The following is a 43,654-nucleotide window of genomic DNA, read 5'->3' on the forward strand; positions in this document are numbered from 1 at the left end:
ATCCCAAGACTGGCAACCATCAACAGTTTAAGATTATAAGGGAACTAGAGGCCGAGACCGTTGAACCTTTTAAATTTTTGCAAAACGAAGTGCCCAAGAACGCTCCCATCCAAGCCTGTCTCTCAAACATCGGTACATACAATGAGAGCAATGGCGAACTAGGTCTCTTCACCGGAAAAGTGGGACTTGCCGTATACAACAAGAAAGGAAAATTAATGAAAGTGATTGAATTTAAAGACCCTGCTTTGCAGTGGACCAGTATGTTTGTCACCAAAGACCTAAGATTTAACAACATCATCCTCTCAGAACTTCCGAACGGAACATACACCATAATGCCTGTTTCTAATGAATTGGTGGCCAAACCCGACAAATTTTCTGGCTGGCAACCCATCGCCTATAGCAATACACAAACATTGGTTATATCCAAAAACAAAGTAAGCGTTGAACGTACCGACTGGAACGATAACAACACGGTTTATTATTTGAACGCTAGCAACAACGTAAACACAAAAAGAAAATAGCTAACACTTACAAAGCATTACGTCTTCAAGCTGATAAGAGGGTTATGCAAACACACCTACAACAAACTGTTTGCATACCCTCATCAGCAAGTTTCAATGTTTCTATGCTTAATCTTTTTACACTAAAGCAGTGAAACTCCATGCTTTGGTAGAATTGTTAATGCTTGTACCTAACTAAAATGCTAGATAACATTGACAATAACCCCTCCCCTTATCGCATCCTTTATCTCTCAACAATTTGCGCTTGACCGCTTGTGTACCACAACTCCATTCCTCCTCATGTTGTCAATCCCCAAGTGTTTAGCTAGTCTACACACTTGTTATTTTACCTTTTCGTTATCTTCATTCTGTCAATTTAGTAAATATTATTTACAAAACACACTCTTCTCAACACCTTCTTCTAGACAAAAACACGCCCAAAAACCGAGAAAAAAGTGTCAAAGAGCATGTTTCTAAAGGCGTTTCTAAAAATAAACTGCACCATTGTTTGCAATCTCATATAACATTGCAATTCTATTTCTAGAAAAACAACTCTCCATTTGCACCCTCAACAGCATAAAAAAGACGAAAAAATCACCCCCGCATACGCAACATATGCAGAAAATTTCTGCCTAATTTGTATCAAAACACCTTGCGTTTTGCACCTAAACACACTGCGTTTTGCAGCAAAACGCACTGCTATTTGCAGCAAAACGCACTTCAATATGCTGCAAATTACACAATTTTACCTATAATTTATGTTCCAAATCCTATATATAATGGCTCAAATAAGCAATTTAACGGCAAATAGCATAAAAGAAATATAAAACAGCCAGATGAGTATTTGACTAACGTATAAACCGTATAAATATCCTAGTAACAACCCTTTAAAGTATGTATTTTAGTCCAAAACACCATAATCACCAAGAAATCAGCCTGTTACAAACTTAAAAAATACGGGCATAAATTCACCCTATGGCCAGATTTTTTACGGAGACGGCACTCACAATGTTAAAATTCAGTAGAAATCTTTTACATTTAAAGAAGAAACGTTCTGGTAGAGAAGAAGCAAATTATAATGTACAAATCACTTTGTACCCAAATCGGTCATTAGAACCTAAACAGATTTTGTATTATTATCGAGTAGATAGCCTGTCTTGAAACGCAGGCGTAGCGGGCTACGTCAAGGTTCAAAGACAGACAAGATGCCGGCAAGAATATAAAAGATGTTAGGAAACAACACAAAAACAAGTATTCTGGAAACTTTGTGAACTAATGACCGATTGCGGGTTAATCAGTTCATCTTATATAAGGGCAACAATACACATACAACAAAAGCATGCAATTATTGCGCCTTAGCCATACATATTGTTCATAAACAATCACATTTCAGCAGCATTTTTTCATGACGTTTGTAAAAAATCATAGCCAATGAGCACAAGCATTAACCCCAACTAACACAAGAATTTAATGCACACACATTAAAAAACACTAAAAACATGATGCCTTTCAATGTAAAATCAATAACTTTGCATGAAAACGTGCCTAAGCATTGCTAACACTGAGCAACACTGCCACTGTGGAACGCCAGTGTAATCACAACTTAGCCTTGCCCTAAGGCATTTTAAACATAACCTATTATATCATTGCTATATGAAAGATTTTTTTAAAAACGTATTGGCAACCGTTCTCGGAATGTTTTTATTCAGTGCCATTTGTTTCGGCTTTATGATGATGAGCATCATTGGAATGATTGCAGCGTCTGATACGGAGACCAAATTGAAAGACAATTCCGTATTAACCATCAACCTATCTGGCGTCATTAATGAGAAAGCGAGCACCGATTACCTAGGTTTCTTGTCTGGCGATGCCGTTGAGAACAGTGGACTTAACGACATATTGATGGCCATAAAGAAAGCTAAAAACAATGATGAGATAAAAGGTATTTACATCGAAGCCGGTCCGTTGGGTGCTGGTTTCTCTACACTCCAAGAAATTCGCAACGCCTTAGCAGACTTTAAAAAGAGCGGAAAATGGATTGTAGCCTATGGTGACACTTACTCGCAAGGTAGTTATTACGTGGCATCAGTAGCCAACCACATCTATCTTAACCCTGAAGGACAAGTAGATTGGCATGGACTTGCATCACAACCCTACTATATTAAAGACCTTGCAGCCAAATTTGGTGTAAAATATCAGGTGGCAAAAGTGGGCACTTTCAAAAGTGCAACAGAAACATATACCGAAACAAAAATGAGCGATGCCAACCGCTTGCAAGTGTCGTTGTATCTCAACGGACTATGGGCAAACGTTTGTAAAGCCGTTTCGGAAAGCAGAAAGATTAGCATCCCCACACTTAACACCTATGCCGATGAATACCAATTGTTTGCCACACCACAGAGTCTTATCAAGAAACGCTTGATAGACAAGCTGCTCTATGCCGACCAAGTGAAAGGCGAGGTTAAAAAACTTCTGGGCATCGATGCCGATGAGAGCATCAACCAAGTGGGTATTTCGGCCATGTGTAATGTTGTGGAAGATGTTAATATTGATGATGGAATTATTGCTATTTACTACGCTGAAGGCGAAATCGTACAGATGGCACCAGGCGGTATGCTTAACAATAGCACTAACATCGTATCCAAAAACATTTGCAGAAATCTGGAAGACCTTAAGAACGACGATGACATTAAGGCCGTGGTTCTGCGTATAAACTCGCCAGGAGGCGATGCCTATGCATCCGACCAAATTTGGCATCAAGTGACAGAACTACGTAAAAAGAAACCTGTTGTTGTGTCGATGGGTGATTATGCAGCTTCGGGTGGCTATTATATGAGCTGTGGTGCTAACTGGATTGTGGCCCAACCCAACACCCTTACTGGCAGCATTGGCATCTTTGGTGTATTCCCCGACCTTAGCGGACTGGTAACCGAGAAGCTTGGCGTGAAGTTCGACGAAGTAAAAACCAATGCTAACAGTGCCTTTGGCAACATCGCAGCGCGTCCCTTTAACGCCACAGAAATGGCCATGCTACAGGGTTATGTTAATCGTGGCTATGCCACTTTCCTTAATCGCGTATCGCAAGGCCGAAAAATGTCGGTTGAAAACATCGACAAAATAGCTCAAGGACGTGTATGGCTAGGCACAGATGCGCTAAAGATAAAATTGATAGACCAACTTGGTGGTATTAAAGAAGCTGTAGAAAAAGCTGCACAACTAGCTAAAGTAAAAAACTATGCAGTAGAAGAATATCCAACTACAGAAAAATGGCAAGACCAAATATTCAATAATATCGTACCCCGTGGCACGCTCGACGACCAACTCCGTCTTGCCCTTGGTGCTGCCTACGAACCATTTATGCTCATTCGAAACATCAATCAGCGCGAAGCAATACAAGCTCGCCTGCCAATGGATCTAAACATCAGATAATAAAAAACATGAGGACAGAAGGCGATTTTATTAAAATCCACGAATGGCTCACACCGCTTAGCTGGCTCTATGGGCTCGGCGTAGGATTTCGTAACCTGCTGTTCAAGCTTGGCATACTTAAATCTAGGGCATTCGACATACCCGTTATTTCGGTGGGAAACATCACTGTTGGGGGCTCAGGAAAGACACCGCATGTGGAATATCTCGTGTCGTTGCTCAAAGACAAAATGAAGGTTGCCGTGCTGTCAAGAGGTTATAAGCGCAAAAGCAAAGGCTATGTGCTGGCCAACGACGACACGACCATGCGGGAAATAGGCGATGAACCATATCAAATGAAACAAAAGTTCCCCGAACTTTACGTGGCTGTAGACAAAAAAAGAACAGAGGGGATAGACAGGTTAACGCACGACGAGCAAACAAAAGACGTAGATGTAATTCTATTAGACGATGCTTACCAACACAGATATGTAAAACCTGGGGTGAACATTCTTCTTGTAGACTATCACCGACTTATCATCTACGACAAACTTTTGCCTGCTGGATGCCTGCGCGAACCCAAAGAAGGCAAGTCGAGAGCAGATATAGTGATTATTACTAAGTGTCCAAAAGACTTGCGCCCAATGGAATACAGGGTATTGATGAAGGCACTCGACCTCTATCCTTACCAGTCGCTTTACTTCACAACACTTATCTACGACAACCTGAAGCAGGTGTACGGCACCGAGTCGATGCCGATAAATAGCTTACCCAACAGATGCAACGTCTTATTGCTCACAGGCATTGCATCGCCTAAACAAATGCAAAACGATTTGTCGGTGTACAATTATAACTTGTCGTATCTTAGCTTTTCCGACCATCATAACTTTTCAAAAAAAGACATTCGCACCATCAACAGAAAGTTTGCCGAACTGCCTTCGCCTAAGGTAATCATCACAACAGAGAAGGACGTGGCCCGAATAAAATTCGTTGAAGGCCTTAACGACGAGGTGAAAGAAAGTATGTACGCCCTTCCCGTTCGCATCCAATTTATGCTGGGACAGGAAGAAGATTTTAATAATAAAATAATAAACTATGTACGAAAAAATTCAAGAAACAGCATCCTGGTTAAAACAAAGGATGACAACAAGTCCCAAAACAGCAATAATACTAGGAACGGGGCTGGGTCAATTAGCTTCAGAAATAACTGACAAGTACGAATTCCCGTACAACGAGATACCCAACTTCCCTGTGTCTACCGTTGAAGGCCATGCAGGTAAACTAATTTTTGGCAAGCTTGGCGGTAAAGATATCATGGCCATGGAAGGTCGTTTTCATTACTATGAAGGCTATGACATGAAGGAAGTAACGTTCCCCGAGCGAGTGATGTACGAGCTTGGCATTGAAACACTCTTCGTATCTAACGCCTCGGGAGGCATGAATCCCAACTTTGTTATTGGCGATTTAATGATTATCGACGACCACATTAACTTCTTCCCCGAACATCCTTTGCGTGGAAAGAACTTCCCCACAGGTCCGCGTTTCCCCGACATGCACGAGGCATACGACAAACAATTGCGCGACCTAGCCGACCAAATTGCTAAGGAAAAAGGCATTAGAGTGGTTCATGGTGTTTATGTAGGCGTATCTGGCCCTACCTTCGAAACACCTGCCGAATATAAAATGTATCATCGCCTCGGTGGCGACGCCGTTGGTATGAGCACCGTGCCAGAGGTTATAGTGGCACGCCACTGTGGCATTAAGGTATTTGGTATGAGTATCATTACCGACCTAGGACTGGAAGACCAACCAGTAGAAGTGAGTCATGAAGAGGTGCAAGTGGCTGCCAACAAAGCACAACCACTGATGACAGAGATAATGAGAGAAATTATCAAGCGTAGCTAATACACACTCTTTTGACATCATATCATTGATTAACAAGGCGACAAAGTCTATTTAATACAAGTTTCTGTAAAAAAACTTGTCGCCCCACCACTCGTTCAGGAAACATATTTACAACGTGTTTGCCATACAAATAAGCTACATTGCAACGCAGACACTTTGTATAAACAGATAAAGGCCAGGCCTTGACCACACGAAATAAGTAACAGACAATGACAGAAATATCCTCGCTTGGCGAATTTGGACTGATAAAGCGCCTAACTCAAAACATCAAAACCACCAACAGCGCAACCCTTTATGGCGTGGGCGATGATTGCGCCGTGCTGCATTACCCCGACACCGAGGTGCTTGTAACCACCGATATGCTGATGGAAGGCGTGCATTTCGACCTCACATACATCGACCTCTACCACCTTGGTTTTAAGTCGGCACAGGTAAATATAAGCGACATTTTTGCCATGAACGGAACTCCACGGCAGCTCGTTGTAAGCTTGGCGCTAAGCAAACGCTTTAAGGTGGAAGACCTCGAAGAATTTTATGCCGGTCTGCAAGCTGCTTGCAAGCAATGGAATGTTGATATTGTGGGTGGTGACACCACCTCCTCTTACACTGGATTAGCTGTAAGCATAACATGCATTGGCGAAGCGCCAAGAAACGAAATCGTATATCGCAACGGAGCAAAAGACACCGATTTGATTTGTGTCTCGGGTGATTTGGGTGCTGCTTACATGGGATTGCAACTACTCGAAAGGGAGAAAACCGTGTATTATCAACAAGTGGATGAAGCTAGAAAGAAAAACGACCAACTAGCATTGCAACACCTTAAAGCTTTTCAACCCGACTTCGCAGGCAAAGAATATCTCTTGCAAAGACAATTAAGGCCCGAGGCCCGAGGAGACATCATTAAGCGTTTACGCGATGCAAACATCAAACCTACGGCTATGATGGACATCTCTGACGGACTAAGTAGTGAGTTGTTGCACATCTGCGAACAAAGCAACTGCGGCTGTAGAGTGTTCGAAAAGAATATTCCCATTGATTATCAAACAGCTGTGATGGCAGAAGAGATGAACATGAACGTAACAACATGTGCTATGAATGGTGGTGAAGACTATGAGTTGCTGTTCACTGTCCCCATTGGCGACCACTCTAAAATTGAAAAAATGGAAGGCGTGAAGCTCATTGGGCACGTAACGAAACCCGAGTTTGGTAAACAACTCGTTGCTCGTGATGGGACAGAATTTGAGATTACTGCCCAAGGTTGGAATCCTCTACAAAGCAAATAACCGTCTGGCCTCTACACGCCAGCTACAAAAGCCTCAAATTGTAGTTAACAACTAACTCTTAAAGAATGGAATAAACAAGTCGTCGTACAGTTACAGAAACCAAGAAAATGTTGACCGCGACACCATCCTCATCATATTTCTATCCCTTCTTTTGGCGTTAATTTCCTAATTAAAGACTCCCGAACCATTCATTTTTTCGGGAGTCTTTTCCTTTATTTCAATCTATCGTAAGCCAGAAAAGAAAGTAAAACCTAACAGAAAATAACAAAAAGACACATCCAATCCGATAATTACCCACAATTGAAAGAAGCACAAAGGGCCTCGCACCCACATATATAATAAGAATGGCATATAGCTCAATGTGCTTTATTAAAAACTACTTGGGTAATTTATTAAATTTCTTTTGCCATTTCTTTGTTTTATACTATCTTTGTACATCAAAATAACATCACAATGGAATACATAGCAACAGAACTACAAGGCGCGTTCATTATCGAGCCGAAAGTTATTAACGACGATCGTGGATATTTCTTCGAAGCATGGAAGAAAGAAGAGTTTGAGAAACATGTGGGCAAAGTAGACTTTATTCAAGACAACGAATCAAAGTCTTCTTATGGTGTGCTCCGTGGCCTACACTATCAAAAAGGCGACTCTTCGCAAGCCAAGTTGGTGCGCGTTGTTAAAGGAAAAGTATTAGATGTAGCAGTAGATATGCGCAGAAGCTCGCCAACATTCGGCAAATATGTGGCAGTTGAACTGAGCGAAGAAAACAAAAGGCAACTCTTTGTTCCACGCGGTTTTGCCCACGGCTTTTTAGTGTTAAGTCCTGAAGCTATATTCAACTATAAGGTGGACAACGGATATAGCCCCCAAGACGAAGTTTGTATTAGATGGAACGACGAAACATTAGGCATTAAATGGCCCATTGAATACGACAAGATAATTACCAGCCCGAAGGACCTAAAAGGTAAAAGCCTGAATGAAGTAGAAGGCTTCTGATAGGCCAATGCCCCAAAATATAACAAGAGGAGGAAAGTTAACCGATGAACATCGCTATTGTAGGAACAGGATACGTAGGACTTGTTTCGGGAGCATGCTTTGCTGATACCGGAGCTAGCGTAACCTGCGTGGACGTAGACACCGAAAAGATAGAACGAATAAAGCGCGGAGAAATACCCATTTACGAACCCGGACTAGACGAACTGGTGCTTAAAAACGTCAAAGCAGGTCGCCTACGCTTCACCACCTCTTTGGAAAGCGTGCTCAACGACCAACAAATCGTGTTCTCGGCAGTGGGAACTCCACCCGACGAAGATGGTAGTGCCGACCTTAAATACGTGTTGCAGGTGGCCAAAACCATTGGTCAACACCTCAATAAGTATATGGTGGTGGTTACCAAGAGTACCGTACCTGTGGGCACAGCAAAGCTTGTTAGACAAACCATTCAGACCGAACTCGACAAAAGACAGGCCGACATTAAGTTTGATGTGGCAAGCAATCCCGAATTCCTTAAAGAAGGTAACGCCATTAAAGACTTCATGAGTCCCGACCGCGTGGTAGTTGGCGTAGAGAGCGAAATGGCTAAAGAAATGCTAACGCGCTTGTACAAGCCTTTCCTCATCAACAATTTTAGGGTGATATTCATGGACATACCAAGTGCCGAAATGACCAAATACGCTGCCAACTCCATGCTCGCCACCCGAATATCGTTCATGAACGACATTGCCAACCTATGCGAACGCGTTGGTGCAGACGTCAATATGGTGCGCGCTGGCATAGGTAGCGACACACGAATAGGACGAAAATTTCTCTATGCTGGCTGCGGATATGGCGGAAGTTGCTTTCCAAAAGACGTAAAAGCACTTATCAAAACAGCCGACGACATGGGCTATTCGATGGAAGTGCTCAAAGCTGTTGAACGCGTTAACGATGCCCAAAAGCACGTTGTATTCAACAAACTAGCTATCGCCTTTGCTAAAGAAGGACTTGAGAACAAAACCGTGGCCCTATGGGGACTATCGTTTAAGCCCGAAACAGACGACATGCGAGAGTCTACAGCCTTAGTAACCATCGATCTGCTTAAGCAAGCCGGCTGTAAGATTAAGGTATACGACCCCGTTGCTATGACCGAATGTAAACGACGAATTGGCGACACTGTTATCTATGCACGCGACTTATACGATGCTGTGAATGATGCTGATGCATTGCTATTGCTTACAGAATGGAACGAGTTTAGACTCCCCAACTGGGAGATTGTAAGCAAAGTGATGAACAAAAAACTGCTTATTGACGGCAGAAACATATTTGAGAAGAAAGAGTTAGAGAGCTACGGCTTTGAATATCACAGCATAGGCCGATAGCATCACACAATGTAAACAAAGATGACTTTACGCGTAAACTACATCCTTGCCTTGATTTGTGCCACTATAACCATCGTGGCATGCGGACCTAAAACGTCTAAAAGCGACACAAAGCTCGAAGAAGACAAAGTGGCTAAACAAATGTTGCAAGGCATATGGATTAATTCTGATGACGAAAGTGTTGCCTTTAAAGTCAAAGGCGACACCATCTTCTACCCCGACTCCACCAGCTATCCTGCTTATTTCCAGATATTCAGAGACACGCTAGTGATTTATGGGGCTGATGAACCTGTGAAATATCCCATCGAAAAGCAAGCACCGCATCTCTTCATGTTTAAGAATTCTAATGGCGAAACGGTGCGACTCACGCTTAGCGAAGATGCGCTTGACAAATTCCAATTCGACAACAACAAAGCGCAAGTACTTAACCAAAACCAACTGGTAAAGAAAGATACGGTTGTTGCTTTTGAGGATATGCGATATCATTGCTATGTGCAGGTAAACCCAACAACGTATAAAGTTATCAAATCCACCTACAACGACGAAGGGGTTGAAGTAGACAACGTGTATCACGACAATATTGTAAACCTCACAGTGTACTCGGGAGCAACCCGTTTGTTCTCTCGCGACTTCAAAAAAAGCGACTTCAAGAAGTTTGTTCCCGAAGATTTCCTCATGCAAGCCATTCTTAGCGACCTTACACTTAATCGTGCCGACAAGGATGGTGTGCACTTCAACGCCTTGCTAGCCATGCCCGATTCGCCTAGCTACTACGTGGTTGAAGTGAACATTTCGCCTACGGGAAAACTCAAGATGCAACTTGGCAACTAAGTATTGACACTTGTTTTAAAGTATAACCTTTACCCAACCAGACACAAATGGAAGATATTAAACGAATTGAGGAACTAAAAAATCTGCTTCATCATCATAATTATCTGTACTATGTACTGAACTCACCCACGCTCTCCGACCAAGAGTTCGACAGCTTGATGCGCGAACTTCAAGACCTCGAAGCTAAACATCCTGAAGTGTACGACCCCAATTCGCCCACTCAACGTGTGGGTAGCGACCTCAGCACAGGCTTCACTCAGGTGCGCCACAGATATCCCATGCTATCGTTGGCCAATACTTATAACGAGCAAGAAGTGGCCAGCTGGTATGCAGCCGTTAGCAAAGACTTAGGCGGACAACCTTTCGAGGTTTGCTGCGAATTAAAATATGACGGACTTAGCATCTCGCTAACCTACGAGCAAGGACGCCTCGTTAGAGCCGTAACTCGTGGTGATGGCGAACAAGGCGACGACGTAACGGCTAACGTTCGCACAATTCGTGCCATTCCACTTGTGCTTCCAGGCACTGATTACCCCGAAGAATTTGAGATTCGAGGCGAAATATTGATGCCTTGGAAAGTATTCGAACAGCTAAATGCTGAAAGGGAAAAAGCCGAAGAACCTTTGTTTGCTAACCCAAGAAATGCAGCAAGTGGTACGCTGAAAAGCCTTGATCCCAAACTTGTTGCTAAACGAAAACTAGATGCATACCTATATTATCTCCTTGGCGACAATGTGCCAAACGATGGCCACTACGAAAACCTTGTAGCAGCAGAATCATGGGGATTTAAGGTGAGTGAAGGCATGCACAAAGCCAATTCGCTCGAAGAAATTTACAATTTTATCAACCATTGGGACTCAGCACGCCACGATTTACCTGTTGCAACAGATGGAATTGTGCTAAAAGTTAATAGCATACGCCAACAACAACAACTAGGCTTCACTGCAAAGAGTCCGCGTTGGGCCATTGCCTATAAGTTTAAGGCCGAGCGTGTTTGCACAAGGCTTAATGACGTTACGTTCCAAGTGGGACGTACAGGCGCCGTTACGCCTGTTGCTAACATGGAACCAGTGTTGCTTGCAGGCACAACCGTAAAGCGTGCAACGCTTAACAACGAAGATTTTATAAAGAGCCTCGATCTACATATTGGCGATAATGTATTCGTTGAGAAGGGTGGCGAAATCATTCCAAAGATTGTTGGTGTTGACGTCAGTCAGCGTTCTCCAGACCTACAACCTGTACAATTCATCACCACTTGTCCCGAATGTGGGTCAACACTGGTGAGATACGCTGGCGAAGCGGCCTATTATTGTCCTAACGACACTGGGTGCCCACCACAAATAAAGGGGCGTATCGAACACTTCATTGCTCGAAAAGCCATGAATATCGACTCCATTGGCCCCGAAACTGTTGACGATTACTTCCGCCGAGGTATTGTTCGCAACGTGGCCGACCTTTATGAGATACGCACCGAGCAAATTAATGGCGACGGAACAAGACAGAAGTCGGCCCTAAAAATAATAAAAGGCATACAAGACTCGGTGGAAACGCCGTTTGAACGAGTGCTTTTCGCCCTTGGAATAAGGTTTGTTGGCGAAACAACAGCCAAACTCTTAGCCAAGCATTTTAAATCGATAGACGCACTCATCGTTGCCACACCCGAACAGCTTGTTGAGGTTGAAGGCGTTGGAACGGTGATTGCCGAAAGTGTGGTGCGCTTTTTCCAAGACAAAGTAAACCTCAATATCATTGCCCGACTACGTCAATACGGACTGCAAATGGAGCTAAGCGCCGACCAACAACAGCCTGCAAGCAACAAACTGGCTGGTAAGAATATCGTTATTAGTGGTGTTTTCGAACACCATAGTCGCGACGAATATAAGACAATGATAGAGCGCAACGGGGGAAAAAACGTAAGTTCGATAAGCAGTAAAACGTCTTTCATCCTAGCTGGAGCCAACATGGGTCCATCAAAGATGGAGAAAGCCCAACAGCTTGGCATAGAAATGATAGACGAAAACACCTTCCTTAACATGCTTGAGCAATGATAAACGTAGAGGTTACACCCCACATTGCTACAGTCTGTCCACATTTTGTAGGCGCATGCCTTGTGGCCAATGTGGTTAACACGCCCTTCGATGCCTTGTTGTGGGAGAAAATCGAAACAGCTCAAGCCCAACTCCGCCAAACACTCACCACCGAAACGCTGAAACAACAACCCAGCATTGCTGCCACAAGACAGGTGTATAAGGCATTGGGTAAAGACCCTTCGCGATACCGACCAGCGTCTGAAGCACTCATCAGACGTTTGTTGCAGGGCAAAAGCCTTTATCAAGCTAATACGCTGGTAGACCTTATCAACTTGGCCAGTATTGTGCATGGCTATAGCATCGGCGGTTTCGATGCTACTAAAATAGCAGGCAACACTTTAAGACTTGGCGTGGGTGAAGCTGGCGAACCTTATGAAGGCATTGGCCGAGGCATGCTCAATATTGAGGGCTTGCCTGTATATCGCGACCAACTGGGAGGTATTGGCACCCCCACCAGCGACAACGAACGCACAAAACTAACCTTAGACACCACCCAACTACTGGTGCTCATCAATGGTTATGACGGCAATGAGGCTCGCGTTTGCGATAACGCCAACCTTATTTCTAACCTTCTTCGCGACCATTGTCAAAGCGATGGCGCACAAATCTTTATTTTCAAACCAGACACTGCAAATAAAACATGGGAATAGTTATCGGCATTGACGTGGGCATTAGCACCACAAAGATTGTGGGGATAAACAAAGATGGTATCGTTATTTCGCCATTGCGCATTAAAGCCACCGACCCTGTAACATCGCTTTATGGTGCCTTTGGCAAATATCTGCACGACAATAAAATTTCTTTGGAAGATGTAGAACACGTGATGCTCACTGGCGTTGGCGCTGCCTACATCAACGACCCTATCTACGGATTGCCCACCAACAAGGCCGAAGAGTTTTTGGCCGATGGCCTTGGAGCACGCTACGAAATGGAGATAGACCGCATGATTGTGGTAAGCATGGGCACTGGAACATCGCTTGTGCAATGTGATGGCGACAGTATCGAGCATATCGGTGGTATCGGTATAGGTGGTGGAACACTGCAAGGACTATCGCGCATCTTGCTTAAGACGGATGATATCAAGCAAGTTTCGGCGCTTGCCGAACAGGGCGACATCACCAACATCAACCTCCTTATCGGCGATATTAGCGCCCTACCCCTTCCTGGTCTTCCCATGGATGCCACTGCAAGCCTTTTTGGCAATGCCAAAAGTAATGCTTCGCGCGAAGACATTGCCCTTGGACTTATCTGCATGGTACTGCAATCCATTGGTAGTGGCACCATCCTTTCATCGCTTAACACAGGCATAAAAGAGTTTGTACTTATTGGCAACCTCACCCTTCTGCCCCAATGTAAAGATGTATTCCCAGCAATGGAGAGACTTTATCACGTGCATTTCCGCATCCCTAAGCATAGCGAATTTTGCACGGCCATTGGCGCAGCGCTTTATTATTATCAAGGTATACTCCACAAAAAAACAAAGGCACAACATCCCTAAAGCACCCAATGACCACAAACAACACCGTAAAAACCAATTCGGCCAAGGCTTGGCTATTGGCTGCACGCCCAAAAACACTCACAGGAGCAGCCGTTCCTGTGCTACTTGGAGCTATGGCCGCCTATCTTGATGCCAACAACGAGATACGCCCTTTGCCCATCGTGTTTTGCTTTCTGTTTGCTTTTGTGATGCAGATTGATGCCAATTTTGTTAACGACTACTTCGACTTTATTAAAGGCAACGATAACGAAAAACGACTCGGTCCAGAACGTGCTTGTGCTCAAGGATGGATTACACCTGCCAAGATGAAGCGCGCTTTATACCTAACCACGCTTATTGCCTGCATCATTGGCTTGCCACTTATCTATTTTGGCGGTTGGCCCACCATCTTTGTGGGCTTAATTTGCGTGCTCTTTTGCTTCTTATATACCACACATCTCTCATATAAAGGCATGGGCGATGTGCTTGTCCTTGTCTTCTTCGGACTTGTACCTGTATATGGCACATACCTCCTTGCCCTCCCCTCGCCATCGTTTTGTATTTCTATTGAAGCGCTAGTCTTATCCCTATCGTGCGGACTGGTGATAGACACCTTATTAATTGTAAACAATTTTCGCGACATCGACAACGATATCGAAGCAGGCAAACGCACACTTGCCGTCAGGTTAGGTTTAGACTGTACCCTGCAACTCTACCTCCTCTCTGGCTTACTTGCCATCAGCTTATCGGGCTTTGTTTTCATTCTTAAAGGTCATTACTTTTCTTTCGTATTATCATTGCTTTATCTGCCTCTGCACTTCAAAACCTTTGGCTTGATGAAAAGCATACGTAGGGGTAAGGCCCTCAACGCAGTTCTAGGCAAAACGGCCGCCAACATCACCGTTTATGGCGTGGCCACTGCCATAGGGATGTGTATTGATACCTTAATAGGTTAGTCGAACAACGCACATTTCAAATAAAAACAACGGAATTATTTCAAACATTGAAAGCCCAAACAACATCTGCCAACAATGCCTGCCTTAACTCCCCACTCCAAGCTGAACTCTAAAATTCACCACATCCCCACCCGCTAACCCCATCAACCCTGCATTAGGCTGTAGCCCAGAATATTTCTCTAACCCGCAGTTTATACGATGGATAAAGCTATCTTTAGGTCGTTGAGTTTCCATCTACAAGCGTCAGTTCTATTTTAAGTAGTTAATCCTTTGCCTATTATAACCTAAATGCAACGGATAAATGCTAATGTTAATTCGGGAATATTCGTAACAACTAAAAAATTCATTGCACCAATGCAATTGCTTTTGCCCCCCAATCAAACCCTTTGCTATGCAGCGAGCTTCAATCTATGCAACAAGAATGAGCTTATATTTAGGCTAAGTGGGGGCTGTGATACTTGTTTTGAATTACTACTTACCCGTTTTACACTGTTAAAGGCAGTATTATTATTTTACAAAAGGCACTCACAAAACCAAACCATTCTAGCGAAAATTTATACCCAAAAACATGTTTTTTGCCCCAAAATCCAGTGCTATGCTTTATATTTAAAACCATTTATCAAGCTTAAAACGGCAATTAGTACCATTTCGCCCTTCTATTTCGCAATTTTCATGAAGTTTTTAGCACCACAAAAACAGCTTTAAATTGGTAAGAAACTTACTTTTACGCATCTTTTTCACACAAAAAAGATGCAACCCCTTTATCATTTGTAAAAATTTAAGCATTTATAGAAAAACTATTTAGCACCACTTTACCTTGCATTTAGCACCATTTCACCTTGCGTTTAGCACCAAAATGCACTGCATTTAGCACGAGTTTACACTGCGTTTAGCTGCATATTGCAAGGCGTTTTGATACATTTAGCATGAAATTTTGCTGCAAACATCCTATTTATTGTTGTAAATCACGGTTTTTATAACAAATACATTAATCCAACAATTATTGCTTGTCAAGTCTTTTTACCTCAAAATAAACTCACGCGAGAATCGAATATTGGCGAACGAATGGCGGATGATGAACAAAAACGCCACTCACAATGTTAATTTTTACACTTAATATTTTACATTCCTCTCTCACTTAAAATACTTATACTCCAAATAAAGCAAAACAAACAAGAAAGTAACGATACAAAAGAGATGTGGATGTAATGCACGGAAAGCCTTGTCGTTGGGTGCAAGCTAGAAATCTAAAAGATACAGCAGTAAAAATAGCGCACACGAACTAAAATACCCAGACAGAAAAATAATATAAAACAGAATAACCAGTAAAACACAAGAAACCCACACCCAATAATGCCAACATCGAACCATGTTTACACACCCCCTACGCCAACAGAAACACACATCAAACACAACTTACATAAAAACACACATTCAACAATGAAGATTTTTTAAGAAAGCCAATCGTTGTTCCCCATTTTTGATTAACTTTGCACCATAATAATAATAACAACCAACACATGGACGATTATCATTCGGATAGATTTATCATCGTGGTAGGAGGTTAAGCTGCAATAAGCTAATCTTCTACACCATTTTATTTGAAGATTGGCATTATGAGGACATATTGGAATTTCAACTCTGCACTAAAGGTTATTGACGAGTGGCAACCCAACTGCTGGATACAAGTAACGTGTCCAACGGAAGAAGACCAAACCCTTCTTGAAGAAAGGTTTAATATTCCCGACTATTTTCTTTCAGACATTAGCGATACCGATGAGCGTGCCCGTTACGAATACGACGACGGCTGGATGCTCATCATTCTCCGTATACCCTATGTAAAGGAAATACGCTCGCGAACACCTTACACCACAGTTCCCTTGGGTATTATTCACAAACGCGATGTAACAATCACCGTATGTTATTACGAAACAAACATGATGATAGACTTTGTTAGCTATCAACAAAAGCGTGGTGAAGGCTTTACCGACCATGTAGACATGATTTTTCGCCTCTTTCTCTCATCGGCCGTGTGGTATCTTAAACGTCTAAAACAAATAAGCACACTCATAGAGAAAGCCAAGCACAACCTAGACCAAGGAGTAAACAACGAGTCGCTTATTGGATTAAGTCGTTTGCAAGACTCGCTCACTTATTTCATCACCTCCATACGTGGCAACGAAAACCTGCTCTCGAAGCTAAAATTCAAGCTGCAAGTAGACGAATTGGACGCCGACCTCATCGAAGACGTAAATATCGAGATGACGCAGGCACGAGAAACAACGAGTATTTACTCAGACATTCTCGAGTCTACCATGGATACTTATTCGAGCATCATCAACAACAATATGAACACTGTGATGCGTACGCTAACATCGGTGAGCATCATCATGATGTTTCCCACACTCATATCTTCGCTGTTCGGAATGAACCTAGTTAATGGAATGGAAGAAAGTAAATGGGGCTTTGCTGTAGCCATCATCATTTCATTCCTCGTTTCAGGTATATCATGGTGGATTTTAAAGGTAAAACGCCTACTTTAGGCACACAATAGTAAAAAAAGATGTACTAAAATTAGGCTCTTTCGACTTTTTTATCTAAGTTTGCACCACAATCACCAACGTGTAATCGTTATAATCAACTAAATCATAATAAATGATGGACTCTCAAGAGAAAGCCCTGCTAGAAAGCGCAACAGACGACACTAGCAAAAAGACCTATAAGTCTAAAGAAGAAATTCTCAAACGTGCAACAGACATTGTAGCAGAGAACGAAACACCCGACAAAGAGGAAATAGATAACCTGAAAACCACATTCTACAAGCTGCACATCGCTGAGCGCGATGCCGAACAAAAAGCATATTTGGAGAATGGCGGTGATCCTAACACGTACCAAGTGCTACCCGACCCTGTTGAAGAAGCTTTTAAAGCACAAATGGGCGTAATTAAGGAAAGAAGGGCTAAACTCTTTCTTGAACAAGAACAAGAAAAACAAGAGAACCTCCAAAAGAAAATAGACATCATAGAGAAAATTAAAGCCATGGCTACATCTCCCGATGAAGCCAACAAATCGTATCAAACCTTTAAGGAACTGCAACAACAATGGAAAGAAATTAAGTCGGTTCCTGCAGAAAAGGCTAACGAATTGTGGCGTAACTACCAACTCTATGTTGAACAATTCTACGACTTACTAAAACTCAATAGCGAAGCTAGGGAATACGATTTCAAGAAAAATCTGGAACTCAAAGAGAAACTTTGCGAGAACGCTGAACGTTTGGCCGAAGAAAAAGACACGATTAGCGCTTTCCATCAATTGCAAGAACTACATCAGGAATACAGAGAAATCGGTCCGGTTTCGAAAGAGTTGCGCGAACAAATTTGGGCACGCTTCAAAGCAGCTTCTTCGGTAATTAACAAGCGCCATCAACAACATTTCGAGGAAATGCGTGCTAACGAAGAAGAGAATCTGGCCAAAAAAACTGCGCTCTGCGAAAAAGTAGAGTCGCTAGTAGCAGCAGAAAACAAAGGTGCTGCCGACTGGGAAAAGTGCACAAAAGAAATCATCGATATACAAGCAGAGTGGAAAACCATTGGGTTTGCTCCACAAAAGATGAACGTTAAGATTTTTGAACGATTTAGAACTGCTTGCGACATATTCTTCTCGCGTAAAGCCGAATTCTTTAAAGGCATGAAAGAGAAGTATGCCCAAAACACAGAAAAAAAGAAAGCATTGGTAGAAAAAGCTCAACAACTCTCTGAAAGCACCGACTGGAAGTCGACTGCCGACAAGCTTATCGCCTTGCAAAAAGAATGGAAGACCATTGGAATGGTGCCTAGAAAATTGGGCGATAAACTATGGAATGATTTTATTGCTGCCTGCAACCACTTCTTTGAAGCTCGTAGCGCTGCACATGCCGACACAAGAGGCGAGGAGCGCGAGAACCTAAGCAAGAAAAAAGCAGTAATTGCAAAACTTAAAGAGATGTTAGGTAAGGCACAAGACAATGCTGCTGAAACCATCAAACAGCTAATTGAAGAGTATAATGCCATTGGACATGTACCCTTTAACGAGAAAGATAAGCTTTACACACAATTCCGTGAAACAGTAGATAAGCTCTATAAAGAACTGAACATATCTGCAGCCAGTCAAAAGCTAGACGACTTTAAGAGCAACCTGAGGAACCTTGCAAAGAAAGGTGTAGACGTGGTTGACAACGAGCGAGGAAAACTGATGCGCCGTTACGAGGCATTGAAATCGGAAATTCAAACCTACGAGAACAACCTTGGCTTCCTCACAGCTAAGAGTAAGAAAGGTAATAGCCTTGTTGACGAGATGAATAGAAAAGTGGAAAAGCTGAAAGACGATATGCAGCTTGTACGCCAAAAGATAAAAGCTATCGACCAACAAGAGCAAGACTGAAAAGGATAACAAACAACATGTATAACAAATAAAAACAACCCTATCCTCGTAACACAATGGAATGGTTAACAAACCTCTTTAACAACAACGACTCAGTAGCGCACATTGTACTGCTTTACTCCATCGTCATTGCTGGCGGTGTGCTGCTCGGTAAAGTAAAAATAGCGGGTATCTCGCTAGGAGTAACTTTCGTTCTGTTCGTTGGTATCTTAGCAGGGCACATCAAATTCACTGCGCCCACCAACATTCTTACATTCATGCAAGACTTTGGACTGATACTCTTTGTCTTCTGCATTGGTTTGCAAGTTGGTCCTGGTTTTTTTGAAAGCTTCAAGAAAGGTGGCATCAAGCTCAACTTACTATCAGTGAGCCTCATCTTATTGAACGTGCTTGTGATGTTTGCCTGCTACTTTATCTTCTTCGACACAAAGGATCCAAACACACTCCCCATGATGGTTGGAACACTGTCGGGTGCAGTAACCAACACTCCTGGTCTTGGTGCTGCCAACGAAGCACTAACTAGTTTGGATGCTTCGTTCCCAAATGGCTTGCCACAGATTGCTTCAGGTTATGCTTGCGCCTATCCTTTAGGTGTACTAGGCATCATTGGTGCGACCATCGCCGTTAGGTATATTTGCCGTGTAGACTTGCAAGAAGAAGAAGAAAAACTTGCAGCACAAGAGGGTGAAGACCCACACGCAAAGCCTTATATCATGCACTTGAAAGTGAACAACTCGTATCTAGACGGCAGAACTCTTGGAGAAATTTCTGACTTCTTGAACCGTGACATGGTGTGTACTAGGCTCTTACACGAGGGAAAAATTGTTATTCCCAAGTCGGATACCATTTTCTCGCTAGGCGACGAAACACTTGTAGTGTGCGCCGAAAGCGATGCGGAAGCAATACAAGCCTTTATCGGCGAAAAACTCGATGAAGAATGGGAATACGAAGATAAAGAGCAACCCATGGTGTCTAAACGCATTGTGGTAACTCGCCCCGCTATTAATGGTAAGTTGCTGCGCGAAATGCACTTCTCAAGTGTATATGGTGTAAACATCACACGCATCACTCGTCAGGGAATGAACCTCTTTGCTAGTCGCAATCACCGCTTTCAAATTGGTGACCGCGTAGTGGCAGTTGGTCCAGAAGACCACGTTAACCGCGTTGCAGAAGTTCTTGGTAACTCAATGCGCCGTCTTGATGCACCTAATATTGCTACCATCTTCATTGGTATTATCGTGGGTATCCTCTTCGGAAGCATCCCCGTAAACATCCATGGCATCCCTGCTGCCCTCAAATTGGGTATCGCTGGTGGTCCATTGGTTATAGCCATTCTCATTGGTCGATTTGGTTATAAGTTCAAATTGGTTACTTACACCACCACTTCGGCCAACCTAATGCTGCGCGAAATAGGTTTGGCATTGTTCTTGGCGAGTGTAGGAATTAAGGCTGGCGCACACTTCTGGGACACCGTTATACAAGGCGATGGTATCAAATATGTGTACACAGGCTTCCTTATCACCGTGATACCAATCCTAATTGTAGGCACAATCACCCGAATAGTGTATAAATTCAACTACTTTACCATTATGGGTATGCTTGCTGGTACATGCACCGATCCACCCGCTTTGGCTTATGCCAACCAGATTTGTTCGAGCGAAGCGCCTGGTATCGGCTACTCCACCGTTTATCCACTAAGTATGTTCTTGCGTATTTTCACGGCGCAGCTCATTGTACTCTTCTTCTGCGGATAAAGTTAAAGTAGTATATCATCAGTTGGGCGAAAGAGTCCCACATTTATAGTTAATTAAAGCCTGCAACCAACTTCTCTGGTTGCAGGCTTTTTATTACTGGACCGTATCAGCCTTACACTGTTTTCACCAATTCGGTAAAAGTTCATTAACCTTCGTTTCTACTATGGTCTTGGTAATCTTTTGATATATTCAGAAATTCAATGCTGATGACGGCATGTGTCCATTAGCAACTAATTTGTAGAGTTTACCCTGTTACGCAAATTGGAAAGAGCCGACATGAACGACAAAATATAAGGTGAAAACCTATCTAGTTTTCACCTTATTACAATATATCGTCGAGCTAAAACATCAGGCCAAACGACAAAGTTCTGAACTTAGGTCCGTAGCCATCGCGCAACAAGTTGCAAGGACTATACTTGAAATAAAAGTCAGGAACACCACGAATAGAGAATGTACCCATGAAATCAACTGTAACTGGATTGATACGTACATCTTTGTCTACATCTTTCAACTGGTGACCATCCTTTTCGTAGCATGTTTTCAAGCTACCATAAGTGTTGAAATTGATAACAGGACCAAGGCTGAAACCAAACCATTTGCCTTCATATCCATAGCGAATAGGAAGGTTGACGCTGAAAACTTTGATACGAGAGAACTGGGGATTACTGCCCGCGGGATAATTGTCGAGGGCAACCGAGCGGTTGTCTTTCACGAAACGCAGGTCATCAGTCATGCGATAATTTCGCCAATCGAGCCCCAATCCCATTGAAAGAAAGTGATTGTTTCGCCACGGGCGATAGGTCCAATCGGTTACAATCCACCACAATTCCCATGATTTGAAAGGCTGAATGTCGGCACTTGTTGGCATTCCCACGGCGTTGTTGAAGCCCACAACGAAGTGAGTCGATAACTCTGACCTTGATTTTTTCCTCCGTGGCTTACTGAAACCTGCAATAGAGAAGCTCCAAGTGTCGTCATTGATGGTTGAAGTGCTCACGTAATTACTGTCAACAAGCTGAATGTTACTCACGTAATGAAAGGTTTGATTACCCTCTTTACCCCACACTTCCACACTTTGTACAGAGTCACCAGTGATGATTTTCACTTTCCGAGGCCGTTCAACAACCACCGTATCATTGTCTGATGGTGTGGCTTTGGCAGCCAAGCTGAAGGCCAATGCCACGTAAACGAAGATCTTTTTCATAACTATATCTTTAATGTATTAGTTTTCTGAGTTCGGCAATACTTTCCACTTTGCCTTCCATATATACCACGGTAATCATGGTCGTTCGCCCTTTTCGGCAGGTGACATAGCACAGGTAGCGGTTCATATTGCCCAGTTTGGGTAGGGTCATGATAAGGGTTGTCGTGCCGTTTCGGGTGGTTTGTTCCGTTCCCAGGGCCGTTTTGCAGTCGCTGTCAACCAAATCGTCTACAACATTTCGTTGTTGTTCGGTGGCATTGAAACGAATACTGCGATAGAAATCAAGTTTGTATTTGCTGATGGCACGGCCTTTCACCCTGACGTCTACCATCTCTTCGTGCGGCACAACCTTACCTTGAAAGAGGGCGTTCACGTTCAAACCTTGCTGAGCATGTGCCCCAAAGGCTAGAAGTGCCACAATTGCTGTTAAGAATAAACGAAGTTTCATAACGATGTATTTTATCTTATTCCATTTATTGGTTTCCGAAGATGTCGTGCAACTGACCGTCTACGTTTGGTTCACCATCCTGACGAATGGTTTGCAATGTTTCGTCTACCTCTTTCATTACGGTGGCGGGGGCAGTCACATGCTTATTGTAGATGTAGGCCTCGCAATAGTCCTGTGGTTCCGTTCGCCACAACATACCGCCCACCCCAGCCACTACAAGCAAAGCAATCGAGGCAGCAATGCCGATGAACAATGGGCGTGAAAGCAAACCATGCAGCAAAGGTTGTACTTTATGCTGATGCTGCTTGGGTGTACACATGACTGCAATCGAGCGGAAATATTCGCGCATAGGTAGCAAGTCTTCTGATACCTCATCGCCTGAAAAATAGCAATAAAGCTTACATTCTTCATCAAGTGTGGTGTCACCATCCATGAAACGAGCCACTAAAATCCTGATTTCTTCGTCCTTATTCATTGCATTGTTGTTTTAATTGCTGTCTGATGGCTTGTCGTGCACGGCTCAACGCCTTTCTGACAGCCGTTTCATTACTCCCCGTGAGTGTTGCTATCTCACACATTTCCATGCCTTCCATGTGACGCAGCCGCATGATTGTCTGCTGCATCGTGGGCAGTTTGTCAACAAGCTGCATCGCCTTTTCGTAGCGTTCGTCGCATGTTGGTTCGCTTTCCGCCACGTTTTCGGGAATATCAATGGTGGTTTGGAGTCGCCGTAAACAATCAATACAGCGGTTTCTCACCAGCACCAAAGCCAAAGGCCCCATGGGAATACGCAGCTTGTCGAGCAATTGCCAGAGCTTCAACAACACATCCTGCACAACATCCTCAGCCTCCTCGCTAGCTTTTAGATAGCTGCGAGCAACTGAAAGCATGCGCGGACGGTTGCGTTCCACCTCTTCTTTATATTCGTCGACGGTCATTTGTTGTTCTCTTATTTACTTATAGTACGCAGGAGCTTTCCTTTTGTGACACAAAAATACGTTTTTCTTGCATTAAATCAAAAAAAGAGAATTGAAACTATTCATTGCTCATACATCGTAGGGCGTTACGGATTAAACAGACCACATCAGCTTGTAAGGATAAAATGCTTAACACCCTAATATATAAGGGTTAACCTGATTACAAACTAAGCATTCATTGCGTAACGTTGAGGTTTGTAAACAAAGCAACAACACTACACTCGAAATGTGATACAAGTATGGCGATGAAACCGTCTTGCTTTTTAATATTTCTATAAATTGAGCATTGTTTGTTACCTTTCAGATGCCAACACAAGATAAGCAATCCTCTCATTTACGAAGTGCTGTACAAATCAACTCGCAGGTTTATAAACTCACGAAAATCCAACAACTTCCGAATGAACCAATTCATCAGCCCAGAAACTCGTCAACTCAAAAAATTATAAACTCATCAACTAACCAACTCAAAAGCTTAAATTATTATCTTTTATTTTACAATATCACTCTAATTTTCGCTTCGTTCTAGCGAAAATATAGGCTCAAAAGTAGGTAAATGGCCACTATTTCTAACCTTTCACGCCATTCGTTTTGTCTATTTTTAAGCAAAGAACCTGCATTTTGCACCATTTTGCCTTTCTAGTTTGTCTGCCAGCTCGAAATTTTTCATGTCCAATAACGCACTTTTTCCCCTAAAACCCCACTTTTTAATGGCTATTTTGCCCCTCTGAGCTATGTATTTAATGATTCTAAGAGGTTTTGTTTATACCATTACAGCGTATTTTTATGCTTTTCGGCTTCCATTTAGCACCATTTTGACTTGCATTTAGCAGCATTTTACCTTGCGTTTTGCACCAAAATGCCTTGCGTTTTGCACCAAAACGCACTACATTTAGCACCAAAACGCACTACATTTAGCGGCAAATAGCCCCGAAAGAGGTGCAAATGGCGACCTATTGAAATAAATATTCATTTTGCCGAATGTACATGCTAAACTTTTTTTGCATCAAAACAAACCTTCGCGAGAATCGATTTTTTGCGGCAAGGTGTGCGCTTGATGAGCGGAAAGGGCACTCATAATGTTAAATTTCTTACTGAAAACCAGACAAAATAGGTGCGCCACATACAGGCGTATGACAACGGGACGGAACGCATGTACGATTACGACCGCCAGCGCGAGCAGTATAAAAAATGGGGTAGTTTAGCGAAACATTTCAAAAAGAAATATGGTGTTTATCTTTTTTTTACTACTTTTGTAGTGACTAAAACCTACATATCATGACTAACAAGAAACGATTGGCATACGTGTTTACTTCTATTTTGGCTTTGTTACTTGTAGCTTGCGAGAAGCCATTAGTTGAAAACGAGCAGGAAAAAGTGAAAGATACCGATGGTGTAACGCTCATTTTTGAAGCTCCAACAGCAGAACCATACGCCGAAATTGGTGGAGATGGTAATACATGCGCTATTAAAAATGCACCTTTAACCCAATTAAGCGTGTGCGTATTTAAAGACGGTAAACGCGTAAAAAGCGTGCATCTGTCTGCAGACAATGAATTGTTTATGAAACCATCTCTGCAACTAGACGATGGCACCTATACTGTTGTGGCTGTGGCACACGCGGGAATTGACCATGCAACGATTAGCAAAACGCAACGTATAGCGTTTCACAAAAATAAAGTTACGGACACCTATATGTATAATGGGGAAATAACGGTGAGTGGAAATAACACCTTAACCCTACCTATGACTCGTGTAACAGCCAAGTTTCAATTGTGTGTAACAACTCCTCTCCCCAAAGACGTCACACAAATAGAGTTTAGATATACAGGTGGTAGTAGCACATTAGATGCTAAGAGCCATGAAGGATGTGTAAATTCGCGACAGACTGAGACACGCGAGGTTGATGAAGAGATGAGAAAATCGCCACCTACCTTTGCCATATACACCTTTCCACGTGCTGACAGTGATGGCCTTAAAATAAAAGTTTACTTCAACGACAAGAGTGGAAGAACGTTATTCGCTGCTGACTATGAAGAAGTACCTGTAATGGTAGGAAAAAAGACCAGCTATAAATGCGAACTTCCGAAAGACTTTGTTGATGCGTTGTAACTGAAATAAAGCGATTGTGGCTAATGAAAGCACCAAACGTATAATGTACATATCTTTAAAACCTATACGAAAATCTTTGGTTTTAAAGGCAAGTACAAAACAACATGGTGCTTAAAGCAACAAGTTATTTATGATAAAATCTATTTCTCAGCCCACTTAACTGCTACACGGCATGCTTCAGCTGTATTTCCATCGGGTGTACACTTCACAATACGATAAAGTTCATCCCCAGGCGAAACTTCTTCCTTAAAATAATGTAGCACGTCTCCAAAATGACTTTCAGCCACATAAGCCACATCAAGGCGTTTAACACGGTAAGTGCTATGCCAAGATTCAGGCATTAAGTCGAATAGATGTTCTAGATATTTTACGCTATTAATGTGCCCGTTAATATCTACATCGCTGTAATGTGTCTCAAACGAGCCCACCAAATCGGCCTCTCCACCCATCTTTACCCTAGAAGAAGCATCAATGGGGCAAGGTTTTTCTGTATCAACATAGTTCACAATACTACCCTCTTTTATGGCAAGTATATCAGCTGGCTGACGTGTTTGGGTGTCAATCATGGCCCATACGCTGCGACCATAACCATAAACTTCACCTGTTTGCGCATCTGCCATTTTAAAATTACGATGGGTAAAGAAGCGCATCACACCATCAACCCATGTTTCCACGTTCATCCGAGAGTAGGCTTTAGGCAAACATTCAAGTTCTATAGCCAATCTAGAAAGCACCCAAGTTTTATGAATTTCATTCAAATAGGTCATGCCAAAGCCTCTATCATTAGAATGAAAGTCGGCTGCATTGAGCAGATGATTACCCAAATGTCCTACAAAAAGCCGTTGCGAGAAGTCGCAATGAAAGGGTTCTACTAGGAATTCGTACTTTCCTATTTTATCTAGTGTCATAATATTCAATGGTTTTAATATAAAAAATAACAACAAAGCCTTGTTTCCCGCATTAGTCAATAGACAAAATAATAGCCATCTAAGACCCAAACTACAGGTACGAGCAGCCTCTTTGCCCCATTAAGCTACTGCAAAGATAGTCAGAAAAAACGTTATGTCACTTGTTTGTCTGAAATAAATAAGAACTTTGCACATATTACGCGGAGTGAACCTTCAGGTTTGTGCAAGTGCTCGACTATTTAAAGAACACAAACAAGCTGCAACACAACACTCCAACAATCGCTTTAAGCACATTCACTACTACAAAAAAAATCCCGACACGCTTTAGCATGTCGGGATTTATCTTTATCTACTATTTACGAATATTATTCGCCTTTAGCGTTGTCGTTGAAAGTAGCAACACGGTTGAACGAAACTTCTTCGAACAGCGTGTCGGTTACACCCATACCCTTAGTGGTAAGGCGGCTAGCTGCAATCTTATATTTCTTAACAAGTGCATCCTTAACGGCTTGAGCACGAGCGTCAGAAAGTTTTTGGTTCAATTCGGGGCTTCCTTCAGGTGAAGCATAGCCACGGATTTCAACTTTAGCTTCGGGGTGATTTCTCATATACGAAGCAATCAGTTCCAGCGGAGCGTATTGTGCAGGGTCGATAACCGACTTACCTTGACGGAAAAGAACAGTGGGTTGCAGGTTGGTAACTGTTTCCGATTTCACGTTCTTAATAATCGTCTTAGGTTGGTTGTTGCAGTCGTCAAGAGCCTTTTGCAAGTCAGCAATTTGACGATCCTTCTCTGCCAAACGGCTATCTTTACCGTTCAAGTCGTTGCGGAGGTTGTTGATTTGAGCGTTCAAACCATCGATTTCAGCTTGGTCGCGAACTTGAGCAATTTGGAAGTTGTGTGTACCGTTTGAGTTTCCAAAACGATAAACCAAACCAGCATTGAGCTGAACACGAGACTCATCGAGGTTATACTTCAAGCCACTGTAACCTACTCCATTAAGAGCATAATAGATAGCGGGCTCGATATAAGCTTGGAATTGCTTCTTAGAACCGAAGTTGAAAGCAAAGTCAAGAGCTACCTTAGAGGTAAGATAGTTTGCATTGTCGAAACCTTTGTTGTTGAAAGTACGTTCCCAACCAAAGCCATACAAACCGATAATCTCGAATGCACGTGGCTCACCTTTGTAACCACCGAACCAGTTGCTGAAGTTAACGGTTGCCAAAGCAGAAGCGTTAATTTCGCGAACGAATGTTCCCCTTGACTCCCCTGGTTTGTTAGAGAAGTATGCGTTACCATCCAATGCTACACCAAATACAGGAGTAAAGTAACGACCAATACGCAAACCTGCATTAGGGTTGAGGTTGTGCATCCATCTAACACCTGTAGTATTAGTAGTCAAACCACCATTAATTCCAACATAAAAATTGTCGAAAGTTTTGCTTTCTGTTACTGTTTGTGCAGAAACAGTTGCTGCCATAGAAGCGGCAGCGAAAAGAGTAAACAACTTTTTCATTTCTGAATAATTTAATTTGTATTATCTTAAATCTCAATCTAAACGGTTGCAAAGGAAAATAAAAATCCTGTAAGTACCAAATAAAACAGCAAAAAAAAACAGTTTTACCCCCTAAAATCCCCAAAAAAGAGATAAAATAGAACAGAAATAGCAGTTAAACCAATAAAAAAAATGCATTTCAATGCACTCTTTCACCTTTTTTTGTAACTTCGCATTATGAAGAAAATCATATTGATTACGGGAGGGCAACGTTCTGGTAAAAGTGCTATTGCAGAACGCATGGCTCTTGATTTGTCGCCTTCTCCTGTCTATTTGGCTACCGCTCGTGTTTGGGACGATGAGTTTAAACAGCGCATTGTCAAGCACCAAGAGCGGCGTGGAGACTGTTGGACCAATATAGAAGAAGAGAAAGCACTCAGTAAACACCGCTTATATAATAAGGTGGTGGTGGTGGATTGTATCACGTTATGGTGCACCAACTTCTTTTACAACGAGCATAGCGACCCCTCTGCTTTGCCCGATGTAGACAAAATTCTTGAGGAATTGAAAACCGAATTTGACAAATTCACGGCGCAAGAAGCTACTTTTATCTTTGTCACCAATGAAATTGGCAGTGGCGGTGTGAGCAACAATGCCCTACAACGCAGATTTACCGACCTACAAGGATGGATGAATCAATATGTAGCCTCTAAAGCCAACGAAGTTTATCTCATGGTTAGTGGCATAGCAGTAAAAATTAAGTAGCGTAAGTTTTATTTTCAACATTTTGTTCACGCAGACTTTACCTTTCGCCACCCTATCTCCGCAAATCATTTTCCTGCAAAATCCGAAAACAACACATACGTCACCCCGGCTCAAAATCAAAATTTTCGAACAATGACACACTTCGACATACCGCCATTAACACTCAATGAGTCTCTCATATGGCAAAAGATAGACAACCTCAACAAACCCAAAGGTTCACTAGGAATGCTTGAAACCCTTGCTTTCAGAATTTGCCGCATACAAAATACGTTGTCGCCTACCCTTTCTCATCCATGCCATCTGCTCCTTGCAGCCGACCATGGCATCGAGCGCGAAGGCGTAAGCGTGTCGCCCAGAGCGGTAACTTGGCAACAAATGATTAACTTCACAAATGGTGGAGGAGGTGTAAACCTCTTCTGTAAGCAACATGGTTTCGAGCTCACGCTAGTGGATATGGGCGTAGACCACGACCTTTCGTCCCATCCTTCAATACTCAACCGTAAGATAGATAACGGCACACGTAATTTTCTTTACGAACCAGCAATGACCAAACAGCAGATGCATCAAGCACTTCAAACAGGATTTTCACTGGCAGAAACCTGCCACACCAAGGGTTGCAATGTGCTTTGCCTTGGCGAAATGGGTATCGCAAACACCTCGCCATCTAGTATTTGGATGAGTATTTGGGGAAAATTGCCCCTCAAGAGTTGTGTGGGAAGTGGGTCAGGACTAAACACAGCGGGCGAAAAACATAAGTTGACCATTCTTGAACAGGCCGTTAACAACTTCGAACGCCAACCCCTACCCCACAACGACCCTTCTACCATCATCCAATATTTCGGCGGTTTCGAGATGGTGGCTGCCATTGGAGCGATGCTTCGTGCTGCCCAACTGCGCATGCTGGTGCTTGTTGACGGCTTTATCATGTCTGCTTGTATGTTAGCCGCTAGCCGCTTACAACCCGCTGTGCTTGATTATGCCATCTTCGGACACTGTGGCGACGAACTCGGACACCGCAAATTGCTCGAACTGATGCAAGGCCAGCCCATCTTACATCTGGGAATGCGTCTAGGCGAAGGCACTGGCGCACTGTGTGCCTACCCCATTATCGAGAGTGCTGTACGAATGATTAACGAGATGAATAACTTTAAAGATGCAAATATCGACAAATACTTCTAGATGGTACGACCGTCCTTGGGCGGCCTTCATCTTCTTCACCCGACTCCCTTTCTGGCGTTTACATCAGCCACCCAAAGAAGCTTACACCTCTGTCGTTGAATTTTGGCCACTCACAGGATGGCTCACTGGCGCGCTAATGGCTACCATCATCTGGTTTGGTTCAAAGGTTATGCCCTTTCCCATCATTCTTTTGGCTGCCATAGCGGTGCGTTTATTGCTCACTGGCGCACTTCACGAAGACGGGTTAGCCGATTTCTTCGATGGTTTTGGTGGTGGCGGAACCAATCGCACACGCATTCTAGCCATCATGAAAGACTCGCATATCGGCACTTTCGGCGTTCTGTCGCTCATCTTTTATTTCGCCTTATTATTTTCATGCATGTATGCTCTTGGCCCGTTATATGCTTCTGTCGTGGCATTTGCTGCCGACCCATTCTCTAAAATGGTGGCCGGACAAATAACCCAACTCCTTCCTTACGCCCGAACCGAGGAGCAAGCCAAGGCACACAACATCTATCGCAGGTTCAATGTATTTGCTGGTTTATCGCTCATGATTCAAGGACTCTCCCCTTTTGCAGCCCTACTCTACTTTGATTACCATTGGGGCAATGCACTGTTAAATTGGAATTACCTAGTGGCAGCGCCCTGCTTCACCATGTTTTTTCTTTACATGCTAATGCTTCGCCGTATCAAAGGCTACACGGGCGATTGTTGTGGAACCGTATTTCTACTCTGCGAACTGGCTTTTTACTTAACCGCCGTTGCACTACTTGCCCCTTCGTTCACCCTCTAAAATTGTTTTGTTACATGGAAATCATTCTCGTAAGACACACCAGCGTGGCCGTACCAAAGGGCACTTGCTATGGCTGGACCGATGTTGAACTATCCAACACCTTCGAACAAGAGGCCACAGCCACACACAAGGCCTTACTCGATTATGCCCCTTTCGATGCAGCATACACTTCACCGCTTAGCAGAGCCACCCGCCTTGCTACCTTTTGCGGATATAAAGACGCTACCACCGACCTGCGCTTGCGCGAAATGAACATGGGCGATTGGGAGATGCAACGCTTTGACGAGATAACCGACAGCAACCTACAACGCTGGTACAACGATTATATGAACGTGCGAACAACCAACGGCGAAGGATTCCCCGACCTCTATTCTCGTGTTTCAAGCTTTCTCAACCAGCTCAAAATGCTACACCATCAACGGGTTGTGGTGTTCGCACATGGAGGCGTTTTGGTGTGCGCAGGCATCTACGCAGGATTGTTTAAACGCGAAAACGCCTTCCAAAACCTCACTCCATTTGGCGGATTGCTAAAAATCAACATCTAAACTGCCCATCAATCGCACAATGAATATAAAACATTACGTGCAGATAATCTTACCTCTTTATACACAGAGAACATTTCAAATGCTCAAATATTAACTTATTTTAATTCTATAAAGTAACAAATGTTACCAAACACCTAGCAAATTACGCATAATTTTGCAAAAAATCAGAATAAAGACAGCACAAAGCATGGAACATACAATGAAAGGTTACCTACCACCTATGGACCCCGAAAAGCTTAAAGCGCTTTTCGAAATTGAGAATGCATTTAAGGCCGGACAACTTTCGGCCGACGAAGCCCGGTTGCAAATCAAACAACGCGTTGGCAAAGTTAGCGCATACCACGTGGCTTATATCGAGCAAACCATGACCGAAGAAAGCAGCGACGAATGCATTCGCGAAGACGTACATGCCATCATCAACATGCTAGGCGACCAAATAGATAACACTTTGCCCAATCTTCCAGCCAACCACCCCATTATGCATTACCTTAAAGAAAACGAGGAAATGAAACGATTGCTCTTGGCGGTAGAAGACTTGGTGCAATACCCTATGATAAAAAACCAATGGCTTGAACTTTATGACAAGATTAGCCAATACCCCTTACACTACAAACGAAAACAAAACCAACTTTACCCCGTACTCGAACGCAAGGGATTTACACGCCCCACAACAACAATGTGGACCTTCGACGACATGGTGCGCGATGAAATTCGCGAGGCCGAACGCCTGCTACGCGAAGACCAAGAAGACGCGTTCATCAAACAGCAAGAACGTGTTGTGCTCTACACACGCGACCTCATGGAGAAAGAGGAGTTTATTCTCTACCCCACATCGATGGCCCTTATTAACGAAGAAGAGTTTGAAGACATGAAGAGTGGCGACCAAGAAATTGGTTTTGCCTTCTTCGAGGTGGAACACAACACCTCTGAAACAAAAACAGAATCTAAACCCAATCAACACGATAACTTTGCAAACGACCTCCAAACGCTACTAGCTAAATACGGATACTCGGCTGGTGGAGACGAAAAACTGGAGGTCACCACGGGTAAACTTACACTCGAACAGATAAACCTCATCTACAAACATCTGCCTATCGACATTTCGTTTGTGGATGAAAACGAACTCGTTTGCTTCTATTCGGATACCGACCACCGCATTTTCCCTCGCAGCAAAAACGTCATCGGACGAGAGGTGATGAACTGCCACCCACGAAAAAGCGCCCACATCGTGCGCGAAGTGATAGACAAACTAAGGAGCGGTGAACAAGACAAGGCCGAATTTTGGATTAACAAACCTGGCCTTTTCATCTACATCTATTACGTGGCTGTACGCGATAAGGATGGAAAGTTTCGCGGTGTACTAGAAATGATGCAAGATTGCACACATATACGTGCCTTGCAAGGGTCGCAAACGCTACTCACTTGGAGCTCAGGCAAAACTGCTGAAACCACCAAACAGCCTGATGAAGCAGCAAACCAACTGGATGAGAACGCTGAAACAGGAGACGACGAAGCTACAAATGCACCTATAACAGACATCACACCGCAAACGCGCCTCAAAGAACTGCTCAAGCAATATCCCATCCTTAAAGATAAACTAGCTGACATCAACCCCAAATTTAAAATGCTAAACACGCCTCTAGGCAAATTAATGATGGGTAAAGCCGATGTGCAAACCATGAGCGAACGCTCGGGAATGCCACTCAACAAGCTTATAGAAGAGTTGAAGAAACTTGTGAAATAACATCTCAAATAGGTATTAGAAAGGGTAACATCCGTCCGCCTGCCGAATGCTCAACAACATTCTCGCAGACGGACTTTTTGTTTATGCACTTCAATACAACAACTTACTAAATCAACAACACTACAAAAGCATCAAATATTCTTGCCTCTTTCAAGATTGAGACTGCTCCCTTTGTAAAAGTGTAAATTAAAGCGCACAAAATTTAACACTATGAGTGCCGTTTTTGCAACCAATTGCTCACGCAGTTGCAAATATTCGATTCTAGCAGAGGTTTATTTTGAGATAAAAAGACTTGACAAGTAAATATTGGAGAAATAGTTTCTTCGTTACAAAAACCGGGATTTGGGTCAGGAAACAAGCAGTTTTAGCAAATAAATCATGCTAAATGTACCAAAATGCATTGCAATATGCTGCTAAATGCAATGTAAACTCGTGCTAAACGCAGTGTGTTTTGCTGCTAAACGCAAGGTAAAATGGTGCTAAATGCAAGGTAAAATGGTGGTAAACGCATATTGCCCATGCACTTAAATCTTTACAAAAGACAACTTTTTTACACATTAAAGGTGAAAAAACAAACAAATAACACGACCTTTTACCTACTAAAAGCTGTTATTTCGACGATGAAAAAATGCAATCTTCACACCAAACAGGAAGGTAAAAAGGTATTAATTGCACCTACAAACCCCGAAAACGATGTAAAAGAAAAAACAAAGAGCCGATTTTTAAGACAAAAACCGTACTTTTCAGCATAAGTTTACGCTAAAAAGAGTTGAAACGAAAACTATTCTTGTAAAATAAACAAACCAAATTTAACAAACGAGGAAAGTAACAGTAGCCTAGCATCAACAACTTCTGTGAAGCCTAATGATAGCATAAATATAACTGCAGCTCTCCACATTTGTTCGAGAGGACAATGCTTTAAAAGTATAATTGACGATAAAAGCAAAGCCAGCTTTTGCAACAAACCACCCCGATTGTAGTTACCATAAATGCCCTATTGCAATTAAATAACAACAATTCAGCAACCCAATCATATACTCACTTACAAATGCGCACTTAACAACAACCTAACAAACTTTCAAACAGCGTTTGAAGGACACCACAGAGAAGTGCAAAAAACGTATTAGGGCATAGCAAGTAGTTTTGCCCTACCATCAAAAACACGTCTTACCCAACAAAATCAACCAGCCTCGCCTTGCCTCGGCAAGCTTTGCAATTAAAGAGAGCCAAGTTTATTCACCCAAATATCGCGTAATTGTGTCATTCGGTCGAACACAATATTAGCTCCTTCTCCGGCCAAAGTAGCATTTGGCAAGAGGCCACTATTAACAGCAATGGTAAAAATGCGTGCAGCCACACCCGCTCGCACACCCATTGGTGCATTTTCAACAACAAGCCCTTGCCAAGGTTGCAAGTTACCAGCCTTCTGCAACCCTATTAAATAAGGGTCGGGCTGTGGTTTTCCGCGTTTTACATCATAAGCCGACACAATTTTATCGGCTGTAACAAATCCCTTAAAATCGTGTTGCAAACGTTCAATCAAAGGCAGTTGTGCGCTTCCTGTAACCACGACAATAGTCATGCCAGATGCCTTTATCTTCTCCATCAACTCTAAAACGCCCTCCATAACAGGCGCTTTGGGTAGCAACCCAAAAAGTCGAGCCTTTTCATCATACATCATTTGTGCCTCGTCTTCCGTGATGTCACGTCCCTGTTGTTCTTTAACCATCTGTGTAATGGTTTCAACACCGCGCATTCCTTCTGTGGCATACACATCATCGACCGTCATTTTCAGTCCAAACTTACGCATAGCCTCCTGCCAACAACGCGCATGGTTGGGCATAGAGTCATACAACACGCCATCCATATCGAAGAGCACAGCACGCGGTTGGAAGCATTCAAAACCCTGATTATCCAAATACAGTCTCACTTCCTGCTCGTGTCCAAAGGGGAGATTGTGCGAAGTGTGAGCATACATCTTGTTCATTTGCGAATATAAAAACAAGCAAAACGCCTCTTCGTTTTTATCAGCGAAGAGGCGTTTCGCAAATTAAAGCGTTTATTTCAGACGTTCTTTTATAGCCTTACTTTCGGCTTCGTAGCCAGGTTTGTCTAGTAAGGCAAACATATTTTTCTTGTAAGCCTCAACGCCAGGCTGGTTAAATGGGTTCACACCCAGCACGTTTCCGCTTATACCACAACCTATTTCGAAGAAATAAATCAATTGTCCGATATAGTATTCGTTCAGTTCGGGCACAACAACGCGAATATTTGGCACGCCACCGTCAACGTGAGCGAGCAGCGTTCCCAGCTCGGCCATTTTGTTAACCTCGTCAACACGTTTTCCGGCAAGGAAGTTCAAACCGTCTAGATTCTCATCATCACTGGGGAACAACAGTTTCTTTGCGGGTTGTTCAACACTTATAACGGTTTCGAAGATGCTGCGTTCGCCCTCCTGAATCCATTGCCCCATAGAGTGCAAGTCGGTGGTAAAGTCGCATGCAGCGGGGAAAATACCCTTGTGTTCTTTACCCTCGCTTTCGCCATAAAGTTGCTTCCACCATTCGGCAATGAAGTGCAACTTAGGCTGATAGTTCACCATTATCTCTATTTTCTTACCCTGCTCTGTGTATAATGCATTGCGCACAGCAGCATATTGTGCAGCAATGTTCTCCTCAAAAGGCACGTTTGGAGCAGTGGCTTTCTCCATATCGGCAGCACCATTAACCAAAGCCTTGATATCAAAACCAGCACAAGCGATGGGCAAAAGACCCACAGGTGTGAGCACAGAGAAACGTCCACCCACATTGTCGGGTATCACAAAGGTTTTATAACCTTCTTTATCTGCTGCAGCCCTTGCAGCTCCGCGATTGGCATCAGTAATAGCAACGATAACGTCTTTAGCCTCGGACTTGCCGCGTTGTTCTTCGCATTGCTTCTTTAGCAAACGGAATGCGAGAGCAGTTTCGGTGGTGGTACCCGATTTAGAGATGTTAATCACACCAAAACGCTTACCTTTTAGATACTCAGAAAGTTCGAAGAGATAATCTTCACCAATATTATTTCCTGCAAAAACAATTGTTGGATTTGCCTTATCACCTACAAGCCAAGCAAACGAATTGCCCAGCGCTTCGATAATGGCACGTGCACCGAGGTAGCTGCCACCGATGCCTGCCACAACGATTACTTCGCATTTCTCACGCAAGGTGTTGGCAACGGCCTGCACTTCGTCTAGGAATTGGGGTGTGATAGAGCTGGGCAAATGCAGCCAACCCAAAAAGTCGTTACCAGGGCAAGTGCCATTTTCAAGCGCCTCTTGCGCCGCTTTCACTTTCGGCTCGTAGGCTTTCACTGCGCCCTCACTAAGAAATTGGGCGGCTTTGGTGATGTCTAATTGAATACGTTTCATTGTATTTATCTTTTAAATTCTACGTTTATCTTATTATTGCAACCTATTCCTTTGGTATTTCCTCAATCTTAATGACAGGTTTATCACCATCCCAATAAGCGAAGAGGCATTCACAAGCTGTGCTATAAACATAAAACGACTTCATACCAGCAATATCTCGCCCGTAAAGAAGAAAGTTACAAATGTCTGTTGCAGTGATATAGGGGTTGTCTTTAAGGTGAGAATGAATTGTGGATACTACAGTCTTACCGTTGTGGTTGGTTTGTGTTGGAATTAATGAACGGTGATAACGGCGGAAAGCGACAAGACGATTGTCGTTGGTAAAGTCGAAACTGTAATCATTCCCAAAGGGAATAATGCCCGGTTTTACCGTTCCCGTCAGTAGATATAACCGTGTTATATGGTCGTTAATGCGAATGATATCAGCGTTAAACTGTCCGAACTCAGGTGAGACACCTTTGATACTATCTGCCAATTTCCACATTTTAGCGACCAAGACATCTTTCCGTACAACAAGTTCTTTTTCTTCTTGTGTAAGCGGACGAACAGAATCAACAGCGATAAACTTTGGGGATGATGTCTCGTATCTTAACTCATATAAGCTGTTTTTCATTGATTTGTCGCAAAAAAAGGCAATGATGGTGCCGTTTTTGGCCCTGTAAGTCATTTGTCCACCCATCTCTTCCCTTCCATGATGTGCAAGAAAGAGGTCGGTGAGTTCCCAATTCAGTTTTTCAAATAGATACAATTGATGTCCTTCCTTGATGATGCTGTCATTGATGGCAGCCAATGTTTCTGGTGAAGGAAGACTGGTTACGATCTTTTTTGCATCGGCTATTAAGGTGCAAAGAAAGGACATCAAAATAAGAATAGCCTTTTTCATATCGTGTGGTGTTTAACTATCTAAAACTATCGGTGAGCAACTTTATCTCCACTTGGGGTGAAATTTTCTCGTACAATATATTATATACAGCATCGAGAATGGGCATGTTCACGTGCAGATGTCTGTTTGTTTCCTTCATACACTTGGTTCCGAAATAGCCTTCAGCAATCATTTCCATCTCTATTTGAGCACTTTTCACGCTATATCCTTTACCAATCATTGTTCCAAAGGTGCGGTTTCGCGAGAAATTAGAATAGCCAGTAACCAGCAAGTCGCCAAGATAAACACTGTCGTAGACATTTCGTTCTAGCGGATGAACAGCCGAAAGAAAACGCGCCATTTCTTGAACAGCGTTGGCCATAAGCACAGCTTGGAAGTTGTCGCCATACTTTAAGCCACTGCAAATGCCTGCAGCAATGGCGTAAACGTTCTTAAGCACCGACGAATATTCAATGCCCACCACATCTTGGCTGGTCTTGGTCTTGATAAAATCGCTGCTTAATATCTCGGTGAAGGCCTTTGCCTTCTCCTTATCAGCACAACCAACTGTGAGATACGACAACCTTTCAAGAGCCACTTCTTCTGCATGCGAAGGGCCACCGATGCAAGCAATGTTGGCATAAGGTACATCGTACACTTGATGGAAGAACTCGGAGCACAGCAAATTGTCTTCAGAGATAAGTCCCTTGATGGCCGTAACCACAAACTTATCGTGCAAACGTGTCTTCAACTTTTTGAGATGGCTTTTCAAATAAGGCGAAGGAGTAACAAATACAAGCGTGTCGTAGTTTTCAACAATCTTGTTGATATCGCTCGAAAAGTAAATTTCGTCTACATCAAAATGAACACTCATTAAGTAAGCAGGGTTATGTCCCAAGCGCTTGAAGTCGTCTATACGGTCGTCGCGGCGCATATACCATCCTATGTGATGCGTGTGTCGCACCACAATTTTGGCAATGGCAGTAGCCCAGCTACCACCTCCCACAATTGCTATTTTACCGCAGTTGAACATGGTTAAGTGAAAGGGTTAAAGGTGAAAAAGAGCGAGGAAGTGAGCAAATAACACCCTATGAACCTCGAAAAACAAGGCAAAGAGGTGGAAAGGAAAACAGTGGCTCTTGCCTTTTGCGTTCCTTTTCACCTCTAATTGTGCCTTAACCTTCGTTAGCCTTGTCAATCCAAGCTTGGAAGGTATCCACCTTCGGGTTTTCGTACCCTAATTTATATTTTTTGTTTACGTTACAAACGTCCATTTGCAGCTTTTGTGCCTTCACTTCTTTAATATCTGAGATGAGGTTATATCCCGCTTTATTGAACACAGGTACCCATTCGGCAGGTACGCCTAGCGCTTGCCATTCGGCCGTTGTGCTCTTGGGCATCGTTTTTTCGGGGCGCATTTGCGGGAAGAGCAACACCTCTTGAATGGTGGTTTGTCCCGTCATGAGCATTACCAAGCGGTCTATTCCAATGCCAATACCCGATGTAGGAGGCATACCATATTGCAAAGAGCGTAGGAAGTCTTTATCAATAACCATTGCTTCGTCGTCGCCCTTGTCGGCCAGTTTCATTTGTTCAACGAAACGTTCCTCTTGGTCAATTGGGTCGTTAAGCTCTGAATAGGCGTTAGCAAGCTCTTTTCCATTGACCATCAGTTCGAAACGTTCGGTCAATCCAGGCTTAGAACGGTGCATCTTTGTAAGCGGACTCATCTCTACGGGGTAATCGGTGATGAATGTAGGCTGAATAAACTGTCCCTCACAAAATTCACCAAAGATTTCGTCAATAAGCTTTCCTTTGCCCATTGTGTCGTCAATCTCAAGTTTGAGTTCCTTGCACACCTGTCTAATTTCGTCTTCGGTCTTACCATCGAGGTCGTAACCTGTTTTTTCTTTAATTGCTTCGAGAATGGGTAAGCGACGATAAGGCGCCTTGAAGCTGATAGTTTTTCCGTCGACCACGCTTTCGGGTTTGCCATTAACGGCCACGCAGATGGTTTCTAGCAAGCGTTCGGTGAACGCCATCATCCAGTTGTAGTCCTTATACTGCACATAAAGTTCCATCAGCGTGAACTCTGGATTGTGCGTTCTGTCCATTCCTTCGTTACGGAAGTTTTTACCAATCTCGTAAACACCTTCAAAACCGCCAACGATAAGTCGTTTGAGATAAAGCTCGGTGGCGATGCGCAGATACATTTCTTGGTTAAGTGCGTTGAAGTGTGTGATAAAGGGGCGTGCAGTTGCTCCGCCTGCAATGCTTTGCAGCGTGGGAGTTTCCACCTCGGTATAGCCAGCTTCGTCGAAGAATTGGCGCATGGTGCTTATTACCTTAGCACGTTTCAAGAATGTTTCTTTGATACCTTCATTTACAACGAGGTCTACATAACGTTGACGGAAACGCAATTCAGGGTCGTCGAACTTATCATAAGCCACCCCATCCTTGTACTTCACGATGGGAAGCGGTTTGATACTCTTGCTAAGCAGTGTGAGTTCTTTAGCGTGAACCGATATTTCACCTGTTTGCGTGCGGAACACGAAACCACGAACCCCCACAAAGTCGCCGATATCGAGCAGACGTTTGAACACGGTGTTATACAATTCTTTATTGTCGTCGGGACAAATATCGTCTCGAGTGACATACACCTGAATACGCCCTTTGGAGTCTTGCAGCTCCATAAAACTGGCCTTTCCCATTATACGGCGCGTCATCATACGTCCGGCAATGCACACTTCACGTTGCTCGTCGTCGCTAAAATTGTCTCTTATGTCGGTTGAAAAAGCATCAGTGGGATACTCTGCCGCGGGATAAGGGTCGATACCCAAGTCGCGCAACTCTTGCAGGCTCTGTCTTCTTACTATTTCCTGCTCACTTAGTTCTAATACGTTCATACTTTCTTACTAATGTGCTTTATGATTGCAAAAGTACGAAAAAAAAGTGAAAGGGTGAGCTTCCGCCCTACTAAGTTTTAGACTTTGTTGGCTTTCGTTGGTTTGTTGCGAGCCATTTGGGCTATTCTTCGCTCTCACTTTCTTCCGTTTATTGTTGTAAAAGGTCTTCACCCCAGTGGTTTTTTGTCTCGCGTTCTTCTCTGTCGCGTATCTCTTTAGCCTTCTTGGGATAGAAAATCATACGCAATGATTGGTTGTAATTAAAATAGTTCCACATCCAATTGAGCAGAACCACCACTTTATTGCGTACACCCAGTATGGAACGCAAATGCACAACGAGCCACATAAACCATGCCCAAAAGCCTTTCATCTTTATTTTAGCAAACTCGGCTACGGCCTTATTTCGCCCAACGGTGGCCATTGTTCCTAGATTTCTGTATTTAAAGGTAGTCAATGGTTTTCCCTTTGCCATGCGTTTGAAGTTTTTAGCAAGGTTATTTCCCTGCTGAATGGCTGTTTGCGCCAATTGTGGATGTCCGTTGGGATAATCTTTATCGCCTTCAATAATACACTGGTCGCCTATACAAAACACGTCGTCGAGTCCTTCAATCCTATTAAATACATCCACTTTAATGCGCCTTCCACGCCCAAGATGGACTTCATCAAGGTTTCCCACCTGCTGTGCTGCCACACCACTCACCCAAATAAACGTGCGAGTAGAGATAGAAGAGCCATCGGCCAACACCACCTTGTGGTCTTTATAATCGGTTACCATCTTGTTCAGCAAAATGTTTACACCCATTTCTCGTAAATACTTCTCTACAGCTTCAGACGACTGAGGCGACATAGCTGAAAGCAAACGGTTGCCAGCCTCGATAAGATAGATGTTCATCAAACTGGGATCTAGGTCATGATAATCGCGTGGGAGTATTGTTTGTTTCATTTCAGAGAGCACTCCAGCAATCTCAACGCCCGATGCTCCACCACCCACAACAACCACATTGAGCAGTTCTTGTTGTTCTTGTTTTGTAGAACAGGTGATAGAACGTTCTATATTCGACAGGATGGCGTTTTGCAAACCCATGGCTTCGTCTACCGTTTTCATGGGCATAGCCTCTTCTTCAACATTTTTATTTCCAAAAAAATTGGTTGTAGCTCCAGCAGCGAGCACCAAATAATCGTACTCCACCTTTCCTATTGAGGTTTGGAGAAGTTTTTTTTCGGGATAGATGGCCCGCAGTTCTGCCATTCTAAAATAAAAATTCTTACGTTTTTGAAAATTTCTTCTAAAAGGAAAAGAAATAGAACTGGCTTCCATCCCTGCTGACGCCACTTGATAAATAAGAGGTGGAAACTGGTGATAGTTGTTTTTATCAATAAGTATCACCTGATAATCGGTGCCTTTCAGGCCATTAGCCACCTGCAAGCCACCAAAGCCACCGCCAACAATGACAATACGTTTGCGTTTGCCTTTCTCTACATTCAAACTCATACAGCTATGATTTACCTAAAAACAATCTTTGATTGGGCTTTGCCCTGCATGCAAAATTACATAAATTATTGTGTAATAAAGTAAGTATTAGAGTAAAAATGCGATGCAAAACAAATTGTTTATACACCATAGCTTAAAAAAATATCCCGTACAGTTTGGCAAAAACCACACTGCACGGGATAAAAATAGTTATTAACTGGTTTAGGGAATTACTTAACCACCTTCAAGTCGTAGTTCATTCCGCTAGCAGCCTCTTCGAGTTGGTCGTTAACAACGCTCAAAGTAGCGTCGTCTTTAACGAGCAGATAAAGAGCGTTGTCCTTATCCATAGCCAGCTTGTAAGCTTTAACGGCCTTACCATTAACTTCTTTGTTGATGGTTTCAACGTCACCAGTGTAGGTTTTCACGTCGTCTTTGCCGTCTTTAGCTTGCAAATAAACTTCTTCGAGGGTGAAGGTTTTTGCTGAGTCGCCAGACAAAGTAACGGTATACTTGATACCAGGACCATCGGCTGCGGGGATAGTTCCGCTATAAGTAACACCTGCAGCAGCAGTTGTATCTACAGCCATTATTGAGTCCTTTGAATTCTCTGCGGTTGCATTTTTGCCTTTTTGTTGGCAAGATGCGATAACTGCGCATGCAGCTACCATCATAAGTAACTTTTTCATGTTTCTCTTTGTTTAAATATAAATCGTCTGCAAACTTAGGACAAAAAACGCATAAAACAATCATTTGTATTCATAAAAGAGTTTAAAATGATGGAGAAAAGTTGTTTTATGAGTAACTTTGTGCTCAACAACATAAACTAACAATATTAAACAGCAGAACATGAGTAAAGTAATCATAACAAATGTAACCGACCCAGTGTGTCCTTGGTGTTGGGGCGAAGAACCTTATTTCAGAAAATTGGAAACCCATTTCCCAAATCTTATCACTTGGAGAAACGTGATGGGCGGACTGATAGAGGACATGAATAAGAACAAACCAGCCGACATGGATGCCACCGCTTATTATAATAAGGAGAACAAAGACTTTATAAACCACTGCCTAGAAACGGCCGAGAAACACCATATGCCTATTAAGGTAGAGGGATTTAAACTATTTTCTGAAACCGAAAACTCATCGTTCCCCCTTTGCATTGCCTTTAAAGCAGCGCAAATGGCCAACATGGAAAAGGCCGACCTTTTTCTATATAACTTGCGTGCGGCAGCTATGGCAGAGGCACGACAGGCTATAACCGAAAGCGAGCTGATAGCCATTGCCGACGAAAGTGGCATTGACATCGCTGCTTTTCTCGACCCGCTCAATGATGGTTCGGCTGAAAAAGCCTTTTGGAAAGATGTGGAAGAGGCCATTAGCATGAAGGTTGAGGTGTTTCCCACCTTTGTTTTCGAATACGAAGGCAAAAAGATGCCCTTGAAAAGTTTTCGCGATTACAACACCATGACTGCCATAATTAAGGCCGTTAGCGAAGGAAAACTCCTGCCACAAGCTGTTACCTACTCGCCCGAAGCTTTGTTCGGACTAATGGAAACGCACCCCCGACTGGCAGCCGAAGAAGTGAAAGAGGCGTTCGACTTTGTCGATATTGAGGCAATGGAGACAGCCATTGCACCACTTCTAAATACAGGCGAACTGATAAAACAACCAGCCGACAATAGCTATTTCGTAAGAAAACCAGCCAAAGGCATGGCTTGCGACCTTAAAACGGGCATTTGCAAATAAACATCCTACAGAGAAAACACTGCCTGGTTGCAAACGTTATCACACTACAAGGGATGTTTTGGCATATGCTGAATATCCCTTGTAGCATTGATTTAGCACAATCTCCCCCCCC

At 43.1% G+C, this 43,654-nt stretch carries 35 protein-coding genes (1 of these 35 running past the window's edge); 22 read left to right on the plus strand and 13 right to left on the minus strand.

Translation table 11 applies throughout. From position 1 onward, the window contains the following. The 15 genes from QME03_RS10375 to QME03_RS10445 form a co-directional block, all read left to right on the plus strand. Positions 1-521: the 3' end of a C10 family peptidase gene (locus QME03_RS10375; protein ID WP_025815211.1), read on the plus strand. It extends 1,039 nt beyond the left edge of the window; the window shows 521 of its 1,560 coding nt (coding positions 1,040-1,560); its start codon lies off the left edge, out of view; its stop codon occupies positions 519-521. A gap of 1,632 nt (positions 522-2,153) precedes the next feature. After that, positions 2,154-3,929, plus strand: coding sequence for a signal peptide peptidase SppA (gene sppA, locus QME03_RS10380; RefSeq protein WP_281724308.1), 1,776 nt, complete (start codon positions 2,154-2,156; stop codon positions 3,927-3,929). Positions 3,930-3,937: 8 nt separating this feature from the next. Then, positions 3,938-5,116: a tetraacyldisaccharide 4'-kinase gene (lpxK, locus tag QME03_RS10385; RefSeq protein ID WP_273147105.1), complete on the plus strand. Its 1,179-nt coding sequence runs from the start codon at positions 3,938-3,940 to the stop codon at positions 5,114-5,116. Next, positions 5,001-5,810: a purine-nucleoside phosphorylase gene (locus QME03_RS10390; RefSeq protein WP_273262345.1), complete on the plus strand. Its 810-nt coding sequence runs from the start codon at positions 5,001-5,003 to the stop codon at positions 5,808-5,810. The genes lpxK and QME03_RS10390 overlap by 116 nt, the downstream gene beginning before the upstream one ends. Positions 5,811-6,019: 209 nt before the next feature. Continuing rightward, a complete protein-coding gene (gene thiL / locus QME03_RS10395; protein ID WP_025815214.1) occupies positions 6,020-7,093 on the plus strand; it encodes a thiamine-phosphate kinase in 1,074 nt (357 codons plus the stop codon). 453 nt (positions 7,094-7,546) lie between these two features. Continuing rightward, positions 7,547-8,092 (plus strand): dTDP-4-dehydrorhamnose 3,5-epimerase, encoded by a 546-nt coding sequence (gene rfbC, locus QME03_RS10400; protein ID WP_025817419.1) that lies wholly within the window; start codon positions 7,547-7,549, stop codon positions 8,090-8,092. A gap of 44 nt (positions 8,093-8,136) precedes the next feature. Beyond that, positions 8,137-9,453 (plus strand): UDP-glucose dehydrogenase family protein, encoded by a 1,317-nt coding sequence (locus QME03_RS10405; RefSeq protein ID WP_281724309.1) that lies wholly within the window; start codon positions 8,137-8,139, stop codon positions 9,451-9,453. 21 nt (positions 9,454-9,474) lie between these two features. After that, positions 9,475-10,284 (plus strand): DUF4738 domain-containing protein, encoded by an 810-nt coding sequence (locus tag QME03_RS10410; RefSeq protein ID WP_274947102.1) that lies wholly within the window; start codon positions 9,475-9,477, stop codon positions 10,282-10,284. Between the two features lie 47 nt (positions 10,285-10,331). Next, complete coding sequence (gene ligA / locus QME03_RS10415; RefSeq protein WP_281724310.1) at positions 10,332-12,332, plus strand: NAD-dependent DNA ligase LigA; 2,001 nt, start codon at positions 10,332-10,334, stop codon at positions 12,330-12,332. Next, entirely contained in the window at positions 12,329-13,024 is a 696-nt protein-coding gene (locus QME03_RS10420; protein WP_281724311.1) for a B3/B4 domain-containing protein, read from the plus strand. The genes ligA and QME03_RS10420 overlap by 4 nt, the downstream gene beginning before the upstream one ends. Then, positions 13,015-13,872, plus strand: coding sequence for a type II pantothenate kinase (coaW, locus tag QME03_RS10425; protein ID WP_025817426.1), 858 nt, complete (start codon positions 13,015-13,017; stop codon positions 13,870-13,872). The genes QME03_RS10420 and coaW overlap by 10 nt, the downstream gene beginning before the upstream one ends. A gap of 8 nt (positions 13,873-13,880) precedes the next feature. Beyond that, positions 13,881-14,807, plus strand: a complete 927-nt coding sequence (gene menA / locus QME03_RS10430; protein ID WP_281724312.1) for a 1,4-dihydroxy-2-naphthoate octaprenyltransferase — start codon at positions 13,881-13,883, stop codon at positions 14,805-14,807. 1,616 nt (positions 14,808-16,423) lie between these two features. Continuing rightward, entirely contained in the window at positions 16,424-17,350 is a 927-nt protein-coding gene (locus QME03_RS10435) for a magnesium transporter CorA family protein (RefSeq protein ID WP_025817428.1), read from the plus strand. Between the two features lie 112 nt (positions 17,351-17,462). Next, entirely contained in the window at positions 17,463-19,226 is a 1,764-nt protein-coding gene (locus QME03_RS10440) for a DUF349 domain-containing protein (protein WP_281724313.1), read from the plus strand. Between the two features lie 56 nt (positions 19,227-19,282). Next, complete coding sequence (locus QME03_RS10445; protein ID WP_025817430.1) at positions 19,283-20,980, plus strand: putative transporter; 1,698 nt, start codon at positions 19,283-19,285, stop codon at positions 20,978-20,980. A 340-nt stretch (positions 20,981-21,320) separates the two neighbouring features. Here the strand turns inward: QME03_RS10445 and QME03_RS10450 are convergent, their stop codons facing one another. Genes QME03_RS10450 through QME03_RS10465 form a run of 4 tightly spaced genes read right to left on the minus strand, consistent with a single transcriptional unit; the run spans position 21,321 to position 23,570 of the window. Then, positions 21,321-22,184 (minus strand): hypothetical protein, encoded by an 864-nt coding sequence (locus tag QME03_RS10450; RefSeq protein ID WP_281724314.1) that lies wholly within the window; start codon positions 22,182-22,184, stop codon positions 21,321-21,323. 10 nt (positions 22,185-22,194) lie between these two features. Next, entirely contained in the window at positions 22,195-22,632 is a 438-nt protein-coding gene (locus tag QME03_RS10455; protein WP_273147090.1) for a DUF6108 family protein, read from the minus strand. Between the two features lie 25 nt (positions 22,633-22,657). Beyond that, positions 22,658-23,107, minus strand: a complete 450-nt coding sequence (locus QME03_RS10460; RefSeq protein WP_281724315.1) for a hypothetical protein — start codon at positions 23,105-23,107, stop codon at positions 22,658-22,660. Next, entirely contained in the window at positions 23,100-23,570 is a 471-nt protein-coding gene (locus QME03_RS10465) for an RNA polymerase sigma factor (RefSeq protein ID WP_281724316.1), read from the minus strand. Before QME03_RS10465 ends, QME03_RS10460 begins: the two co-directional genes overlap by 8 nt. 1,314 nt (positions 23,571-24,884) lie before the next feature. Between QME03_RS10465 and QME03_RS10470 the strand changes: the two genes are divergently transcribed. Then, positions 24,885-25,718, plus strand: a complete 834-nt coding sequence (locus QME03_RS10470; RefSeq protein ID WP_025816237.1) for a FimB/Mfa2 family fimbrial subunit — start codon at positions 24,885-24,887, stop codon at positions 25,716-25,718. Positions 25,719-25,858: 140 nt separating this feature from the next. On the opposite strand, the gene QME03_RS10475 is transcribed toward QME03_RS10470, so the two are convergent. Next, the gene (locus tag QME03_RS10475; protein WP_025816240.1) at positions 25,859-26,626 is read right to left on the minus strand and encodes an acyl-[acyl-carrier-protein] thioesterase; all 768 of its coding nucleotides are present in this window, start codon (positions 26,624-26,626) and stop codon (positions 25,859-25,861) included. Between the two features lie 365 nt (positions 26,627-26,991). Beyond that, entirely contained in the window at positions 26,992-28,143 is a 1,152-nt protein-coding gene (locus QME03_RS10480; protein WP_025816242.1) for an OmpA family protein, read from the minus strand. A 216-nt stretch (positions 28,144-28,359) separates the two neighbouring features. On the opposite strand from QME03_RS10480, the gene cobU reads away from it, so the two are divergent. The 5 genes from cobU to QME03_RS10505 all read left to right on the plus strand — a co-directional run bounded on the left by cobU (position 28,360) and on the right by QME03_RS10505 (position 33,148). Further along, positions 28,360-28,887, plus strand: a complete 528-nt coding sequence (cobU, locus tag QME03_RS10485) for a bifunctional adenosylcobinamide kinase/adenosylcobinamide-phosphate guanylyltransferase (protein ID WP_025816244.1) — start codon at positions 28,360-28,362, stop codon at positions 28,885-28,887. Between the two features lie 132 nt (positions 28,888-29,019). After that, on the plus strand, positions 29,020-30,066 hold the full coding sequence (cobT, locus tag QME03_RS10490) for a nicotinate-nucleotide--dimethylbenzimidazole phosphoribosyltransferase (RefSeq protein ID WP_025816245.1): 1,047 nt from the start codon (positions 29,020-29,022) through the stop codon (positions 30,064-30,066). After that, positions 30,041-30,859 (plus strand): adenosylcobinamide-GDP ribazoletransferase, encoded by an 819-nt coding sequence (locus QME03_RS10495; RefSeq protein ID WP_025816247.1) that lies wholly within the window; start codon positions 30,041-30,043, stop codon positions 30,857-30,859. Before cobT ends, QME03_RS10495 begins: the two co-directional genes overlap by 26 nt. 14 nt (positions 30,860-30,873) lie before the next feature. Next, positions 30,874-31,404, plus strand: a complete 531-nt coding sequence (gene cobC / locus QME03_RS10500) for an alpha-ribazole phosphatase (RefSeq protein ID WP_025816249.1) — start codon at positions 30,874-30,876, stop codon at positions 31,402-31,404. Positions 31,405-31,591: 187 nt separating this feature from the next. Then, positions 31,592-33,148 (plus strand): PAS domain-containing protein, encoded by a 1,557-nt coding sequence (locus QME03_RS10505; protein ID WP_281724317.1) that lies wholly within the window; start codon positions 31,592-31,594, stop codon positions 33,146-33,148. Between the two features lie 1,216 nt (positions 33,149-34,364). Here QME03_RS10505 and QME03_RS10510 read toward each other — a convergent pair. From QME03_RS10510 to QME03_RS10540, 7 genes are all read right to left on the minus strand, one after another. Continuing rightward, positions 34,365-35,126, minus strand: a complete 762-nt coding sequence (locus QME03_RS10510; protein WP_281724323.1) for an HAD family hydrolase — start codon at positions 35,124-35,126, stop codon at positions 34,365-34,367. 81 nt (positions 35,127-35,207) lie between these two features. Further along, on the minus strand, positions 35,208-36,557 hold the full coding sequence (locus QME03_RS10515) for a glucose-6-phosphate isomerase (protein ID WP_281724318.1): 1,350 nt from the start codon (positions 36,555-36,557) through the stop codon (positions 35,208-35,210). Between the two features lie 43 nt (positions 36,558-36,600). Then, positions 36,601-37,440, minus strand: a complete 840-nt coding sequence (locus tag QME03_RS10520) for a hypothetical protein (RefSeq protein ID WP_281724319.1) — start codon at positions 37,438-37,440, stop codon at positions 36,601-36,603. A 16-nt stretch (positions 37,441-37,456) separates the two neighbouring features. Then, positions 37,457-38,452: an NAD(P)H-dependent glycerol-3-phosphate dehydrogenase gene (locus QME03_RS10525; protein ID WP_273114923.1), complete on the minus strand. Its 996-nt coding sequence runs from the start codon at positions 38,450-38,452 to the stop codon at positions 37,457-37,459. 142 nt (positions 38,453-38,594) lie between these two features. After that, on the minus strand, positions 38,595-40,325 hold the full coding sequence (gene lysS / locus QME03_RS10530) for a lysine--tRNA ligase (RefSeq protein ID WP_273147225.1): 1,731 nt from the start codon (positions 40,323-40,325) through the stop codon (positions 38,595-38,597). Positions 40,326-40,473: 148 nt separating this feature from the next. Then, a complete protein-coding gene (locus QME03_RS10535; protein WP_281724320.1) occupies positions 40,474-41,817 on the minus strand; it encodes an NAD(P)/FAD-dependent oxidoreductase in 1,344 nt (447 codons plus the stop codon). Between the two features lie 209 nt (positions 41,818-42,026). Beyond that, positions 42,027-42,485, minus strand: a complete 459-nt coding sequence (locus tag QME03_RS10540; RefSeq protein ID WP_273147220.1) for a copper resistance protein NlpE N-terminal domain-containing protein — start codon at positions 42,483-42,485, stop codon at positions 42,027-42,029. 160 nt (positions 42,486-42,645) lie between these two features. Between QME03_RS10540 and QME03_RS10545 the strand changes: the two genes are divergently transcribed. Next, a complete protein-coding gene (locus tag QME03_RS10545) occupies positions 42,646-43,542 on the plus strand; it encodes a DsbA family protein (RefSeq protein WP_281724321.1) in 897 nt (298 codons plus the stop codon). Positions 43,543-43,654: the final 112 nt, after the last annotated feature.

Origin of the sequence: Hoylesella shahii (assembly GCF_937990675.1) — a bacterium.
Classification (GTDB): domain Bacteria; phylum Bacteroidota; class Bacteroidia; order Bacteroidales; family Bacteroidaceae; genus Prevotella; species Prevotella shahii.

Bases quoted from the DNA above. Each gene is read 5' to 3' on its own strand.
- sppA (WP_281724308.1), top strand. From the start codon at position 2,154: ATGAAAGATTTTTTTAAAAACGTATTGGCAACCGTTCTCGGAATGTTT.
- lpxK (WP_273147105.1), top strand. From the start codon at position 3,938: ATGAGGACAGAAGGCGATTTTATTAAAATCCACGAATGGCTCACACCG.
- QME03_RS10390 (WP_273262345.1), top strand. From the start codon at position 5,001: ATGTACGAAAAAATTCAAGAAACAGCATCCTGGTTAAAACAAAGGATG.
- thiL (WP_025815214.1), top strand. From the start codon at position 6,020: ATGACAGAAATATCCTCGCTTGGCGAATTTGGACTGATAAAGCGCCTA.
- rfbC (WP_025817419.1), top strand. From the start codon at position 7,547: ATGGAATACATAGCAACAGAACTACAAGGCGCGTTCATTATCGAGCCG.
- QME03_RS10405 (WP_281724309.1), top strand. From the start codon at position 8,137: ATGAACATCGCTATTGTAGGAACAGGATACGTAGGACTTGTTTCGGGA.
- QME03_RS10410 (WP_274947102.1), top strand. From the start codon at position 9,475: ATGACTTTACGCGTAAACTACATCCTTGCCTTGATTTGTGCCACTATA.
- ligA (WP_281724310.1), top strand. From the start codon at position 10,332: ATGGAAGATATTAAACGAATTGAGGAACTAAAAAATCTGCTTCATCAT.
- QME03_RS10420 (WP_281724311.1), top strand. From the start codon at position 12,329: ATGATAAACGTAGAGGTTACACCCCACATTGCTACAGTCTGTCCACAT.
- coaW (WP_025817426.1), top strand. From the start codon at position 13,015: ATGGGAATAGTTATCGGCATTGACGTGGGCATTAGCACCACAAAGATT.
- menA (WP_281724312.1), top strand. From the start codon at position 13,881: ATGACCACAAACAACACCGTAAAAACCAATTCGGCCAAGGCTTGGCTA.
- QME03_RS10435 (WP_025817428.1), top strand. From the start codon at position 16,424: ATGAGGACATATTGGAATTTCAACTCTGCACTAAAGGTTATTGACGAG.
- QME03_RS10440 (WP_281724313.1), top strand. From the start codon at position 17,463: ATGATGGACTCTCAAGAGAAAGCCCTGCTAGAAAGCGCAACAGACGAC.
- QME03_RS10445 (WP_025817430.1), top strand. From the start codon at position 19,283: ATGGAATGGTTAACAAACCTCTTTAACAACAACGACTCAGTAGCGCAC.
- QME03_RS10450 (WP_281724314.1), bottom strand. From the start codon at position 22,184: ATGAAAAAGATCTTCGTTTACGTGGCATTGGCCTTCAGCTTGGCTGCC.
- QME03_RS10455 (WP_273147090.1), bottom strand. From the start codon at position 22,632: ATGAAACTTCGTTTATTCTTAACAGCAATTGTGGCACTTCTAGCCTTT.
- QME03_RS10460 (WP_281724315.1), bottom strand. From the start codon at position 23,107: ATGAATAAGGACGAAGAAATCAGGATTTTAGTGGCTCGTTTCATGGAT.
- QME03_RS10465 (WP_281724316.1), bottom strand. From the start codon at position 23,570: ATGACCGTCGACGAATATAAAGAAGAGGTGGAACGCAACCGTCCGCGC.
- QME03_RS10470 (WP_025816237.1), top strand. From the start codon at position 24,885: ATGACTAACAAGAAACGATTGGCATACGTGTTTACTTCTATTTTGGCT.
- QME03_RS10475 (WP_025816240.1), bottom strand. From the start codon at position 26,626: ATGACACTAGATAAAATAGGAAAGTACGAATTCCTAGTAGAACCCTTT.
- QME03_RS10480 (WP_025816242.1), bottom strand. From the start codon at position 28,143: ATGAAAAAGTTGTTTACTCTTTTCGCTGCCGCTTCTATGGCAGCAACT.
- cobU (WP_025816244.1), top strand. From the start codon at position 28,360: ATGAAGAAAATCATATTGATTACGGGAGGGCAACGTTCTGGTAAAAGT.
- cobT (WP_025816245.1), top strand. From the start codon at position 29,020: ATGACACACTTCGACATACCGCCATTAACACTCAATGAGTCTCTCATA.
- QME03_RS10495 (WP_025816247.1), top strand. From the start codon at position 30,041: ATGCAAATATCGACAAATACTTCTAGATGGTACGACCGTCCTTGGGCG.
- cobC (WP_025816249.1), top strand. From the start codon at position 30,874: ATGGAAATCATTCTCGTAAGACACACCAGCGTGGCCGTACCAAAGGGC.
- QME03_RS10505 (WP_281724317.1), top strand. From the start codon at position 31,592: ATGGAACATACAATGAAAGGTTACCTACCACCTATGGACCCCGAAAAG.
- QME03_RS10510 (WP_281724323.1), bottom strand. From the start codon at position 35,126: ATGTATGCTCACACTTCGCACAATCTCCCCTTTGGACACGAGCAGGAA.
- QME03_RS10515 (WP_281724318.1), bottom strand. From the start codon at position 36,557: ATGAAACGTATTCAATTAGACATCACCAAAGCCGCCCAATTTCTTAGT.
- QME03_RS10520 (WP_281724319.1), bottom strand. From the start codon at position 37,440: ATGAAAAAGGCTATTCTTATTTTGATGTCCTTTCTTTGCACCTTAATA.
- QME03_RS10525 (WP_273114923.1), bottom strand. From the start codon at position 38,452: ATGTTCAACTGCGGTAAAATAGCAATTGTGGGAGGTGGTAGCTGGGCT.
- lysS (WP_273147225.1), bottom strand. From the start codon at position 40,325: ATGAACGTATTAGAACTAAGTGAGCAGGAAATAGTAAGAAGACAGAGC.
- QME03_RS10535 (WP_281724320.1), bottom strand. From the start codon at position 41,817: ATGAGTTTGAATGTAGAGAAAGGCAAACGCAAACGTATTGTCATTGTT.
- QME03_RS10540 (WP_273147220.1), bottom strand. From the start codon at position 42,485: ATGAAAAAGTTACTTATGATGGTAGCTGCATGCGCAGTTATCGCATCT.
- QME03_RS10545 (WP_281724321.1), top strand. From the start codon at position 42,646: ATGAGTAAAGTAATCATAACAAATGTAACCGACCCAGTGTGTCCTTGG.